Origin of the sequence: Streptomyces sparsogenes (assembly GCF_001704635.1) — a bacterium.
GTDB classification, from domain to species: domain Bacteria; phylum Actinomycetota; class Actinomycetes; order Streptomycetales; family Streptomycetaceae; genus Streptomyces; species Streptomyces sparsogenes.
Map to the genome: position 1 here is coordinate 1 of NZ_MAXF01000130.1, position 57,671 is coordinate 57,671.

47 protein-coding genes, 2 pseudogenes and 1 riboswitch (1 of these 50 running past the window's edge) are annotated in these 57,671 nt (G+C 71.5%); of the genes and pseudogenes, 30 read left to right on the forward strand and 19 right to left on the reverse strand.

All coding sequences use genetic code 11. The annotated features are described in order from the left end of the window. The 12 genes from BBH68_RS26865 to BBH68_RS26920 form a co-directional block, all read left to right on the forward strand. On the forward strand, positions 1 to 1,155 hold a 1,155-nt coding region (locus BBH68_RS26865; protein WP_065966197.1), incomplete at its 5' end, for a dihydroorotase. Then, the gene (locus tag BBH68_RS26870) at positions 1,152 to 1,766 is read left to right on the forward strand and encodes a PH-like domain-containing protein (RefSeq protein WP_245738329.1); all 615 of its coding nucleotides are present in this window, start codon (positions 1,152 to 1,154) and stop codon (positions 1,764 to 1,766) included. The genes BBH68_RS26865 and BBH68_RS26870, both read left to right, overlap by 4 nt. Continuing rightward, positions 1,763 to 2,905, forward strand: coding sequence for a glutamine-hydrolyzing carbamoyl-phosphate synthase small subunit (gene carA, locus BBH68_RS26875; RefSeq protein WP_065966200.1), 1,143 nt, complete (start codon positions 1,763 to 1,765; stop codon positions 2,903 to 2,905). The genes BBH68_RS26870 and carA overlap by 4 nt, the downstream gene beginning before the upstream one ends. Continuing rightward, positions 2,898 to 6,209 (forward strand): carbamoyl-phosphate synthase large subunit, encoded by a 3,312-nt coding sequence (carB, locus tag BBH68_RS26880; RefSeq protein WP_065966205.1) that lies wholly within the window; start codon positions 2,898 to 2,900, stop codon positions 6,207 to 6,209. The genes carA and carB overlap by 8 nt, the downstream gene beginning before the upstream one ends. Before the next feature lie 214 nt (positions 6,210 to 6,423). Beyond that, entirely contained in the window at positions 6,424 to 7,569 is a 1,146-nt protein-coding gene (locus tag BBH68_RS26885; protein WP_065966206.1) for a quinone-dependent dihydroorotate dehydrogenase, read from the forward strand. Further along, positions 7,566 to 8,417 carry an orotidine-5'-phosphate decarboxylase gene (gene pyrF / locus BBH68_RS26890; protein ID WP_065966207.1) on the forward strand — a complete coding sequence of 284 codons (852 nt, stop codon included), beginning with the start codon at positions 7,566 to 7,568 and terminating at the stop codon, positions 8,415 to 8,417. Before BBH68_RS26885 ends, pyrF begins: the two co-directional genes overlap by 4 nt. Positions 8,418 to 8,621: 204 nt before the next feature. Then, positions 8,622 to 8,945 carry an integration host factor gene (locus BBH68_RS26895; protein ID WP_065966208.1) on the forward strand — a complete coding sequence of 108 codons (324 nt, stop codon included), beginning with the start codon at positions 8,622 to 8,624 and terminating at the stop codon, positions 8,943 to 8,945. A gap of 38 nt (positions 8,946 to 8,983) precedes the next feature. Further along, on the forward strand, positions 8,984 to 9,577 hold the full coding sequence (gene gmk / locus BBH68_RS26900) for a guanylate kinase (RefSeq protein ID WP_065966210.1): 594 nt from the start codon (positions 8,984 to 8,986) through the stop codon (positions 9,575 to 9,577). 105 nt (positions 9,578 to 9,682) lie between these two features. Continuing rightward, positions 9,683 to 9,955, forward strand: a complete 273-nt coding sequence (gene rpoZ, locus BBH68_RS26905; protein WP_005319902.1) for a DNA-directed RNA polymerase subunit omega — start codon at positions 9,683 to 9,685, stop codon at positions 9,953 to 9,955. Positions 9,956 to 10,049: 94 nt separating this feature from the next. After that, on the forward strand, positions 10,050 to 11,258 hold the full coding sequence (gene coaBC, locus BBH68_RS26910) for a bifunctional phosphopantothenoylcysteine decarboxylase/phosphopantothenate--cysteine ligase CoaBC (RefSeq protein WP_065966212.1): 1,209 nt from the start codon (positions 10,050 to 10,052) through the stop codon (positions 11,256 to 11,258). A gap of 244 nt (positions 11,259 to 11,502) precedes the next feature. Then, positions 11,503 to 12,711 (forward strand): methionine adenosyltransferase, encoded by a 1,209-nt coding sequence (gene metK / locus BBH68_RS26915; protein WP_065966214.1) that lies wholly within the window; start codon positions 11,503 to 11,505, stop codon positions 12,709 to 12,711. Positions 12,712 to 12,836: 125 nt separating this feature from the next. Then, entirely contained in the window at positions 12,837 to 15,020 is a 2,184-nt protein-coding gene (locus tag BBH68_RS26920) for a primosomal protein N' (RefSeq protein WP_079151222.1), read from the forward strand. An 861-nt stretch (positions 15,021 to 15,881) separates the two neighbouring features. Here the strand turns inward: BBH68_RS26920 and BBH68_RS26925 are convergent. Further along, positions 15,882 to 16,400 (reverse strand): hypothetical protein, encoded by a 519-nt coding sequence (locus BBH68_RS26925; protein ID WP_065966218.1) that lies wholly within the window; start codon positions 16,398 to 16,400, stop codon positions 15,882 to 15,884. A gap of 292 nt (positions 16,401 to 16,692) precedes the next feature. Here BBH68_RS26925 and fmt point away from each other — a divergent pair, with 292 nt between their 5' ends. From fmt to BBH68_RS26940, 3 genes are all read left to right on the forward strand, one after another. Then, complete coding sequence (gene fmt, locus BBH68_RS26930) at positions 16,693 to 17,625, forward strand: methionyl-tRNA formyltransferase (RefSeq protein ID WP_065966219.1); 933 nt, start codon at positions 16,693 to 16,695, stop codon at positions 17,623 to 17,625. 161 nt (positions 17,626 to 17,786) lie between these two features. Continuing rightward, complete coding sequence (locus BBH68_RS26935) at positions 17,787 to 19,724, forward strand: ABC transporter ATP-binding protein (protein WP_065966221.1); 1,938 nt, start codon at positions 17,787 to 17,789, stop codon at positions 19,722 to 19,724. A 76-nt stretch (positions 19,725 to 19,800) separates the two neighbouring features. Next, the gene (locus BBH68_RS26940) at positions 19,801 to 21,258 is read left to right on the forward strand and encodes an RsmB/NOP family class I SAM-dependent RNA methyltransferase (protein ID WP_065966223.1); all 1,458 of its coding nucleotides are present in this window, start codon (positions 19,801 to 19,803) and stop codon (positions 21,256 to 21,258) included. A gap of 108 nt (positions 21,259 to 21,366) precedes the next feature. Here the strand turns inward: BBH68_RS26940 and BBH68_RS26945 are convergent, their stop codons facing one another. Then, the gene (locus BBH68_RS26945; protein WP_065966387.1) at positions 21,367 to 22,182 is read right to left on the reverse strand and encodes a serine hydrolase; all 816 of its coding nucleotides are present in this window, start codon (positions 22,180 to 22,182) and stop codon (positions 21,367 to 21,369) included. Between the two features lie 200 nt (positions 22,183 to 22,382). Here BBH68_RS26945 and rpe point away from each other — a divergent pair, with 200 nt between their 5' ends. From rpe to BBH68_RS26960, 3 genes are all read left to right on the forward strand, one after another. Then, positions 22,383 to 23,084, forward strand: coding sequence for a ribulose-phosphate 3-epimerase (rpe, locus tag BBH68_RS26950; protein WP_065966224.1), 702 nt, complete (start codon positions 22,383 to 22,385; stop codon positions 23,082 to 23,084). A gap of 63 nt (positions 23,085 to 23,147) precedes the next feature. After that, positions 23,148 to 24,188, forward strand: coding sequence for a sugar-binding transcriptional regulator (locus tag BBH68_RS26955; RefSeq protein WP_065966225.1), 1,041 nt, complete (start codon positions 23,148 to 23,150; stop codon positions 24,186 to 24,188). Positions 24,189 to 24,366: 178 nt separating this feature from the next. Then, on the forward strand, positions 24,367 to 25,806 hold the full coding sequence (locus BBH68_RS26960) for a GuaB1 family IMP dehydrogenase-related protein (RefSeq protein ID WP_065966228.1): 1,440 nt from the start codon (positions 24,367 to 24,369) through the stop codon (positions 25,804 to 25,806). A gap of 58 nt (positions 25,807 to 25,864) precedes the next feature. Here the strand turns inward: BBH68_RS26960 and BBH68_RS26965 are convergent, their stop codons facing one another. After that, a complete protein-coding gene (locus BBH68_RS26965) occupies positions 25,865 to 26,641 on the reverse strand; it encodes a DUF2637 domain-containing protein (protein ID WP_065966231.1) in 777 nt (258 codons plus the stop codon). After that, positions 26,638 to 26,844: a hypothetical protein gene (locus tag BBH68_RS26970; RefSeq protein WP_065966233.1), complete on the reverse strand. Its 207-nt coding sequence runs from the start codon at positions 26,842 to 26,844 to the stop codon at positions 26,638 to 26,640. The genes BBH68_RS26965 and BBH68_RS26970 overlap by 4 nt, the downstream gene beginning before the upstream one ends. 309 nt (positions 26,845 to 27,153) lie before the next feature. Here BBH68_RS26970 and BBH68_RS26975 point away from each other — a divergent pair, with 309 nt between their 5' ends. The 4 genes from BBH68_RS26975 (at position 27,154) to BBH68_RS26990 (ending at position 31,887) form a co-directional block, all read left to right on the forward strand. Then, entirely contained in the window at positions 27,154 to 28,641 is a 1,488-nt protein-coding gene (locus BBH68_RS26975) for an amino acid permease (protein ID WP_065966234.1), read from the forward strand. A 10-nt stretch (positions 28,642 to 28,651) separates the two neighbouring features. Further along, positions 28,652 to 29,107: an Lrp/AsnC family transcriptional regulator gene (locus BBH68_RS26980; protein WP_065966236.1), complete on the forward strand. Its 456-nt coding sequence runs from the start codon at positions 28,652 to 28,654 to the stop codon at positions 29,105 to 29,107. A 210-nt stretch (positions 29,108 to 29,317) separates the two neighbouring features. After that, on the forward strand, positions 29,318 to 30,115 hold the full coding sequence (locus tag BBH68_RS26985; protein ID WP_065966238.1) for a carbon-nitrogen hydrolase family protein: 798 nt from the start codon (positions 29,318 to 29,320) through the stop codon (positions 30,113 to 30,115). A 65-nt stretch (positions 30,116 to 30,180) separates the two neighbouring features. After that, positions 30,181 to 31,887, forward strand: a complete 1,707-nt coding sequence (locus tag BBH68_RS26990; RefSeq protein WP_065966240.1) for a flavin monoamine oxidase family protein — start codon at positions 30,181 to 30,183, stop codon at positions 31,885 to 31,887. A 46-nt stretch (positions 31,888 to 31,933) separates the two neighbouring features. Here BBH68_RS26990 and BBH68_RS26995 read toward each other — a convergent pair. The 12 genes and pseudogenes from BBH68_RS26995 to BBH68_RS27055 form a co-directional block, all read right to left on the reverse strand. After that, a pseudogene (locus BBH68_RS26995) lies at positions 31,934 to 32,308 on the reverse strand (DUF5995 family protein); the annotation flags it as partial. Between the two features lie 1,217 nt (positions 32,309 to 33,525). Beyond that, a complete protein-coding gene (locus BBH68_RS27010) occupies positions 33,526 to 34,740 on the reverse strand; it encodes a helix-turn-helix domain-containing protein (protein WP_065966243.1) in 1,215 nt (404 codons plus the stop codon). Between the two features lie 43 nt (positions 34,741 to 34,783). After that, positions 34,784 to 34,984, reverse strand: coding sequence for a hypothetical protein (locus BBH68_RS41565; protein WP_076970608.1), 201 nt, complete (start codon positions 34,982 to 34,984; stop codon positions 34,784 to 34,786). Between the two features lie 76 nt (positions 34,985 to 35,060). Beyond that, positions 35,061 to 39,716, reverse strand: a complete 4,656-nt coding sequence (locus tag BBH68_RS27015; protein WP_065966246.1) for an aggregation-promoting factor C-terminal-like domain-containing protein — start codon at positions 39,714 to 39,716, stop codon at positions 35,061 to 35,063. Beyond that, on the reverse strand, positions 39,716 to 39,916 hold the full coding sequence (locus BBH68_RS27020; RefSeq protein WP_065966248.1) for a hypothetical protein: 201 nt from the start codon (positions 39,914 to 39,916) through the stop codon (positions 39,716 to 39,718). Before BBH68_RS27020 ends, BBH68_RS27015 begins: the two co-directional genes overlap by 1 nt. A gap of 1,037 nt (positions 39,917 to 40,953) precedes the next feature. Then, positions 40,954 to 41,406 carry a phage terminase small subunit gene (locus BBH68_RS27025; protein WP_483855358.1) on the reverse strand — a complete coding sequence of 151 codons (453 nt, stop codon included), beginning with the start codon at positions 41,404 to 41,406 and terminating at the stop codon, positions 40,954 to 40,956. A 2-nt stretch (positions 41,407 to 41,408) separates the two neighbouring features. Further along, complete coding sequence (locus BBH68_RS27030) at positions 41,409 to 41,636, reverse strand: hypothetical protein (RefSeq protein ID WP_065966250.1); 228 nt, start codon at positions 41,634 to 41,636, stop codon at positions 41,409 to 41,411. After that, complete coding sequence (locus tag BBH68_RS27035) at positions 41,633 to 41,992, reverse strand: hypothetical protein (RefSeq protein WP_065966251.1); 360 nt, start codon at positions 41,990 to 41,992, stop codon at positions 41,633 to 41,635. Before BBH68_RS27035 ends, BBH68_RS27030 begins: the two co-directional genes overlap by 4 nt. 11 nt (positions 41,993 to 42,003) lie before the next feature. Next, on the reverse strand, positions 42,004 to 42,942 hold the full coding sequence (locus BBH68_RS27040) for a hypothetical protein (protein WP_065966253.1): 939 nt from the start codon (positions 42,940 to 42,942) through the stop codon (positions 42,004 to 42,006). Between the two features lie 1,221 nt (positions 42,943 to 44,163). Then, on the reverse strand, positions 44,164 to 44,898 hold the full coding sequence (locus tag BBH68_RS27045) for a hypothetical protein (protein WP_065966254.1): 735 nt from the start codon (positions 44,896 to 44,898) through the stop codon (positions 44,164 to 44,166). A gap of 422 nt (positions 44,899 to 45,320) precedes the next feature. Next, a complete protein-coding gene (locus BBH68_RS39815) occupies positions 45,321 to 46,895 on the reverse strand; it encodes a recombinase family protein (protein ID WP_076970606.1) in 1,575 nt (524 codons plus the stop codon). Between the two features lie 25 nt (positions 46,896 to 46,920). Beyond that, positions 46,921 to 47,250: pseudogene (locus tag BBH68_RS27055) on the reverse strand (DUF5995 family protein); the annotation flags it as partial. 180 nt (positions 47,251 to 47,430) lie between these two features. Between BBH68_RS27055 and BBH68_RS27060 the strand changes: the two are divergent. Then, the gene (locus tag BBH68_RS27060) at positions 47,431 to 48,276 is read left to right on the forward strand and encodes a helix-turn-helix transcriptional regulator (protein ID WP_065966256.1); all 846 of its coding nucleotides are present in this window, start codon (positions 47,431 to 47,433) and stop codon (positions 48,274 to 48,276) included. A gap of 36 nt (positions 48,277 to 48,312) precedes the next feature. On the opposite strand, the gene BBH68_RS27065 is transcribed toward BBH68_RS27060, so the two are convergent. From BBH68_RS27065 to BBH68_RS27075, 3 genes are all read right to left on the reverse strand, one after another. Further along, entirely contained in the window at positions 48,313 to 49,698 is a 1,386-nt protein-coding gene (locus tag BBH68_RS27065) for a uracil-xanthine permease family protein (protein WP_065966261.1), read from the reverse strand. A 134-nt stretch (positions 49,699 to 49,832) separates the two neighbouring features. Next, positions 49,833 to 50,540 (reverse strand): ArsR/SmtB family transcription factor, encoded by a 708-nt coding sequence (locus BBH68_RS27070; protein ID WP_065966265.1) that lies wholly within the window; start codon positions 50,538 to 50,540, stop codon positions 49,833 to 49,835. Positions 50,541 to 50,611: 71 nt separating this feature from the next. Continuing rightward, a complete protein-coding gene (locus BBH68_RS27075; protein WP_065966266.1) occupies positions 50,612 to 51,850 on the reverse strand; it encodes an MFS transporter in 1,239 nt (412 codons plus the stop codon). Between the two features lie 129 nt (positions 51,851 to 51,979). On the opposite strand from BBH68_RS27075, the gene BBH68_RS27080 reads away from it, so the two are divergent. From BBH68_RS27080 to hisG, 7 genes are all read left to right on the forward strand, one after another. Continuing rightward, positions 51,980 to 53,185 (forward strand): ROK family transcriptional regulator, encoded by a 1,206-nt coding sequence (locus BBH68_RS27080; protein WP_065966268.1) that lies wholly within the window; start codon positions 51,980 to 51,982, stop codon positions 53,183 to 53,185. A gap of 80 nt (positions 53,186 to 53,265) precedes the next feature. Then, positions 53,266 to 53,396: riboswitch (FMN riboswitch) on the forward strand. Positions 53,397 to 53,541: 145 nt separating this feature from the next. Next, complete coding sequence (ribD, locus tag BBH68_RS27085; protein WP_065966270.1) at positions 53,542 to 54,669, forward strand: bifunctional diaminohydroxyphosphoribosylaminopyrimidine deaminase/5-amino-6-(5-phosphoribosylamino)uracil reductase RibD; 1,128 nt, start codon at positions 53,542 to 53,544, stop codon at positions 54,667 to 54,669. Beyond that, complete coding sequence (locus BBH68_RS27090; RefSeq protein WP_065966272.1) at positions 54,670 to 55,299, forward strand: riboflavin synthase; 630 nt, start codon at positions 54,670 to 54,672, stop codon at positions 55,297 to 55,299. A 62-nt stretch (positions 55,300 to 55,361) separates the two neighbouring features. Next, complete coding sequence (locus tag BBH68_RS27095) at positions 55,362 to 56,663, forward strand: bifunctional 3,4-dihydroxy-2-butanone-4-phosphate synthase/GTP cyclohydrolase II (protein WP_065966274.1); 1,302 nt, start codon at positions 55,362 to 55,364, stop codon at positions 56,661 to 56,663. Between the two features lie 78 nt (positions 56,664 to 56,741). Continuing rightward, on the forward strand, positions 56,742 to 57,227 hold the full coding sequence (gene ribH / locus BBH68_RS27100; RefSeq protein ID WP_065966276.1) for a 6,7-dimethyl-8-ribityllumazine synthase: 486 nt from the start codon (positions 56,742 to 56,744) through the stop codon (positions 57,225 to 57,227). A gap of 36 nt (positions 57,228 to 57,263) precedes the next feature. Continuing rightward, entirely contained in the window at positions 57,264 to 57,536 is a 273-nt protein-coding gene (locus tag BBH68_RS27105) for a phosphoribosyl-ATP diphosphatase (protein WP_065966389.1), read from the forward strand. A gap of 54 nt (positions 57,537 to 57,590) precedes the next feature. Beyond that, positions 57,591 to 57,671, forward strand: partial view of an ATP phosphoribosyltransferase gene (gene hisG, locus BBH68_RS27110; protein WP_065966278.1) — the beginning only. Its footprint extends 768 nt past the window's final position; the window shows 81 of its 849 coding nt (coding positions 1–81); it begins with the start codon at positions 57,591 to 57,593; its stop codon lies off the right edge, out of view.

The window sequence follows — 57,671 nt, forward strand, 5'->3', positions numbered from 1 at the left end:
GGGCAGATCCTGCTGCCCGGCCTGGTCGACCTCCACACCCATCTGCGCGAGCCCGGCCGCGAGGACTCCGAGACCGTCCTCACCGGCACCCGCGCGGCCGCCGCCGGCGGTTACACCGCCGTCCACGCCATGGCCAACACCTTCCCGGTCGCCGACACCGCCGGCGTCGTCGAGCAGGTGTGGCGGCTCGGCAAGGAGTCCGGCTACTGCGACGTCCAGCCGGTCGGCGCCGTCACCGTCGGGCTGGAGGGCAAGAAGCTCGCCGAGCTGGGCGCCATGCACGACTCCGCCGCCGGGGTGCGGGTCTTCTCCGACGACGGCAAGTGCGTGGACGACGCCGTGATCATGCGCCGCGCCCTGGAGTACGTGAAGGCCTTCGACGGCGTCATCGCCCAGCACGCCCAGGAGCCGCGGCTGACCGAGGGCGCCCAGATGAACGAGGGCGTGGTCTCCGCCGAGCTCGGCCTCGGCGGCTGGCCGGCCGTGGCCGAGGAGTCGATCATCGCCCGCGATGTGCTGCTCGCCGCCCACGTCGGCTCCCGCGTGCACATCTGCCACCTGTCCACCGCCGGCTCGGTCGAGATCGTCCGCTGGGCCAAGTCCAAGGGCTGGAACGTCACCGCCGAGGTCACCCCGCACCACCTGCTGCTCACCGACGAGCTGGTGCGCTCCTACAACCCGGTCTACAAGGTGAACCCGCCGCTGCGCACCGAGGCCGACGTCATGGCGCTGCGCGAGGCGCTCGCCGACGGCACCATCGACTGCGTCGCGACCGACCACGCCCCGCACCCCCACGAGGACAAGGACTGCGAGTGGGGCGCGGCGGCCATGGGCATGGTCGGCCTGGAGACCGCGCTGTCCGTCGTCCAGCACACCATGGTGGACACCGGCCTGCTGGACTGGGCGGGCGTCGCCGACCGGATGTCGCACCGCCCCTCGGCCATCGGCCGCCTGGCCGGCCACGGGCGCCCCATCGCCCCGGGGGAGCCCGCCAACCTCACCCTCCTCGACTCCGCATACCGTGGTGTGGTGAACCCCGCGGGCTTCGCCTCCCGCAGCCGCAACACCCCCTACGAGGGCCGTGAACTGCCGGGCCGCGTGACGTACACCTTCCTGCGGGGCCGGGCGACGGTCGTGGACGGGAAACTGGCGTGACACCTCTCATCAACGCGGCGGCGGGCTCCCTCGGGGGCCTCGCGGCCGAGCAGAAGTCCCAGGACGTGACGGACTGGGCGGCGCGCATCGGCTGGGTGGCCGGCCTGCTGCTCCTCATCGCGCTCGTCTACTGGCTGATGCGCGAGGGCTGGAAGTGGCGGGGCACGCTCCAGGGCGATCTGCCCGAGCTGCCGCAGGCCCCGGCGGAGCCCGGCCCGGCCCGGCTGGCCCTGTCGGGCCGCTACCACGGCTCGACCACCGCCGGGCAGTGGCTCGACCGGATCGTCGCCCAGGGCCTGGGCACCCGCAGCCGCGCCGAGCTCACCCTGACCGAGCAGGGCCTCGCCGTCGTACGCCCCGGAGCGCGCGACTTCTTCATCCCGGCCGGGAGTCTGCGCGGCGCCCGGCTCGACAAGGGCATCGCCGGCAAGGTCCTCGCCGAGGGCGGGCTGCTGGTGATCACCTGGCAGCTGGGCGACCGTCTGATCGACTCCGGCTTCCGCTCCGACCACGCGGCCGAGCACACCGCGTGGGTGGACACCCTCACCGAACTCTCCGGCGGCCCCAGCGACGCGGCCGCCCACCAGCACGACACGGAAGGCGCACGATGACCACCTCCAACCGGGGACTGAACACGGCCCCCGCCGTCCTCGTCCTGGAGGACGGCCGCACCTTCCGCGGCCGGGCCTACGGGGCCGTGGGCGAAACCTTCGGCGAGGCGGTGTTCTCCACCGGCATGACCGGCTACCAGGAGACCCTGACCGACCCCTCGTACCACCGCCAGGTCGTCGTGATGACCGCGCCGCACGTCGGCAACACCGGCGTCAACGACGAGGACCCGGAGTCGAAGCGGATCTGGGTCGCCGGCTATGTGGTCCGCGACCCCGCCCGGGTGCCCTCCAACTGGCGCTCGCGCCGCACCCTGGACGAGGAGCTGGCCGCCCAGGGCGTCGTCGGCATCAGCGCCATCGACACCCGCGCCCTCACCCGCCACCTGCGCGAGCGCGGCGCCATGCGGGTCGGCATCTTCTCCGGCGAGGCGATCGCCGACGAGGCCGCGCTGCTGGCCAAGGTGCGGGCCGTGCCGCAGATGAAGGGCGCGGACCTCAGCGGCGAGGTCGCCACCACGGAGCGTTACGTCGTCCCCGCGATCGGCACCAAGAAGTTCACCGTCGCCGCGGTCGACCTCGGCATCAAGGGCATGACCCCGCACCGGATGGCCGAGCGCGGCATCGAGGTGCACGTGCTGCCGGCGAACGCCACGGTCGAGGACGTCTACGCGGTGAACCCGGACGGGGTGTTCTTCTCCAACGGGCCGGGCGACCCGGCCACCGCCGACCACCCCGTCTCCGTGATGCGCGCGGTCCTGGAGCGCGGCACCCCGCTGTTCGGCATCTGCTTCGGCAACCAGATCCTCGGCCGCGCGCTGGGCTTCGGCACCTACAAGCTGAAGTACGGCCACCGCGGCATCAACCAGCCGGTGCAGGACCGCACCACCGGCAAGGTCGAGGTCACCGCGCACAACCACGGCTTCGCCGTCGACGCCCCGCTGGACGGGCCCTCCGACACCCCCTACGGGCGGGTCGAGGTCTCCCACGTGTGCCTCAACGACAACGTGGTCGAGGGCCTCCAGCTGCTCGACCGTCCCGCGTTCAGCGTCCAGTACCACCCCGAGGCCGCCGCCGGCCCGCACGACGCGGCCTACCTGTTCGACCGCTTTGTCTCCCTGATGGAGGGCCAGCGTGCCTAAGCGCACCGACATCCAGTCCGTTCTGGTCATCGGCTCCGGCCCGATCGTCATCGGCCAGGCCGCCGAGTTCGACTACTCCGGCACCCAGGCCTGCCGCGTCCTCAAGGCGGAGGGGCTGCGGGTCGTCCTGGTCAACTCCAACCCCGCGACGATCATGACCGACCCGGAGATCGCCGACGCCACGTATGTCGAGCCGATCACCCCCGAGTTCGTCGAGAAGATCATCGCCAAGGAGCGCCCCGACGCGCTGCTGCCCACCCTCGGCGGGCAGACCGCGCTCAACACCGCGATCTCCCTCCACGAGGCGGGCACGCTCGACAAGTACGGCGTGGAACTGATCGGCGCCAACGTCGAGGCCATCCACAAGGGCGAGGACCGCGACCGGTTCAAGGAGGTCGTCGAGGCCGTCAACGCCAAGATCGGCCACGGCGAGTCCGCCCGCTCGGTCATCTGCCACTCCATGGACGACGTGCTCGCGGGCGTCGAGCTGCTCGGCGGCTACCCCGTCGTCGTACGCCCCTCCTTCACCATGGGCGGCGCCGGCTCCGGCTTCGCCCACGACGAGGAGGAGCTGCGCCGCATCGCCGGCCAGGGCCTGACGCTCTCGCCCACCACCGAGGTGCTCCTGGAGGAGTCCATCCTCGGCTGGAAGGAGTACGAGCTGGAGCTGATGCGCGACAAGCACGACAACGTGGTGGTCGTCTGCTCCATCGAGAACTTCGACCCCATGGGCGTGCACACCGGCGACTCGATCACCGTCGCGCCCGCGATGACGCTCACCGACCGCGAGTACCAGATCCTGCGCGACATCGGCATCGCCGTCATCCGCGAGGTCGGCGTCGACACCGGCGGCTGCAACATCCAGTTCGCCGTCAACCCGGTTGACGGCCGGGTCATCGTCATCGAGATGAACCCGCGCGTCTCCCGCTCCTCCGCGCTCGCCTCCAAGGCGACCGGCTTCCCCATCGCCAAGATCGCGGCCAAGCTCGCCGTCGGCTACACCCTCGACGAGATCCCGAACGACATCACCCGGGAGACCCCGGCGTCCTTCGAGCCCACGCTCGACTACGTCGTCGTCAAGGTGCCGCGCTTCGCCTTCGAGAAGTTCCCCGCCGCCGACGCCCGGCTCACCACCACCATGAAGTCGGTCGGCGAGGCCATGGCCATCGGCCGCAACTTCACCGAGGCGCTCCAGAAGGCGCTGCGCTCGCTGGAGAAGAAGGGCAGCCAGTTCGACTTCACCGGCGACCCGGGCGAGAAGTCCGAGCTGCTGGCGCGGGCCGAGGCGCCCACCGACGGCCGGATCAACACCGTCATGCAGGCCATCCGCGCCGGGGCCACCCCCGAGGAGGTCTTCGAGGCCACGAAGATCGACCCGTGGTTCGTCGACCAGCTCTTCCTGATCAAGGAGATCGCGGACGAGCTCGCGGCCGCCGACGAGCTGGACCCGGAGCTGCTCGCCGAGGCCAAGCGGCACGGCTTCTCCGACGCCCAGATCGCCGGCATCCGCTCGCTGCGCGAGGACGTGGTCCGCGAGGTGCGGCACGCGCTGGGGGTGCGGCCCGTCTACAAGACCGTCGACACCTGCGCCGCCGAGTTCGCCGCCAAGACCCCGTACTTCTACTCCTCCTACGACGAGGAGTCCGAGGTCGCGCCGCGCGAGAAGCCCGCCGTGATCATCCTGGGCTCCGGCCCCAACCGGATCGGCCAGGGCATCGAGTTCGACTACTCGTGTGTGCACGCCTCCTTCGCGCTGCACGACGCGGGCTACGAGACCGTCATGGTCAACTGCAACCCGGAGACCGTCTCCACCGACTACGACACCTCCGACCGGCTCTACTTCGAGCCGCTCACCCTGGAGGACGTGCTGGAGATCGTCCACGCCGAGCAGCAGGCGGGCCCGGTCGCCGGCGTCATCGTCCAGCTCGGCGGCCAGACCCCGCTGGGCCTGGCCCAGGCGCTCAAGGACAACGGCGTGCCCATCGTGGGTACCTCGCCCGAGGCGATCAACCTCGCCGAGGAGCGCGGCGCCTTCGGCCGGGTGCTGACCGAGGCCGGGCTGCCCGCCCCCAAGTACGGCACCGCCTTCTCCTTCGAGCAGGCCAAGGGCATCGCCGCCGAGATCGGCTACCCGGTCATGGTCCGCCCCTCGTACGTCCTCGGCGGCCGCGGCATGGAGATCGTCTACGACGAGCCCTCCCTGGCGGCCTATCTGGAGCGGCACGCGGGCCTGATCTCCGAGCACCCGGTCCTCATCGACCGGTTCCTCGACGACGCCATCGAGATCGACGTGGACGCGCTCTACGACGGCCAGGAGCTCTACCTCGGCGGCGTCATGGAGCACATCGAGGAGGCCGGCATCCACTCCGGCGACTCGGCCTGCGCGCTGCCCCCGATCACCCTCGGCGGCTTCGACATCAAGCGGCTGCGGGCCTCCACCGAGGCCATCGCGCGCGGCGTCGGGGTGCGCGGCCTGATCAACATCCAGTTCGCCATGGCCGGCGACATCCTGTACGTCCTGGAGGCCAACCCGCGCGCCTCCCGCACCGTGCCCTTCACCTCCAAGGCCACCGCCGTGCCGCTCGCCAAGGCCGCCGCCCGCATCTCGCTGGGCGCGACCATCGCCGAGCTGCGCGCCGAGGGCCTGCTGCCGAGCAGCGGCGACGGCGGCACGCTGCCGCTGGACGCGCCGATCTCCGTCAAGGAGGCCGTGATGCCGTGGAGCCGGTTCCGCGACGCGTCCGGGCGCGGCGTGGACACCGTCCTCGGCCCGGAGATGCGCTCCACCGGCGAGGTCATGGGCATCGACTCGGTCTTCGGCGCGGCGTACGCCAAGTCGCAGGCCGGGGCGTACGGGGCGCTGCCCAGCAAGGGCCGGGCGTTCGTGTCGGTCGCCAACCGCGACAAGCGCTCGATGATCTTCCCGGCCCGTGAGCTGGTCGCCCTCGGGTTCGAGCTGCTGGCCACCTCCGGGACCGCCGAGGTGCTCAAGCGCAACGGCATCAACGCCACCGTGGTGCGCAAGCAGAGCGAGGGCGAGGGCCCGGGCGGTGAGAAGACCATCGTCCAGCTGATCCACGCCGGCGAGGTCGACCTGATCGTCAACACCCCGTACGGCACCGGCGGCCGCCTGGACGGCTACGAGATCCGCACGGCGGCCGTGGCCCGCGGCATCCCCTGCCTGACCACGGTCCAGGCCCTCGCGGCCGCCGTGCAGGGCATCGAGGCGCTCGGCCGGGGCACGGTCGGCGTCCGGTCCCTCCAGGAGCACGCGGAGCACCTGATCGCGGCCCGCGAGCAGTAGCCGCGCGGAGGGGGACGCCGGGCCCGTACGCCCGGCGTCCCCCTGCCCCGGCGAGCCCTCCGGGCCGGAATCGCCCGGCTGGATCCTCCCGGCCGGGCCCGCTCAGCCGGGCCCTTTCGGCCGGGCGCCCGCTCGCCCGGGCCACCCGAGCCCTCGACCTCCCCTCCCGTGCCCCGCCTTCCGGCCCGGTGCGCGGACGCGCAGAAAGCCCGCCATGTACCAGCTCTTCTTCCGCCTCGTCTTCCGCCACATGGACCCGGAGCGGGCGCACCACCTGGCCTTCGCCTGGATCCGGCTCGCCGCCCGCGTCCCGGTCCTGCGGACCTTCCTCGCGGCCCTCCTCGCGCCGCGCCACCGCGCGCTGCGCACCGAGGCGCTCGGCCTGCGCATGCACGGGCCCTTCGGGCTCGCGGCCGGATTCGACAAGAACGCGGTGGGCATCGACGGCATGGCCATGCTCGGCTTCGACCACGTCGAGATCGGCACCGTCACCGCCCGGCCGCAGCCCGGCAACCCCAAGAAGCGGCTCTTCCGCCTGGTCGCGGACCGGGCGCTGATCAACCGCATGGGCTTCAACAACGAGGGCTCGGAGGCGGTCGCCGCCCGCCTCGCGGCCCGCCGCGCCGGCCGCCCCGCCTTCCGGACCACCGTCGGCGTCAACATCGGCAAGACCAAGGTCGTCCCGGAGGCGGAGGCCGTCGCCGACTACGTGACCTCCACCGAGCGGCTGGCCGCCCACGCCGACTACCTGGTCGTCAACGTGTCCTCGCCCAACACCCCCGGGCTGCGGAACCTCCAGGCCGTGGACCACCTGCGGCCCCTGCTCGGCGCCGTGCGCGAGGCCGCGGACCGCACCGTGCCCGGCCGCCGGGTGCCGCTCCTGGTCAAGATCGCCCCCGACCTCGCCGACGAGGACGTGGACGCGGTCGCCGACCTCGCGGTCGAGCTGGGCCTGGACGGCATCATCGCCACCAACACCACCATCGCCCGCGACGGCCTCGGCCTGCGCTCCGGCGCGGCCCTCACCGGCGAGACCGGCGGCCTGTCCGGGGCGCCCCTCAAGGAGCGCTCCCTCCAGGTGCTGCGCCGCCTCTACGCCCGGGTCGGCGACCGGATCACGCTGGTCGGCGTCGGCGGGATCGAGACCGCGGACGACGCCTGGGAGCGGATCCTGGCCGGGGCCACGCTGATCCAGGGCTACAGCGGCTTCATCTACGCGGGCCCGTTCTGGAGCCGCCGCCTCCACCGCGGCCTCGCGGCCCGGCTCGCGGACAGCCCGTACGCCACGCTCGCCGACGCGGTCGGCGCGGACGCCCGCAAGGCCGACGAGGCCCCCGAGGCCGACAAGGAGAACGCATGACCACCCCCTTCGGTACACGGCTGCGCCGCGCCATGGACGACCGCGGCCCGCTGTGCGTCGGCATCGACCCGCACGCCTCGCTGCTCGCCGACTGGGGGCTGGGGGACGACATCGCGGGCCTGGAGCGGTTCACCCGCACGGTCGTGGACGCCCTCGCCGAGCGGGTCGCGGTCCTCAAGCCGCAGTCCGCGTTCTTCGAGCGCTTCGGCTCGCGCGGCATCGCCGTGCTGGAGCGGGCCGTCGCGGACGCCCGGGCCGCCGGGGCGCTGGTGCTCATGGACGCCAAGCGCGGCGACATCGGCTCCACCATGGCCGCGTACGCCGCCGCGTACCTGGACCCCGGCAGCCCGCTGTTCTCGGACGCGGTGACCGTGAGCCCGTATCTGGGCTTCGGCTCGCTGCGCCCGGCGCTGGACGCGGCGCGGGCGAGCGGGGCGGGGGTCTTCGTGCTGGCGCTCACCTCCAACCCGGAGGGCGCCGAGGTGCAGCACGCCGTGCGGGCCGGTGGGGCGACGGTCGCCGCCACGGTGCTGGACCACCTCCGGGAGGAGAACGCGGACGAGGCCCGCGCGGGCCGCCTCGGCTCGTTCGGCGCGGTCGTCGGGGCCACCCTGGGCGGCGCGGCGGGGGAGGCGGGCGCGGATCTGGCGATCGGCGGGCCGCTGCTGGCTCCGGGCATCGGGGCCCAGGGCGCGACGCCCGCGGACCTGCCCGAGGTCTTCGGCGCGGCGGTGCGAAATGTGCTCCCGAGCGTCAGCCGGGGGGTGCTCCGGCACGGTCCCGACCCGGCTTCGCTGGCCGAGGCGGCGCTCCGAATGGCTGATCAAGTGCGCGCTGTGGCCGAATAACCGGGGTGTTTTGCCCCTAAATGTCCAAGTCGAGCGAGTCTGACCAGGACTTTTCGTCTGTTCTCGCTGACTGGAGCGGAATGGGCCGCTAGTCTCCGACGAGAGCGAACGCGCTGCTGCGTTGCGCGTTGCTCCCCAGGTGAGGGGCGACTAGGTTCCTCACCGGTCCGTATCCGACAGTTCGACATCCGAGGTGACGTAGGCGTGGCTCTTCCGCCCCTTACCCCTGAACAGCGCGCAGCCGCGCTCGAAAAGGCCGCCGCGGCTCGCCGGGAGCGCGCCGAGGTCAAGAATCGGCTCAAGCACTCCGGCGCGTCCCTGCACGAGGTCATCAAGCAGGGCCAGGAGAACGATGTCATCGGCAAGATGAAGGTGTCCGCTCTCCTGGAGTCCCTGCCTGGCGTCGGCAAGGTCCGCGCCAAGCAGATCATGGAGCGGCTCGGCATCTCCGAGAGCCGTCGTGTCCGCGGTCTGGGCTCCAACCAGATCGCATCGCTTGAGCGCGAGTTCGGCGGCGCCGCCAACTGACGTTTCCAGGCACTCCCGGGAACCTGGATAATCGCTGCATGGCAGCACACTCTCGGGGGGCGACCCCCGTACCCCCGGACGCACGTCCGCGGCTGACCGTGCTCTCCGGCCCTTCCGGGGTCGGCAAGAGCACGGTCGTCGCTCATATGCGCAAAGCACACCCCGAGGTGTGGCTCTCCGTCTCCGCCACCACGCGCAAGCCGCGACCCGGCGAGCGCCACGGTGTCCAGTACTTCTTCGTGGACGACGGGGAGTTCGACAAGCTCATCGCCAACGGTGAGCTGCTGGAGTGGGCCGAGTTCGCGGGCAACCGCTACGGCACCCCGCGCGAGGCGGTCCAGGACCGCCTCGCCGCCGGCGAGCCGGTGCTGCTGGAGATCGACCTGCAGGGCGCCCGCCAGGTCCGCGAGTCCATGCCGGACGCCCAGCTGGTCTTCCTCGCCCCGCCGAGCTGGGAGGAGCTGGTCCGCCGGCTCACCGGCCGGGGCACCGAGCCGCCCGAGGTGATCGAGCGGCGTCTCGAGGCCGCGACGACCGAGCTGGCCGCCGAGCCGGAGTTCGATGTGACCTTGGTCAATACCTCCGTCGAGGGCGTGGCGCAAGAGCTGCTAACCTTGATGCGAGTCGTTTGATCTTCGCTGGTATCCACCGCCCTGAAGGCCGCAGCGGTACTCACGGCGCGGGCCGCCACCGATCGAATTTCTCAACTTCTTCATCACCCCTTCGGAAGGCAGAGAGTGTCCTCTTCCATCACCGCGCCCGAGGGCATCATCAACCCGCCGATTGATGAGCTGCTCGAGGCCACCGACTCCAAGTACAGCCTGGTGATCTACGCGGCCAAGCGCGCCCGCCAGATCAACGCGTACTACTCGCAGCTCGGCGAGGGCCTGCTCGAGTACGTCGGCCCGCTGGTGGACACCCACGTCCACGAGAAGCCGCTGTCGATCGCGCTCCGCGAGATCAACGCCGGTCTGCTGACCTCCGAGGCCATCGAGGGCCCGGCGCAGTAGTCGACACCTCCCACCACGGGCCCGGCGGCACCCCCGCCGGGCCCGTGGTGTGTCATGGGTACGTACACGAGGGAGCTGCGGGGAGAGGCGAGCGATGGACAAGCCCAAGGTCGTCCTGGGGGTCAGCGGCGGGATCGCCGCCTACAAGGCGTGCGAGCTGCTGCGCCGCCTCACCGAGTCCGGGCACGAGGTGCGGGTCGTACCGACCGCCTCGGCGCTCCACTTCGTCGGGGAGGCGACCTGGTCGGCCCTGTCCGGCAACCCGGCCACCACCGAGGTCTGGGAGTCCGTCCACGAGGTGCCGCACGTACGCATCGGCCAGTCCGCGGACCTGGTCGTGGTCGCCCCCGCCACCGCCGACCTGCTCGCCAAGGCCGCCCACGGCCTCGCCGACGACCTGCTCACCAACACCCTGCTGACCGCCCGCTGTCCGGTCGTCTTCGCGCCCGCCATGCACACCGAGATGTGGGAGCACCCGGCCACCCGGGAGAACGTGGCCACGCTGCGCCGCCGCGGGGCCGTCGTCATCGAGCCCGCCGTCGGGCGGCTGACCGGCGTGGACACCGGCAAGGGCCGGCTGCCCGACCCCGGCGAGATCTTCGAGGTATGCCGCCGGGTGCTCGCCCGCGGCACCGCGGAACAGCGGCTCGACCTCGCCGGCCGCCATGTCGTGGTGAGCGCGGGGGGCACCCGCGAGCCCCTGGACCCGGTGCGCTTCCTCGGCAACCGCTCCTCCGGCAAGCAGGGCTACGCCCTGGCCCGGGCCGCCGTCGCCCGCGGGGCCAGGGTGACCTTGGTCTCGGCCAACAGCGAGCTGCCCGACCCGGCCGGGGCCGATGTGGTGCGCGTGGGCACCGCCGTGCAGCTGCGCGAGGCGGTGGTCAAGGCCGCCGCGGAGGCCGACGCCGTGGTGATGGCCGCGGCCGTCGCCGACTTCCGGCCCGCCCGGTACGCCGAGGGGAAGATCAAGAAGCGGGACGGGCACGAGCCCGACCCCATCGCCCTGGTCCGCAACCCGGACGTGCTCGCCGAGATCTCCGCCGACCGCGCCCGGCCCGGGCAGGTCGTGGTCGGTTTCGCCGCCGAGACCGACGACGTGCTCGCCAACGGACGCGCCAAGCTCGCCCGCAAGGGCTGTGACCTGCTGGTCGTCAATGAGGTGGGGGAGCACAAGACCTTCGGCGCCGAGGCCAGCGAGGCCGTGGTCCTGGCCTCCGACGGCACCGAGACGCCGGTGCCCTACGGGCCCAAGGAGGTCCTCGCCGACACGGTCTGGGACCTGGTGGCCCGGCGCCTGGCCTGACCGGTCCCGTCCCTCCGGCCGGTTCGGGCCATCGGAGGGAATGACATTTTCCTGCCTCCCCGGCAAGGCTGAATTTCCGGTCAGGCCGGGGTATGTTCCAGGTCACGGCCTGCCCGTCCTGTGGGACGGGGATGCTCGACCGGCCCACCCGCCGGATAAACTGGCCGAGGAACCGCACCGGGCGCAGCTCCCGGGCGGTCCCAACCATGATCAGCCAGCAGCCGCTGCAACCCCAGGGAGCGATGTGTCCCGCCGCCTGTTCACCTCGGAATCAGTGACCGAGGGTCACCCCGACAAGATCGCTGACCAGATCAGCGACACCATCCTCGACGCGCTCCTCAAGGAGGACCCGACCTCCCGGGTCGCCGTCGAGACCCTGATCACCACCGGCCTGGTGCACGTGGCCGGCGAGGTGACGACCAAGGCGTACGCACCGATCGCCACGCTGGTGCGCAACAAGATCCTCGAGATCGGTTACGACTCGTCGAAGAAGGGCTTCGACGGAGCCTCGTGCGGCGTCTCGGTGTCCATCGGCTCCCAGTCGCCGGACATCGCGCAGGGTGTGGACTCGGCCTACGAGGCCCGGGTCGAGGGTGACGAGGACGAGCTGGACAAGCAGGGCGCGGGCGACCAGGGCCTGATGTTCGGCTACGCCTGCGACGAGACCCCCGAGCTGATGCCGCTGCCGATCTCCCTGGCCCACCGGCTCTCCCGCCGCCTCTCCGAGGTCCGCAAGAACGGCACCATCCCCTACCTGCGGCCCGACGGCAAGACTCAGGTCACCATCGAGTACGACGGCAACAAGCCGGTCCGCCTGGACACCGTGGTCGTCTCCTCGCAGCACGCCTCCGACATCGACCTGGAATCGCTGCTGGCACCGGACATCCGGGAGTTCGTGGTCGAGCACGTGCTGAACCAGCTCTTCGAGGACGGCATCAAGCTGGACACCGAGGGCTACCGCCTGCTGGTCAACCCCACCGGACGGTTCGAGATCGGCGGCCCCATGGGCGACGCCGGCCTCACCGGCCGGAAGATCATCATCGACACGTACGGCGGCATGGCCCGCCACGGCGGCGGCGCCTTCTCCGGCAAGGACCCGTCCAAGGTCGACCGCTCCGCCGCGTACGCCATGCGCTGGGTCGCGAAGAACGTCGTCGCGGCCGGCCTGGCCACGCGCTGCGAGGTGCAGGTCGCCTACGCGATCGGCAAGGCCGAGCCGGTCGGCCTGTTCGTCGAGACCTTCGGCACGGCCACGATCGACCACGAGAAGATCGAGAAGGCCATCTCCGAGGTCTTCGACCTCCGCCCGGCCGCCATCATCCGCGACCTGGACCTGCTGCGCCCGATCTACGCCGAGACGGCGGCGTACGGCCACTTCGGCCGCGAGCTGCCGGACTTCACCTGGGAGCGCACCGACCGCGTGGACGCGCTCCGCGCGGCGGCGGGGCTGTAAGGCCTCCTGGAGGGGCTGTAAGGCCCTTCTGCTTTCGCCTCTCCGCTTGCGCGCCTTTCGCATCGGACACCGGCCCGGGCACCACGCCCGGGCCGGTGTCCGTGTCTTCTGCTAAGACTGAAGCTGTGAGCAGCGACAACGGGCGGCCGGAGCGGGATCCGGCGGGGCGGGACCCGGGGGCGGACCTCCAGGGGAGTGAGCAGCTCGCGCTCATCCGGGAGACCGTGCGCAAGGCCAAGGCGCCGAAGGCCAAGCCGCGGACGTGGCGGGGGGCCGCGCTGGCGCGGGAGCTGCCGGTCGCCAAGGTGCTGGTGGACAAGGGCCCGGTGCACCTGGACAAGCTGTGGGACTACGCGGTGCCCGCCGAGATGGACGCCGAGGCGCGGCCCGGGGTGCGGGTCCGGGTGCGGTTCGGGGCCGGCACGGGGAAGGTGCGCGAGGGGCGCCGGGAGGGCGGCGGGCTGCTCGACGGATACATCGTCGAGCGGGTCGCCGAGTCCGACTACCGGGGTCCGCTGGCGGCGGTGGCGCAGGTGGTGTCACCCGAGCCGGTGCTGGGGCCCGGGCTGCTCGCGCTGTGCCGGGCGGTCGCCGACCGGTACGCGGGATCGCTCGCCGATGTGCTGCAACTGGCCCTGCCCAAGCGCAACGTACGGGCCGAGCGCGAGCCGTCCCCGCCGCCGCTGCCGCCGCCGGGGGTGCCCGCGCCCGGGGGCTGGGAGCGCTATCCGGCCGGGCCCGGGTTCCTGGACGCCCTCGCCGGCGGCGGGACGCCGCGCGCGGTGTGGACCGCGCTGCCCGGGCCGCACTGGCCGCGCGAGTGGGCCGTCGCCGTGGCCGCCACCCTCGCCTCGGGGCGCGGCGCGCTCGTCGTCGTCCCCGACGGGCGGACGGCCGCGCGGGTCGACGCGGCGCTCACCGAGGTGCTGGGCGCGGGGCGGCATGTGCTGCTCACCGCGGACCTCGGGCCCGAGGAGCGCTACCGCCGGTGGCTGGCCGTCAGCCGGGGCTCGGTCAGGGCCGTGGTGGGCACCCGGGCCGCCATGTTCGCGCCCGTGCGGGACCTGGGCCTGGTGGGGATCTGGGACGACGGCGACCACAGCCACAGCGACGTCCACGCGCCGTACCCGCACGCCCGGGACGTCCTGCTGCTGCGGGCCGTGCACGAGCGGACCGGCTTCCTGCTGGGCGACCTCGGCCGCACCGTGGAGGCCGCGCAGTTGGTGGAGAACGGCTGGGCGCGGCCGCTGGAGGCCGACCGGGAGACCGTGCGCGCGGCGGCGCCGCTGATCCGTACGGTCGACGAGGGCGAGACGGCCCGGGACGCGCAGGCGCGCGCCGCCCGGCTGCCGACCCTGGCCTGGCAGACCGTGCGGGAGGGGCTGACCCGGGGCCCGGTGCTGGTCCAGGTGCCGCGCCGGGGGTATGTGCCGCGGCTGGCCTGCGAGCGCTGCCGCGAGCCCGCGCGCTGCGCGCACTGCTCGGGCCCGCTGGAGGCCCCGGACGCGGGCACCCTCCACTGCGCCTGGTGCGGTCGGCCCGAGGCCGCCTGGCACTGCCGGGAGTGCGGGGGCGTGCGGCTGCGGGCCAGCGTGGTCGGGGCCCGGCGCACCGCCGAGGAGCTGGGGCGCGCCTTCCCTGACGTCCCGGTGCGCACCTCCGGCCGCGACCACATCCTCGCCACGGTCCCGGGCCGCCCGGCGCTCGTCGTCGCGACGCCCGGCGCCGAGCCGGTCGCCGAGGGCGGTTACGCCGCGGCGCTGCTGCTCGACGGCTGGGCCCTGCTCGGCCGCCCGGACCTCCGCGCCGGGGAGGAGGCGCTGCGCCGCTGGCTGGACGCGGCGGCCCTGGTGCGCGGGCACGGCGGGGCCGCGGGGGGAGGCGGGGGCGGCACCGTCGTGGTGCTCGCCGAGCCCACCCAGCGGCCCGTCCAGGCGCTGGTGCGCTGGGACCCGGCCGGTTACGCGGCCAGGGAGCTGGCCGAGCGGGCCCAGCTGGGCTTCCCGCCGGTCTCCCGGATGGCCGCGGTCGCCGGCCCCGCCGAGGCCGTGTCCGAGCTGATCGCCGCGGCCCCCCTGCCGGAGGGCACCGAGACCCTCGGCCCGGTCCCGCTCCCCCTGACAGAGCCCGGCCGCCCCCGCCGCCCCGGCCAGCCGCCGCCGGGGGAGGAGTGGCACCGCGCGCTGCTGCGCGTCCGCCCGGGCCAGGGCAGCGCCCTCGCGGCGGCCGTCAAGGCGGCCAAGGCGCAACGGCTGGCCCGGGGCGAGAAGGACCCGGCGGTACGGATCGACCCGCTCGACATCGGCTGACGCGCTTGCCACGACGCCGGCTAACGGCCGCCGCGCCCGGCGCCCGCCCGGGGCGGCCGCCCGAGGCCGGCCGCGCGCCGGGCCGAGACCGGTCAGGCAGGCGCGCCGGGACAGGGCGTCCGGGGCGGGGTATCCGGGAGGGGCCGCCGTCGCGGGGGAGCCACGACGGGAGAGCCGTCACGGGGCGGCCGCGGTGGGGCAGCCGGGGCGGGGCATCTGTGGCGGGGCGGCCGCGACAGGCAGCCCGGCGGGGCCTCCGGGCGGGGTGGCCGGCGCGAGGGGCAGCTGTCACCGGGGAGCGGTCGTGGGGGAGCCAACAGCCGTCACGGGGCGGTCGCGGTGGGGCACCGGGCGGGCATCTGTGGCGGGGCGGCCGCGACAGGCACCCCCGCGGGGTATCCGGGCGGGGTGGCCGTCGCAGGGGTAGCCGTCACGGGGGAGCGGTCGTGGGGGAGCCACGACGGGAGAGCCGTCACGGGGCGGTCGCGGTGGGGCAGCCGGGGCGGAGCGGCCGCGACAGCCAGCCCCGGCGGGGCATCCGGGCGGGGCCGCCGTCGCAGGGGTAGCCGTCACGGGGGAGCGGTCGTGGGGGAGCCAACAGCCGTCACGGGGCGGTCGCGGTGGGGCAGCCGGGCGGGCATCCGGGGCGGAGCGGCCGCGACAGGCACCCCCGCGGGGTATCCGGCCCGCGGGGTATCCGGGCGGGGTGGCCGGCGCGAGGGGCAGCTGTCACGGCGGAGCGGTCGCGGGGTGTCCGTGACAGGCATCCGGGGCGGGGCAGCGGTCGCGGTTGCCCCCGTCGCGGTGCAGCCGTCACGGGGCGGCGGTCGCGCGGGCGGCTCGGGGTGCCCGCCGTGGGCCTCAGCCGTGGCGGGGGTTGGGGAGCGCGCCCGGGCGCGGCTCGTCGCGCAGCGCCGGGGCGGGCTGCGGCGGCATCGAGCGCGCGGCGGGCACCGACGGCACCGGGGGCACGGCACCCGGCTCGGCGGTGCGCACCGACGCCTCGGCGCCCTCGGCGGCGCTCTGCGCGGCGGCCCGCCGCGCCCCGTAGCGGCGGTGCACCGCCTGCTTGGTGACGCCGAGCGCCGAGCCCACCGCGTCCCAGGAGAAGCCGAGCGAGCGGTCGAAGTCCACGGCGGCCGTGACCAGCGTCTCCACGCTGTCCCGCAGCTCCTGGGCCAGGCGCACGGTGGGCGCCGGGGCGCGCCCGTAGACGACGAAGCCCGCGGAGGGGCCCGTGCGCCGGGGGCGGTAGACATTGCCGAGCTGGGCGGTGAGCGTGCGCAGCGCGTCCACCTGTCGGCGGACCCGCTCGATGTCCCGGACCAGGAGGTGCAGGCTGGCCCGTGCCTGGGCGTCGTGGGTTGCGTGGTCGGCCATGAACAAGCCTCTCGAATCCGGCGTTTGATACTCGAAGGCAGGGGACGGAGGTCGGAAACGCGCCGGGCCGCCGCAGCGGCCCGACGCGGTCAATCTGCCTTGACTGCCTTGACCAACGCGACACCCGCCCGTCGGTCACGGTCCGGGGGCGTGCGTCACCGCTCCCGTACGCCCCCCCCGCGGCGCTGCCGCCCCCCCACGGCCCGCCGCCCCCGCGGCGCTGCCCCCCTGTGAAGGCGGGCCCTAGACTGGTGCGCTGTTTCCGCTGCGCGTGAGAGGTAGTTCGCCACCCATGAGGCTCGTCTTCGCCGGTACTCCCGAGGTCGCCCTGCCCGCCCTGGACGCGCTGATCGCGTCCGACCGGCATGAGGTGGTGGCCGTCGTCACCCGGCCGGACGCGCCGGCCGGGCGTGGCCGGCGGCTGGTGGCGAGCCCGGTCGCCGAGCGGGCGGCGGAGGCCGGGATCGAGGTGCTCAAGCCGGCCAGGCCGCGCGAGCCGGAGTTCCTGGAGCGGCTGCGCGAGATCGCGCCGGACTGCTGCCCGGTGGTCGCCTACGGCGCGCTGCTGCCCAAGGCGGCTCTGGAGATCCCCGTCCATGGATGGGTCAATCTGCACTTCTCCCTGCTGCCCGCCTGGCGCGGCGCGGCCCCCGTGCAGCACGCGGTGCTGGCGGGCGACGAGGTGACCGGCGCCTCGACCTTCCTGATCGAGGAGGGCCTGGACTCCGGCCCGGTGTACGGGGTGGTGACGGAGGACGTACGGCCCACGGACACCAGCGGCGATCTGCTCACGCGGCTGGCGCTGGCCGGGGCCGGGCTGCTGGCCGCCACCATGGACGGCATCGAGGACGGCACCCTGCGCGCCGAGCCCCAGCCCGCCGAGGGCGTCTCGCTCGCCCCGAAGATCAACGTCGAGGACGCGGAGATCGACTGGGCCGCGCCCGCGCTGCGCGTGGACCGGCTGGTGCGGGCCTGCACCCCCGCGCCGGGGGCGTGGACGACCTTCCGCGGGGAGCGGTTGAAGGTCAACGCGGTGGCGCCGGCGACGGACCGTACGGACCTGGCGCCCGGCGAGCTCGCGGTGACGAAGAAGGACGTCTACGTCGGCACCGGCAGCCACGCGGTGCGGCTGTCGTGGGTGCGCCCGCAGGGCAAGCGGCCGATGGCCGGGGCCGACTGGGCGCGCGGCGTGCGGATCGCCCAGGGCGAGCGGCTCGGCGGATAGCGCCCACCGCTCCCGTCCCCCTGCCCCCCGTCCCGCGCCCCGAGCGCGGGGCGGGATCAGTTGACTTGAACATTGGTTGAGGTCTTACGGTCCTGATCGTGTGCCGCCGGTCCGGAACAGCCGCGATCCCGCGACGGCACCCAGACACACGGAGGTGCGCGATGGACATGGAAGCCACCGCCATGCACTCGCTCTACCGGACCGCGAACGCCAACGACGACCGGCGTCCCTTCTCCCGCGCGACCCTGCGGCGCATCGGCGGCTTCGCCCGCCCCCACCGCCGCCGGCTGTCCCTCTTCCTGGTGGGCAGCGTCGTCACGGCGGTGCTCGCGGTCGCCACCCCGCTGCTGGCCGGCCGGGTGGTCGACGCGATCGTGCACCGCTCCGACCAGGGCGTGGTCCTCGGGCTCGCGGCGCTGATCGCCGTCATCGCCGTGGCCGAGGCCGGGCTCGGGCTGTTCACGCGCTGGCTGTCCGCGAACATCGGCGAGGGGCTCATCCTCGACCTGCGCACCGCCGTGTACGACCACGTCCAGCGCCTGCCCGTCGCCTTCTTCACCCGCACCCGCACCGGCGCCCTGGTCAGCCGGCTCAACAACGACGTCATCGGCGCCCAGCGGGCGTTCAGCGACACCCTGTCCGGCGTGGTCGGCAATATGGTCACCCTGCTGCTCACCCTCGCGGTGATGCTGGGCATCTCCTGGCAGATCACCCTGCTGGCACTGCTGCTCCTGCCCCTGTTCCTGCTGCCCGCCCGGCGGGTCGGCGGCAAGCTGGCGCGGCTGCGGCGCGAGGCGGCGGCCCACAACGCGGCGATGGCCACCCAGATGACGGAGCGCTTCTCGGCGCCCGGCGCCACGCTCGTGAAGCTCTTCGGCCGGCCGGAGGAGGAGTCCGCCGAGTTCGCCGCCCGGGCCCGTCGCGTGCGCGACATCGGGGTGCGCACCGCGATGGTCCAGGTCTCCTTCGTCACCGCCCTGACCCTCGTCTCCGCCCTGGCCCTGGCTCTCGTCTACGGCCTCGGCGGCTACTACGCGCTGCGCGACCAGCTCGACCCCGGCGCGGTCGTCGCCCTCGCGCTGCTGCTCACCCGCCTGTACGCGCCGCTGACCGCCCTGGCCGGCGCCCGGGTGGAGGTGATGAGCGCCCTGGTCAGCTTCGAGCGGGTCTTCGAGGTGCTGGACCTGGAGCCGCTGATCGCGGAGAAGCCGGACGCCCGGCCGGTGCCCGAAGGGCCGGTGTCGGTCGAGTTCGACCGCGTGGACTTCGGCTACCCCTCGGCGGACAAGGTCTCCCTCGCCTCCCTGGAGGAGGTCGCGACCCTGGACACCCGCGGCGGGGAGCAGGTGCTGCACGGGGTGTCCTTCCGCGCCGAGCCGGGCCAGATGGTCGCGCTGGTGGGCTCCTCCGGCGCCGGGAAGTCGACCATCGCGCAGCTGCTGCCCAGGCTCTACGACGCCGACGGGGGCGCCGTGCGGCTGTCCGGCGTGGACGTCCGCGACCTGACGGCCGAATCGCTCCGCCGGTCGCTCGGCATGGTCACCCAGGACGGGCACCTCTTCCACGACTCGATCCGCGCCAACCTGCTGCTGGCGCAGCCGGAGGCGACCGAGGAGGAGCTGTGGGAGGTGCTGCGCCGGGCCCGCCTCGACGGGCTGATCGCGGCCCTGCCCGACGGCCTGGACACCGTGGTCGGCGAGCGCGGCTACCGGCTCTCCGGCGGCGAGCGCCAGCGGCTGACCATCGCCCGGCTGCTGCTGGCCCGCCCCCGCGTGGTGATCCTCGACGAGGCCACCGCCCACCTCGACTCCACCTCCGAGGCGGCCGTCCAGGAGGCGCTCGCCGAGGCTCTGGACGGGCGGACCGCGGTGGTCATCGCCCACCGGCTGTCCACCGTGCGGGCCGCCGACCTGATCCTCGTCGTCGAGAACGGCCGGGTCGTGGAGCGCGGCACGCACACCGCGCTGCTCGCGGCCGGCGGGCGCTACGAGGAGCTGTACCGCACCCAGTTCGAGCAGCCGTCGGAGCAGCCGTCGGGCGCGGAAGAGGCGGCGCTGAGCGCGGCCCCCGCCCAGGCGGCCAAGGGTGCCCTGAACTGAGCCGCGCACCGGGCCCCGCCCCCGCCCCGTAGGCTGGACTCCGCCAAGCCCCATCTGTCCCCGGAGCACATTTCCCGTGAGTCCCCAGCCCGGCCGTCCCCGCCGCTCCGCCCCCGGCAAGCCCTACCGGCGCCCGAAGAAGGACCCCGTACGGATCCTCGCCTTCGAGGCGCTGCGGGCGGTCGACGAGCGCGACGCGTACGCGAACCTCGTTCTGCCGCCGCTGCTGCGCAAGGCGCGCGAGGAGTCCACGGAGGCCAGGCCCTTCGACGCGCGGGACGCCGCGCTGGCGACCGAGCTGGTCTACGGGACGCTGCGCCGCCAGGGCACCTACGACGCGATCATCGCCGAGTGCGTGGACCGGCCGCTGCGCGAGGTGGACCCGCCCGTGCTGGACGTGCTCAGCCTCGGGGCGCACCAGCTGCTCGGCACCCGCATCCCCGCCCACGCGGCGGTCTCGGCGAGCGTCGAGCTGGCGCGGGTGGTGCTCGGCGACGGACGGGCCAAGTTCGTCAACGCCGTGCTGCGCAAGATCGCGGCCGACGACCTGGCCGGCTGGCTGGAGAAGGTCGCCCCGCCGTACGACGAGGACCCCGAGGAGCACCTGGCGATCGTCCACTCGCACCCGCGGTGGATCGTCTCCGCCCTGTGGGACGCGCTCGGCGGCGGCAGCGCCGGGATCGAGGACCTGCTGGAGGCCGACAACGAACGGCCCGAGGTCACCCTGGTCGCCCGGCCCGGCCGCAGCACGGCCGAGGAGCTGATGGCGGCCGTCGGCGAGGACTCCGCGCTGCCGGGCCGCTGGTCCCCGTACGCCGTGCGGCTCACCGAGGGCGGCGAGCCGGGGGCGCTGGACGCGGTCCGCGAGGGGCGCGCCGGGGTGCAGGACGAGGGCAGCCAGCTGGTCGCCGTCGCGCTGGCGAACGCGCCGCTGGAGGGGCCCGACGAGCGCTGGCTGGACGGCTGCGCGGGCCCCGGCGGCAAGGCCGCGCTGCTCGGCGCGCTGGCCGCGCGGCGGGGCGCCGCGCTGCTCGCCGCCGAGAAGCAGCCGCACCGGGCGGGGCTGGTGGAGCGGGCGCTGGCGGGCAACCCCGGCCCGTACCAGGTGATCGCGGCGGACGGCACCAGGCCGCCCTGGCGTCCCGGCGGCTTCGACCGGGCCCTGGTCGACGTGCCCTGCACCGGGCTCGGCGCGCTGCGCCGCCGCCCGGAGGCGCGCTGGCGCCGCCGCCCCGAGGACCTGGCCGGCTTCGCGCCGCTCCAGCGGGAGCTGCTGCGCCAGGCGCTGGCCGCGGTGCGCGTGGGCGGCGTGGTCGGCTACGCGACCTGCTCGCCGCACCTCGCCGAGACCCGGGCCGTGGTCGAGGACGTCCTGAAGGGCCGCGGCGGGCCCGCGGCCGAGGCGGAGTGGATCGACGCCAGGCCGCTGATGCCCGGGGTCCCCGCGCTCGGCGACGGGCCGGACGTCCAGCTGTGGCCGCATCTGCACGGCACGGACGCGATGTATCTGGCCCTGCTCCGGCGCACGGCCTGACCGACCGCCGGATCGGGGCCCGCCCGGCCGGTGCGGCCTGTCCGGTGCCTGGCCCGGCCGGTACGGCCTGACCGGCGCCCGGCCCGACCGGGGCGACACCCCCTGGGGTCAGGCGTCGAGGTCCTTGTGCACCGCGCGGGCGACGGCCTCGACGGTGGCGATCCCGGCCTTCATGGTGCGGTCGTCCTGCGTCAGGACCGTGATCGTGTAGGTGCGGCCGCCGCCCGTGAAGGCGCCGAGGCTGTGCACCCGCCAGCCGTGAGTGGCGCGGGACAGCCAGCCGTTCTTCACCTGGACCCGCACGGTGTCCGGGGCGCCGGCCGGGGTGCCCCAGCGCTGGGAGGGGATGACCCGGCCCATCAGCGTGAGCACGTAGGCGCGGGCGCGGTCGCTCAGCACCGGGTTCGGGGTGGTCACCAGGTCCAGGAGCCGCATCTGGTCGCGGGCGGTGATCCGGGTGAGGCCCCAGTGGCCGTCGTCGCCGGGGACGGTGCGGTTCATGCCCGCGGCCCGCAGGAACGCCGCCACCTTCCGCGCGCCGAGCTGCCGCCACAGCGCGGTGGTGGCGGCGTTGTCCGACTTGGTGATCATGGCGGTGGCCAGGTCGGACTCGCGCCGGGTGAGCGAGCGGCCGTGGTGGTCCGCGTCCCACAGCAAGGTGGCCAGAACGGTCACCTTGACCACGCTCGCGGAGTCGAAGGCCCGGTCCGCGCGCAGGGTGCAGACCGTGCCGGTGGCGGGGTCGCGCAGGGCGACCGCGACGGTGGCGGATCTGCCGCGCAGGGCCCGCGCGATGTCCGCGGAGAGTTCGCCGGCGAGCCCCGCCCGCCCGGAGACGCACACCGGGTGGGGCGTGGTGGCCGTGGCGGCCCGCGCGCCGGTGGCCGGGGCCACCAGCAGCCCCGCGGCCAGGGCCACGGCCACCACGCGCCCGGCGCGCCCGGGCCCGGCGGGTGTCCTGCCCGTTCTGCCCGTTCCGCCTGCTCCGCGTGTGCTGCCTGTCCGGCGTATTCGGCGTGTGCGGCGTATCGGGTGGCGCGTCATGAGTGGTTCTCGTTCTCGGTCGGTACGGTTCGTGATCACCCGGCTCCATGGATCCGCGGCGGGCGTGGCAGGCTGGTGCCATGGCCCTGCAGATCAATCCCAGCATCCTGTCCGCCGACTTCTCCCGCCTGGCGGAGGAAGCGAAGGCCGTCGAGGGCGCCGACTGGCTCCACGTCGATGTGATGGACAACCACTTCGTCCCCAACCTGACCCTCGGCGTGCCGGTGGTCGAGGCGCTGGGCAAGGCGACGGACACGCCGCTGGACTGCCATCTTATGATCGAGGACCCGGACCGCTGGGCCCCGCAGTACGTCGAGGCCGGCGCGGGCTCGGTGACCTTCCACGCCGAGGCGGCCGCCGCCCCCGTACGGCTGGCCCGCGAGATCCGGGCCAAGGGCGCCCGGGCGTCGATGGCGCTCAAGCCCGCCACCCCCATCGACCCGTACGAGGACCTGCTGCCCGAGCTGGACATGGTGCTGGTCATGACGGTTGAGCCGGGTTTCGGCGGGCAGGCGTTCCTGGACATCATGCTGCCGAAGATCCGCCGCACCCGCGAGCTGATCTCCAAGCACGGCCTGGAACTGTGGCTCCAGGTGGACGGCGGGGTGTCCGCCTCGACGATCGAGCGGTGCGCCGAGGCCGGGGCCGATGTGTTCGTGGCCGGGTCGGCGGTCTACGGGGCCGAGGACCCGGCGAAGGCCGTGCGGGAGCTGCGCGACCTGGCGGGCCAGGCGATCCCCGGCCGGCGGCGCGCCGAGGACGGGCCCGCGACCGCGCGGTGAACTCCTGGGTAAAGGGCAGATCAAGCCCGCCGTTTCTGACAGGATGAACGGTGAGTCCAGAACATGGGAAGCAGTGAGGAGACCGCGGTGTCGACGGGCCGTTCAGGCACGCGGATGGGACCCGCCGAACTGGTGCAGGCGGCCGCCATGGCGCGCCGCTTCTACCTCGAGGGCAAGTCCAAGATCCAGATTGCCGAGGAGTTCGGCGTCAGCCGCTTCAAGGTGGCGCGGGTGCTCGAGACCGCGCTGGAGCGCGATCTGGTGCGCATCGAGATCCGGGTGCCCGCGGAGCTGGACGCGGAGCGCTCCGACGCGCTGCGCGCCCGGTACGGGCTGCGCCACGCGGTCGTCGTGGAGTCCCCGGCCGACGCCGAGGCCGACACCCCCGACCCGGAGAACCTCGGCGAGGTCGCCGCGGACCTGCTGGGCGAGCTGGTGACCGAGGGCGATGTGCTGGGCCTGGCCTGGGGCCGCTCCACCATCCACATGGCCGCGGCCCTGCACCGGCTGCCCCCGTGCACCGTCGTGCAGCTCACCGGCGTCTACGACGCGGGCACCGCGGAGCGCGGCTCGGTCGAGGCGGTCCGGCGCGCCGCCGCCGTCTCCGGCGGCGAGGCCCACCCCATCTACGCGCCGATGCTGCTGCCCGACACGGCCACCGCCGACGCGCTGCGCGGCCAGACCGGCATCGCCCGCGCCTTCGAGTACTTCGACAAGGTCACCGTCGCCGCGGTCTCCATCGGCTCGTGGGAGGCCGGCATCTCCACGGTGTACGACATGCTGACCGAGCAGGAGCGGGCCCACTACGCGAGCCTGGGCGCCGCCGCCGAGATGTCGGCCCACCTCTTCGACGCCGAGGGCCGGCGCATCGGCCGCGACCTGGGCGAGCGGTGCATCACGGTGGAGGCCGACCGGCTGCGGCGGATCCCGGAGGTCGTCGCCATCGCGGGCGGCCGCCGCAAGGCCCCCGCGATCGGCGCGGTGCTCCGCTCCGGCCTCGTCACCAGCCTGGTCACGGACACCGCCGCCGCCGATCACCTGCTGCTGGAGACCGGCCCCGGCCCCCGCCCCGCGCTGGACCGGGCCGACCCGGACGGGCCGTAGGCGCGCGGCGCGCCCGGGCCCGGGCGGCGGGTTGGACGATCCGACCAGCGGGCTCCCGGCCGTTCTGGATGATCGTCCCGGGCCTGGTTCAGGGGGCGACATGGGAGAATGAAGTACGTGCGTTTTCCTCGGCTTCCTTCGTCGAGGGCCAATTCCGAACGACTGGGAAGTTCCGAGCGTGCGTTTCCTCAATGATCAGCAGCCGCCCTACGACCTGACGTACGACGACGTCTTCATGGTGCCCAGCCGCTCCGCGGTCGGCTCGCGCCAGGACGTGGACCTGAGCTCGCCCGACGAGAGCGGCACCACCATCCCGCTCGTGGTGGCCAACATGACCGCGATCGCCGGGCGCCGCATGGCGGAGACCGTCGCCCGCCGGGGCGGGATGGTCGTCATCCCGCAGGACATCCCGCTGGACGTGGTCGCCGATGTGGTCGGCTGGGTCAAGCAGCGCCACCTGGTGCTGGACACGCCGATCGTGCTGGGTCCGACCGGCACGGTCGCCGACGCGCTGTCGCTGCTGCCCAAGCGGGCCCATGGCGCGGGTGTGGTCGTGGAGAACGGCCGGCCGGTGGGCGTGGTCACCGAGTCCGACCTGACCGGCGTGGACCGCTTCACCCAGCTGAGCGAGGTGATGTCCCGCGAGCTGCTGGTGCTCGACGCCGGGATCGACCCGCGCGAGGCCTTCAACCGGCTCGACGCCGCCCACCGCAGGCTCGCCCCCGCGGTGGACAAGGACGGGCGGCTGGTCGGCATCCTGACCCGCAAGGGCGCGCTGCGGGCGACGCTGTACCGGCCGGCGGTGGACGCGGAGGGCAGGCTGCGGGTCGCGGCCGCCGTCGGGGTCAACGGCGATGTGCCGGGCCGCGCCAAGGCGCTGCTCGCGGCGGGGGTGGACACGCTGGTGGTGGACACCGCGCACGGCCACCAGGAGTCGATGATCAGCGCGCTGAAGGCGGTCCGGGCGCTGGACCCGGGCGTGCCGGTGGTCGCGGGCAACGTGGTCGCCGCCGAGGGAGTGCGCGATCTGATCGAGGCGGGCGCCGACATCGTGAAGGTGGGGGTCGGCCCCGGCGCCATGTGCACCACCCGCATGATGACGGGCGTGGGGCGGCCGCAGTTCTCCGCGGTGCTCGAGTGCGCCGCCGAGGCGCGCCGGTTCGGCAAGCACGTGTGGGCGGACGGCGGCGTCCGGCATCCGCGCGATGTCGCGATGGCGCTGGCCGCCGGCGCGTCCAACGTGATGATCGGCTCCTGGTTCGCCGGCACCCACGAGTCCCCGGGCGACCTCCAGCACACCGCCGACGGGCGGCCGTACAAGGAGAGCTTCGGCATGGCGTCGGCCCGTGCCGTGCGCAACCGCACCAGCGAGGAGTCGGCGTACGACCGGGCCCGCAAGGGACTGTTCGAGGAGGGCATCTCCACCTCGCGGATGTTCCTCGACCCCGCCCGGCCGGGCGTCGAGGACCTGATCGACTCGATCGTGGCGGGCGTGCGCAGCTCCTGCACCTACGCGGGCGCCGGCTCGGTGGAGGAGTTCCACGAGCGGGCCGTGGTGGGCGTGCAGAGCGCCGCCGGCTACGCGGAGGGCAAGCCGCTCCACGTCAGCTGGGACTGAACCACCGGGTGAAGCCGGCCGGCCCCCGCTCGACGCGTACAGCCGAGCGGGGGCCGTTTCACACCCGGGGCTTGTCGCGCGGGTCGGCGGCCCCCCGGCTGCGGGGCATGGCGTGGCGCGGCGGGCTGGTCAGGGTGATCTGGCGCACCAGCTGGTGGAAGGAGACCAGCGCGGCGACGGGCGGCAGCCCGGCGACGGCCATGCTGGGCGGGTCCTTGGGCGCGTGCGCGACGCACAGGAAGACCGCGATGGTGGAGAAGAGCACCACCACCGCCCAGGAGTGCGCCGCGCCCCGGCGGTGGATGGCGGCGCGCAGCACCGACAGCGAGGCGACCAGCCAGGGCCCGTACACCAGCAGCGGCCACCAGGCCGCCATGGACTCCGAGGTGCTGGGGGAGGCCAGATAGCGCAGCGGCTCGTAGGACACCATTCCGCCCAGCACGCTCAGCATGGCCACGATCACCGTGGTGACCGCCGCGAAGATCAGGCTGATCAGCTGGAGCCACGGCATGGTCGGCAGCCGGAAGCGGACCCGGCGGCGCCGGCCCCGGCCGCGGACGTGCGCGGGGGAGCGGGCGGCGGGGAAGCTGTCGGCGTCCCGTTCGGGCGGGTCGTCGAGGCGGGGGTCCAGGGGGGCGGAGCCGGGCGCCGAGGTCTGGAGCAGCCGGGCCAGGTCCCCCTCCAGGTCCCATCGGCTCTCGATGGTCTCGGGATCCGGCAGCGGGAAGCCCAGCGGGACGTCGGGGGCCGCCTCGAACCGCTCGCCGGGGGCGGGCCGGTGGCCGACGGGGGGCGGCGGGCCGTAGCCGCCCGGCCTCGGCTCGGTGTAGGTCATGCCCGTACGCCCGGTTCCGTGGTGCCGCGGCGTCGGCCGAAGTCGGTCTCGATGCGGTTCAGGGTCCGCAGGAAGTCCTCCCACACACGGGCGCAGTACTCGAGCGGGACCCGCTCGTCCGGGTCCCCGTGGCCGCCGGGCCGGCACCCGCCGTCCGGGCCGTGGGGGTCATGATCGGTGCTCTGCAGGCTGTCTGGGGTCACGTTCCCACCAACGAGGGCCAAATTGGTGCCGTATCGTGGCATTCGGGTGAAACGCTCGGCGACGCGGCCCGGCCTCCCGCAACGATTCACCGTACAGCCACCCTGCGCGCAACGTTCGTACGCGTATGCGCAAGGATGGTGCATTACGGCCGGGCCCGCGTCCCTCATAGGGTCTTGCGCTGACGCGGAGTGGCGGGGACCGTCCGCTCGGTGGTCCCACCTGCGGGTTTCGCCCTTCGGCACCCGTGCGTACGCCGCCGGTCACCGCCATCCGAACAACCCGACCGGCAGCGATAAGGAGCCCCTCACGTGTTGGACCACGGCGCAGCCCCGCCCACCGCCGAGCGATCCCGGTCGGGGCTCACCGCCCCGCGCCCCGGCTCCCGGGCGCTCGGCCCCCGGCTGATGCGGCGCAAGCCCGTCGAGCTGCTGGTCGCCGAGGGCGGCCAGGGCGAGGGCGGGAAGCTGCGCCGCTCGCTCGGCATGTGGCAGCTCACCATGATCAGCATCGGTGCGACGCTGGGCACCGGCATCTTCGTGGTGCTCGGCGAGGCCGTGCCGGACGCCGGGCCCGCGGTGGTCGTCTCCTTTGCGATCGCGGGGCTGACCGCGCTGTTCTCCGCGCTGTCGTACGCCGAGCTGGCGGGCACCATCCCGGTCTCCGGGTCCTCCTACTCCTACGCCTACGCCACCCTCGGCGAGCTGGTCGCCTGGGTCTGCGGCTGGTGTCTGATCCTGGAGTACGGGGTGTCGGTGGCCGCCGTCGCGGTCGGCTGGGGCCAGTACCTCAACGAGCTGCTGGACGGCACCCTGGGCGTCACCATCCCCGACGCGCTGGCCGCCCCGCCCGGCGACGGCGGTCTGTTCAACCTGCCCGCGCTGCTGGTCGTCCTGCTGGCCATGGCCTTCCTGCTGGGCGGGGCCAAGGAGAGCGCCCGGGCCAACACGATCATGGTGACGGTCAAGATCGCCGCCCTGGTGCTGTTCTGCGCCGTCGCCTTCACCGGCGTCCGCGCCGGGAACTACACCCCCTTCATGCCGCTGGGCATGGCCGGCGTCAGCGCCGCCGGGGCCACCCTCTTCTTCTCGTACATCGGCTTCGACGCCGCCTCCACGGCCGGCGAGGAGGCCAGGAACCCGCAGCGCGACCTGCCGCGCGCGATCATGCTCTCGCTCGTCATCGTCACCGCCCTGTACTGCCTGGTCGCGGCCGTGGCGGTGGGCGCCCTGCCGTGGAAGCGGTTCGCCGGCTCCGAGGCCGCGCTCGCCGGGATCATGAAGGATGTCACCGGGCAGAGCTTCTGGGCCGTGCTGCTGGCCGCCGGCGCGGTCGTGGCCATCGCCTCCGTCGTGCTGACCGTGCTCTACGGGCAGACCCGCATCCTCTTCGCGATGTCCCGGGACGGGCTGGTGCCGAAGGTCTTCTCCAAGGTCCACCCGGCCAGCGGGGTGCCGCGCGCCAACACCGTGATCGTCTCCCTGTTCTGCGGGGTGCTGGCCGCCGCCATCCCGCTCGGCCAGCTCGCCGACGCCACCAGCATCGGCACCCTCTTCGCCTTCGCGCTGGTCAACATCGCCGTGATCGTCCTGCGCCGGACCCGGCCCACCATGCAGCGCACCTTCCGGGTGCCGCTGTCGCCGCTGTTCCCCCTCGTCGGCTTCGGGCTGTGCCTGTGGATGATGGGCAGCCTGGACCGAGTGACCTGGATGGTGTTCGGCGTCTGGATGGCCGTCGGTCTTGTGCTGTACTTCGCATACGGCATGCGCCGCTCCCGACTGGCCACAGCAGAGAAGTGACATCCCCGCAGTGCGACTGAACGATCTGGACGAACGCATCGTCCACGCCCTCGCCGAGGACGCCCGCCGCAGCTACGCCGACATCGGGGAGGAGGTCGGCCTCTCGGCCCCCGCCGTCAAGCGGCGGGTGGACCGGCTGCGGGCCGAAGGGGCCATCACCGGCTTCACCGTACGGGTGGACCCGGCCGCGCTCGGCTGGGAGACCGAGGGCTTCATCGAGCTCTACTGCCGCCGGAACACCTCCCCCGAGGACATCCACCGCGGCCTCGCCCGCTACCCCGAGGTGGCGTCCGCGTCCACCGTCACCGGCGACGCGGACGCCATCGTCCAGGTCTTCGCCTCCGACATGCGGCACTTCGAGCGCGTCCTGGAGCGGATCGCGGGCGAACCCTTCGTGGAGCGCACCAAGTCGGTCCTCGTCCTCTCCCCTCTGCTGCGCCGCTTCGGGTCCGGCACTCCGGCCTGACCCGAGGCGGGCGGCGGCCGAGGCGGGCGGCGCAACGAATCGCCGCTCGGGGCCCGGAAGACGTAACGAATCGACGGCGGGTGCGCAATGGTCGCGCCTTGTCCGCCGATCCCGGCGAACGTACCGTCTTGGTGCGGTGACATCTCACCGTCTTTGTTCCGTTACGTCTCCCCTCCCGTGGCCCCGCCGCCCCGCCAGAAGGTCATGCCCATGCCCGCGCTGCGCACCGCCCTGCTCCAGAGCTCCGGCCACCCCGGCGACGTCGCCCGTAATCTCGAGGCCCTCGACGAGGCGGCCGGGCGCGCCGCGGCGGCCGGCGCCGGACTGCTGATCGCGCCGGAGCTGTTCCTCACCGGCTACGCGATCGGCGACGGCGTGCGGCGGCTGGCCGAGCCGGCCGACGGCCCGGGCGGGCGGGCGGTGGCCGGCCTCGCCGCCGCCCATGGCCTGGCCGTCCTCTACGGCTACCCGGAGCGCGCGGGCGACGCGGTCTTCAACTCCGCCCGGCTGGTCGGCCCCGACGGCGCCGAGCTCGCGAACTACCGCAAGACCCACCTCTTCGGCGCCTTCGAGCGCGCCTCGTTCACCCCCGGCGACACCCCCGTCGTCCAGGCCGAACTCGGCGGCGTACGGGTGGGGATCATGATCTGCTACGACGTGGAGTTCCCCGAGAACGTCCGGGCCCACGCCCTGGCCGGGACCGATCTGCTGCTGGTGCCCACCGCGCAGATGCACCCCTTCCAGTTCGTGGCCGAGGCCCTCGTCCCGGTCCGGGCCTTCGAGAGCCAGCTCTACATCGCCTACGTCAACCGCACCGGGCCCGAGGGCGACTTCGACTTCATCGGGCTGAGCTGCCTGGCCGGCCCCGACGGCACGGTCAAGGCCCGCGCCGGACGCGGCGAGGAGCTGGCCTTCGGCGACGTGGACCCGGAACTGCTCGCCGCCTCCCGCACCACCAACCCCTACCTGGGCGACCGCAGGCCCGAGCTGTACACCCCCCTGACCTGACCCGCCCTTCGCCCCGCAGCCTCGGCGCGCCCCCTCGTCCCACCCCCGCAAGGAGTCCGTACCCGATGACGTCCACGGTGCCCACCGCCGTCCACGACGAGCAGGACGACCGGCAGTCCGACCTTCCGCCGCTGACCATGTTCGGCCCGGACTTCCCCTACGCCTACGACGACTACCTCGCCCACCCCGCCGGCCTCGGCCAGATCCCCGCCACCGAGCACGGCACCGAGGTCGCGGTCATCGGCGGCGGGCTCTCCGGCATCGTCGCCGCCTACGAACTGATGAAGATGGGCCTGAAGCCGGTCCTCTACGAGGCCGACCGGATCGGCGGACGGCTGCGCACCGTCGGCTTCGAGGGCTGCGACCCCTCGCTGACCGCCGAGATGGGCGCCATGCGCTTCCCGCCCAGCTCCACCGCCCTCCAGCACTACATCGACCTGGTGGACCTGGAGACCCGGCCCTTCCCCAACCCGCTCGCGCCCGACACCCCCTCCACCGTGGTCGACCTGAAGGGCGAGTCCCACTACGCGCGCACCCTGGAGGACCTGCCCGAGGTCTACCACCAGGTGATGGACGCCTGGAACGCCTGCCTGGAGGAGGGTGCCGACTTCTCCGCGATGCAGCGCGCCATCCGCGAGCGCGACGTCCCGCGGATCCGGGAGATCTGGTCCTGTCTGGTCGAGAAGCTCGACAACCAGACCTTCTACGGCTACCTCTGCGACTCCCCGGCCTTCCGCTCCTTCCGCCACCGGGAGATATTCGGCCAGGTCGGCTTCGGCACCGGCGGCTGGGACACCGACTTCCCCAACTCCATCCTGGAGATCCTGCGCGTCGTCTACACCGGCGCGGACGACGACCACCGCGGCATCGTGGGCGGCAGCCAGCAGCTGCCGCTGCGGCTGTGGGAGCGCGAGCCGCGCAAGCTCGTGCACTGGGCGCCGGGCACCTCGCTGTCCTCCCTGCACGACGGACGGCCGCGCCCGGCCGTCACCCGGCTGCACCGCGCGGCGGGCGACCGCATCGTCGTCACCGACGCGGCGGGCGACATCCGCTCGTACCAGGCGGTGGTCTTCACCGCGCAGTCCTGGATGCTGCTCTCCAAGATCGAGTGCGATGACTCGCTCTTCCCCATCGACCACTGGACGGCGATGGAGCGCACCCACTACATGGAGTCCAGCAAGCTGTTCGTGCCGGTCGACCGTCCGTTCTGGCTGGACAAGGACGAGACCACCGGCCGGGACGTGATGAGCATGACGCTCACCGACCGCATGACCCGCGGCACCTACCTGCTGGACGACGGGCCGGACCGGCCCGCCGTCATCTGCCTCTCCTACACCTGGTGCGACGACAGCCTCAAGTGGCTGCCGCTGTCCGCGAACGAGCGGATGGAGGTCATGCTCAAGTCGCTGTCGGAGATCTATCCGAAGGTCGACATCCGCAAGCACATCATCGGCAGCCCGGTCACCGTCTCCTGGGAGAACGAGCCCTACTTCATGGGCGCGTTCAAGGCCAACCTGCCCGGGCACTACCGCTACCAGCGCCGCCTGTTCACCCACTTCATGCAGGACCGCCTCCCGGCCGGCCAGCGCGGGATCTTCCTCGCGGGCGACGACATCTCCTGGACGGCGGGATGGGCCGAGGGCGCCGTGCAGACCGCGCTGAACGCGGTGTGGGGCGTGATGACCCACTTCGGCGGCCGGACGGACCCGAAGAACCCGGGCCCGGGCGATGTGTTCGAGGAGATCGCCCCCGTCGAACTCCCCGAGGACTGAGCCGAGGAGTCCGGCCGCCGGGCCGGGCCCCGCTGCGCAGGGCGGGTCAGCCGCCCGGCAGCGGGGTCAGCAGAAACCGCCCCACCAGGCCGACGCTCTCGTCCACGCGCTCGACGAACTCCTCGGCCAGCTCCGGCAGCCCCCGCAGCCCCCACAAGGCGCGGAACGCCGCCCACGCGGCGCCCCGCGCCTTGTCCAGGCTCCACGACCCCACCAGGTGGGTGAGCGGATCGGCCACGTCCAGCAGGTCAGGACCGGGCATCAGATCCTCGCGGATCCGCTCCTCGAGCCCGGTGAGCAGGGCGCCGACCCGGTCGAAGTCGCCCTCCAGGTCCTCCGGTTCGGCCCGCCGCGCCCGGCAGGTGTCCACGAGCGCCAGGGCCAGGTCATGGCCGATGTGCGCGTTGATCCCGGCCAGCGCAAGTTAATGGAACATACGCTGCATACCCAAAAGAAGCCCCGCCCGGCGCCACGGGGGAGGCGCACGGACGGGGCCACAGTCCGCTTCGACCTGGTGGCCGTGCGGTGAATCAGTCAGCGGCTAGGCAGCCCGGACAGTTCACTGCCCGCTGCCATCGGTACACCCGCGTCGTGCCTTCGTCATGCGGGGTGTAAGCCCCGCACCGGGTGGCCTTGGGTGTGACGCTGAACCGATGGACGGTGATCACGTCGTCTTCGATGGTCCCCGGAAACCACTCGCGGTCTCCCCGCATGTCAGACGGCCGTTTGATCTGAGGCTTCCCCACTGGCTTCCCCTGTCTTCGGCTGGAGCCCCTTGTAGCGGCAGTACGCACACGGATGCGGGCACGGATGGAGGTCGGCACCCCGCGGAATGAAGACGACGCCCGAGACGACGTCCTTCGCTCCCCCGTACTTCGTCCACCACCCATCCGGCGACTCCGCGTACGGCGTCCCCGCGTACGGGTCAGCGCTCATGACATCAGCGTGCGGTACTTGTCCACCTGTGCAGCGACCAGTCGGTGCAGCTCCGCCCAGGTAGGCGCGCTGACTGTCTGATCCAGCTTGCCCCTGCCATCCACCGCCGGGAGGCTCGAAATGTGGTACGGGGCCGTGGCGTACCAGTGAGGCTCACTGCCTCCCAGCGCACGGGACGCCTTGGATCGGAAGTACGTCCACCCCTCCGGAAGCGGAGCGGACATCGGCGTGGGGTCGGTGCGCCGGCTCATGACTGACCCCCCAGGCTCTCCGACTCCGCGCCCAGCGGGTTCGGCTCAGGGAGTCGGCCACCCCGGGACTCCGCCACGCGGATCATGTCCTCCAGACACTCCGAAAGGCGCTTCATCAGGTAGGTGCATTCGTCCGGCTCAATGGGGAGACCGGTCCCCAACATGCCCCTGGAGAGCGAGAGAACAGCCTCCGCCGTGGAGATCTGTTCTGCCTCTACGCGATCGGCCAGCCGGGCAATCCGACCGTCCGGGCAGTCATCCGGTGTGTACGCGCGCTGACCGTTGGGCCCCGGCCAGGGCAGCAAACGCAGACGGGTAGCCTTCACTTGTTGCGCTCCTTCGCAGCGTGACCACGCCCCCGGCCGGTTCGCCCCGGTGCGGGGGTCCTTAGCCTGAGCCTGACGAGCGCGTCGACGGAGCAACAGGGAACGCGTTACGTAGTTTCGTGACGCTAATCGGCGACGCCCAGGAACTCGGCGATCGGTTTGAGCCCGGCCGGCCGTGACTGCCAGTTCCATAGATCACGAACGACGGCGACGGCCAACGTGTGGTGCCGCATCCACGCTGGTGCGTTCCGCTTCAGGGACTCCAGCGCCTTGACCGCGCCTTCCCCGTTCCCAAGGTCGGTGTGAGCACGTGCGACGTCGAGCAGCAGCCACGTTCGCCACGACGGCGGGGTCTCCTTCGACAGCCGCATCCCATGGGCGAGATCCAGAGCCTCGCTGGGCTTCTCATGCTGGACGGCCAAGCGGACCCGCTCAATGCGAACGGACGACTTGTTGAAGACGCTCAGCAACTTGCCATCCTGCGGCTTCGGCATCCTCGCCAGTCGTTCGGCGGCTTTCTCCGCTGTCACCATCATGTCGTTGGCGCGCTCGTAGTCACCGCTCCGGGCGTGGCTCGTCGCGGCCGACATGAGAAGTCCTCCCCACACCCGCATCCCCTCCGGGGTGCTGCTGTGCTCCCGCTCGACCCGGTCGGCGGCGTAGACAGCTAGCCCACGTGCGTCGTCCAGCCTTGCCTGACGCTGGTACGCCCAGGCGACGGAGTTGGAGATCATGGGGGCTAGGAGTGGGTCCGACGAAGCGTCAGCGGCTGCTATGGCTCGCTCCAGGGCCGACAGAGCGAGATCCGTCTTCCCCATCCGAATGGCCAGGTGTCCGCCCAGTTGAAGCGCCTTGCTCAGTGCTGCCTGCCCGGCCGCGCGCTGGTCGACGTCGCCGACGGTTGCAGCGAACCGAGCATCGGTGATCAGGCCCGGCAACGCGCTGAGCAGATCTTCAAACGCCGCTGCGTGGTAGAGCGTCCACCCGTTCGCGACGTCACGTCGGATCCGCTCCAACGACAGCGTATTCAGGTCACTGGGCGGGGCCGGCGGAGCGAACAGCGGCGGCATGATGGCGCGACGGACGGCTACGAGCTGCGGGGAATCGGACTCTCCCGTCGACGGAGCGCCTGGAGGGTCACCCACGAGGCTCGTCAGCTCTACGCCAAGCCCCGATGCAAGAGCGTGCAACGTGGGTAGCTGCACGGAACTGTGCGGCTTCTGCTCCAGCCGACGAATGGTGTCAACCGATACGCCAGCCTGCTCGGCCAAACCCTCTTGTGTGAGCCTCACTTGACGGCGGAGGCGCCTCACACGGTCCCCCAGGTACTCCGTTGTCATACAACCAAGCTACTCCGAGCCTGGACGCGTAGGGTCGCCCTCGTCAGGCAGAGCGACGAGCGGGGTACGCCTCGAAAACCTCTCCACCGTAGATCATCGTGGCGTTGCGGCGGTAGAGCTTGCCATGCCACGGACGGCAGAAGCGCTTTGCCCGCCCGGCCCCCTTCTTCTGCTCCAGTGGCGCCCCGCACTGGAGACAGTTGGTGCTCTCGGCCTTTGCCGAAGTGCTGAAGTAGTCGTCCATATCGAACCTCTCTAGAAGTCGGTGGGCCCCCTCTCCGGGAATGGAGAGAGGGCCCGATGCTCAGTGTGCGGTTGCCTTACCAGCGTCCTGCTTCAATGGCACGCGACGTCTCCGCTTCGCGGACGGTGTAGCGGTGATCGACAATATCTGTCAGTTCTGTGTCACCGATGTATGTGTGATTCTCAACGACGATGTTGGGGGTACCTCGCCCGTTACCGGCACTGGCGCGGAGCGTGTCCCATTGGCCACTTGTGAATACCGGCTCCGGCTTTCCGGTGCCGTTCGCGACGAGGGACAGGCCCGGGGGCAGGTATCCGCCATCGTCGTACCACCTATGACTCTGCCACCACGACCATGCCCGCGTCGGATCGCGATAACGGTCCTTGATATAGCCAAGGCCCCATTTGATCTGTGTCGCGGGATTCGTCAGCCAGTCGGAGCCAGCCGACTTCATCTTTGACGCAGGGAGGCTCTGGGGGATGCCGTACGCGCCGCTCGCGTCGTTGCGAGCGTCCCAGCGCCAGCCGCTCTCCTTGGTCCAGAGCTTTTGCAAGGGAGACCAGTGCTTCTGGGAGAATCCGAATTCTCCCATCATCTGTTTCGCGATGTGCTTCGACGATTCCACCGAACTCATCCCACCGCCAGCAGCAAGGGAGGGGCGGAATCCGTAGACGTCGGTGAACATTCGGTGCCTTGCACCGCGCGCCTTCGGGCCGACGAGTACGCCGTCACCGCCTCGGGATTCGACGTTCGTACCCGCCAGGGTTCCGGCTGTGTGGCCGACTCCAGCGTTAGTTACGCCAATCATGAACGGCGTGGGCAGATTCTTGACCCAACCCTTTGGCGCTTTGTTGCCGCTGAAATCGTGCGTGGACCACAGACGGCCCTTCGGGTTACGGCCCTCGATCACTTTCTGAATACCGGACATGAAGCCGGAGCAGTCCCAGGACGGATTACCTCCGCCACCCCATTGGTAGGGTTTCCCTGCTTGAGTGCGGGCCCACGTCAGAGCGCGGAGGACGTTGCCCTCAACATTGCCGTTGCTCTTGAACCAACCGACGACCTTGTCCTTGAGATTCTTCAGCATGGATATAGGCATCTTAGCCATGGCTCGCGCCCACTGGTTGTCAGCGAAACCCTTGACCTTGCTCAACACCCAGTCCTTAGCGGCGTTGAATATCTTCGCGGGATTAGTTACGGCGTTCCAGCCCGTTTTGAAGAAGTCGCCGACGTCCTTCACGCGGTGCTTGATCCAGCCGACGATGCCACCGTCAGCAAACGCTGGCGTTCCGGCGTTGATCATCCGTTGGACACCAGCAACACCGCCGTTGCGAGCAGCGGCATTCATGTTGTGGACGTAATCCGCGCCCATGGCTCGCGTCCACTCCGGGCGCATAATTGCCTCGCCACCACCAACGGCAATGAGCTGGTTGTCCACGCCAGGTGTGTAGCCCGGGATCACGCCGCCCGTGTGGTATCCGTCCAACTTGACCGGGGGCAGTTCATCGGCGCCCACAACTCCGGCCACGGCGTTCCAGACAGGCCGAATGCCGTTTGTGTACACCACATCGACGATGACCTTCACGGGCGTCATGACGATGTCGGACACCAGATTCCAGGCAGTCTCGATGTCGTCTTTCGCCTTTTCGAAAGCCTCCGCGACTTTCCCGACGGCCTTCTTCACCAGCTCAAACGGAGGCTTGATGGCCTTGTCGTACAGCCAGCTCGCCTTCTCGCCGATCCAGTTGAAAACTGGCTTGACGGCTTCTCGCCACAACCAGGAGACCTTGTCCCCCAAATCGTCGACGACCGCTTTGGAGTTTCGGAACGCCGGACGTATAGCCTTGTCGTAGAGCCAGGTGACCTTTTCCCCGATCCAGCCACAGACCGGGCTGATGATCTTTTCCCAGAGGAACTTGAAGGCTCCGTCGATGCTGTCGAGCGTGGGCTTGAATCCGTCGGTCCACAACCACGTGGCCAGGAGACCAAGGCCCTGAATAGCCAGGTAGATTGGTGCGATGATCAGCGTCGTCAGGGCAGTGACAAGGATCTTCCCCGCCTCAGTGATGAAATAGAACGTCGGCTGAAAGCAGTTCTCCCACAGCCATACGGCCTTGTCGCCGACCCACTTCAGCGCACCCCATATGGCCGTGAAAATGGGGCTGAGCACGTTGTACCAGGCGAAGGAAACTGCCGTCTTGATGCCTTCCCACGCACCCTTGACGGCGTCGCGGAACCACTCGAAGTGATTCCACGCAAGCAGGACGGCCAGGACGAGAAGCCCAATGACCAACATGATCCCCTGAATGATGGGGACGATTCCCGTGGCTTCGAGAGTCGCTGTCCATCCGATCGTCGCCAGCGACATCACGGCCATAGCCGCTTCGTAGACCGTGGCGATACCTGATATCAGCAGCAGCCCAAGGGAAATCGCCTTCGTCGCGAAGTACATCCCCCAGAGGACCTGAATCACCTCAGGGGCGTTTTGCGCGAGCCAGGAGATTCCGTCAAGGAGCGGCGACAGAACAGCGAACATGATCTGCGAGAGCGGCGAAGCTGCCTGCGCCACGTCGACCATGGCGCCGAGGAGGTCACCCAGGAATTCGCCCAGACCCGGGGCAGTGTCCTTGACGTACGCAAGGAACTTCTCGAAATCGGGGCTGCCCTTCAGGCTCGTCCCCCACCTGGCGAATCGCTCAGTGATCCGGTCGGATCGATCGGCGATTCCATCCATGTGCGGGAGGAAGGCGTCAACGACGCCAGCCATGCCCTTTAGGATGTTCCCGAACGCCACGCCGAAGCCGACAATGGCCGGCTCGATGTTCTCCGCGAGATCCTTCTTGAAGCCCTCCCAGAACGGAGACTTTAGTTCCTGGCTCGCCTTGTCCATCAGGGTGCCGATGGCGCGAGCGGCACCTTCGACGAACGGCGTCAATCCGGGCAAGGAGTTCTTCAGTCCGTCGACTGCGCGCGTGAAGATGGGGAGCACGGCAGGCTGAAGCGACGTCTGCCACTCCTTGAAGGCTTTTTTCAAGCCGCGCGGACCGGCGATGGAGTCGTACAGATCTCGCTGCGCGGGAGTCAGTTCGGCCAGCTTGCGGCGGAATTCATCCTGCTTCGTGACGGCATTCGACGTCGTGTCGATGGACGAAAGACGAGCCGACTCGACACCACGTTCCGCGGCTTCAATCTGCTCCGCCGCCTTCACCTGAGCGTCGGCAGCGCTCGCAGTGGCGTCAGCGACACTCCGTTGAGCGTCGACGACGGATTGCAGTGCATCGCGCTGTGCGCGGGCTGCCTGGCGCTGTGCGTCGGTTACGGCCCTGGTCTGCTCGCCGACGCTCCGCTGAGCCTCAGAAACCCTCTCAGCCGCCGCCTTTACGGCGTCGTTGCCGTCGACGCCTGCCTTCCGCTGCTTCTCTGCTTCCTTCTGGAGGTCTTCGAGGTCGCGCTTCTGTTCCTTCGCGGACTGTCGGGCCTGATCCAGGGAAAGCTGTGCTCGCTGCCGCTGGAGGTCAGTTGCCTTCGGGTCAGCCATAACGGCCTGAAGTTCCTGCTGCGCCTCTTGGACGCGAAGCGTGGCCTCGCGCTGGCTCAGTTGGCCGTCGGTAAGGCGGTCACTCAGTTCCCGTAGCTGCCTCGCTGCGTCCTCGCGCGCTTGCGTGAGATCCCGCTCAGCGGCCAGTGCCGCACGCTTGGCGTCGGCTAGCGACTGCTCTGCGCGTCGCACCGCTTCCGCGGACTGGCGCCGTTGGTCTGCCGCTCTCTCTGACGCTTGCGCAACGGCTCTTTCGGCTGCTTCAACCTGAGAGCTTGCCTGCGCGATAGAGCGAGACGCATTGCGGTGTGCAGCGGCTAGAGATTGCTGAGCCGCAGCCAGTTGGATTGCACGCTGCTGAGACTGCACCATCCGTCGAATGCTGTCGTCCGTCGCCCTCGTCGATTCCTGCTGGGCTTGCTTCTGGAGGCCCAGAACCTCCGTCACACCCTTGATTGCGGGAATAGCAGCAGCGGCGAATGCGCCGACCCCGGTAGCAGCGGCCGTCAGCATGGAGACAAGAGCACCGAAACCAGCGGCGAGAACGGGGCCGGCTGGAATGGCGGTAAGGGCCGCGATCTGGATACCCAGGTTCATCACAGCGCCTTGCGCGCCGCTCGCATCAACGTCGATGCGGGCGGTCTTACCGTCGACCATTGCGATTTCCGCGCGAATCTCCGCAAGGGCCGCTCTGGCGGTCGCTGTGTCCGCGCGCACCGCGATGTTGGGGTGTGACGCTCCGAGGCGTTTCAGCTCCGCGTCGAGCCGCTTCACTTCGGCGTCGGCGGCTGCGACGTCGACGTCGACCCCTATGCGCTTCTTACTCAGCGCCTCCATCTGCGCCCGGATACGGGCCAACTCAGCGTCAACGCCTGTGTCTCCAAGCCTGATGTCCAGCTTGGGCATGGCGCGGAACGCCACTTCCAACTTCGTTCGAAGCGATCTCGCGAAGGCGCCGCCTGTGTTCTCGCCCTGCCTCGTCGCCGCAACACGAGCCGCGTTTCCGCCCTGGTTGATGGCGGACGGGATTGAGACGACGATGTTCCGGGAGATTTCCTCTCCCATACGTCGCCCAGCTTCTTCGCCGACCTTGTCAGCGATAGGCAGGACGAGGGCCCGCAGCTTCGTATTGAAGTTGGGGATGATCGGGACGACGTCGACGGCTGCGCCACCGACAATGTCAAGGTCCGGCATTACACGTCACCCCCGGGCGCTTCGAAGTCGCCCGGGTTCGTCCGTGCGTCGAGTAGTCGCGAGACGTCAAAGAGCCATTCGGCCTGTCGCTCAACGGCAGCGGAGAATGGGGCCTCCGCAACAGCCACTGCGGCTTCCGTGAACTCCTTACAGCTCATCGAGCAATACGCGAACATCTCCAGTTCGTCACGGTCGTTCATGTGGGGCTGCGGATAGAACCGGCATCCGGGTCTCAGGCAGCCTGTTGGGTCTCGTTGGGTAATCACGATGCCTCCGGGGCATGAGAAAGCCCCCGTAGCCGTTGGCTACAGGGGCTGTGCAAAGGTCTGCGGGGGCGCCTCAGAAGCGCCGTCGCGCCTCGTCGACATAGATGCCGGGCACGATTTCATCGGGGCTCCTGCGGGCGTCCAAGAGGTCACTCAGGCGCAGTAGTTCGGCCGCCTCTCGCTCTGCCTCTGGGCCGCTGCTGGCGGCTACCTTTCGCGCTCTCGCGCACCACACCCAGCACGGGCCGCCACAATGCTGGCGACGTCGGTATCCCTGAGTCGGGGACTGCGTGTACCGACGAGGGAAGTTGCAGCCGGGCCGCTTGCACGGCTGCGGCTGGTGGTGAATCGACATGGCCTCTCCAGAAGTCGGGAAACGACAGTGCCCCCGTCCACCAGGACGAGGGCACTGAGTTAGTTGCATGTACCGCTCATGGAACGGTTACACCCGCTCTGAGCTGGCACTTTACCTGCGCTTTAATAGACTCCATCGGCCGTCGCCACCTTCCGCCCTGTCGGCACATTGGGAGGCATTTGAGGCGTCGAGGGCGCCGATAGGACGTCAGAACGGCCACTGAGGGCCCCTGGCGGGCCCTCAGATTCGACCTCTAGCCGGTTGCCGGACAGCGTCGCCCAGCACCTCTTCGGTCAGCGTGATGATCGACCGGGGTTGGATGCCTGGGGTATTCGCAGGTCAGAGCTTGATCACTCTGGGCGGCTCCAGCCAGCAACGCCACGGCTGACGCAGCCGAACGCCTCCAGCAGCGTCACGCCGCACGCGTCCGCGTACGCCCGTCTGGCACGTCGCCAGCGACTCCAGGCAGTCACGGTTCGGTCGGCGTCGTTCAGGCCATCGGCGACGCTTGTCCACTCGTCCACGAAGCACCTCGTCAGCTCCGCTGGTGCCTCGTCGGCTCGGGGTGACGTCACCTGTACCTGCCGCCGTGCGAGCCGTGCCGCTCGTCGAGTGCTCACGACGTGAGCCGTGCGCGTCGCTCGTCGACGTCGGGCACGACGCTGGGCAACGCGTGGATCACACCTGTCGCGGTGTCCACGCTCTCGATCACCCATCCAAGGGTCTTCAACCCTGCCGGCGACAACCCAAGATGATCGGCCAAGTGTCGTGCTTCCTGCGCCAGTCCAGCCGTCGCACGACCTGAGAGGGACTGGCATACAACCTGCACGTACAACGCCACGATCGGCACATAGGAGTCGTCCCACTGCGTGGCTTGTGGGCTCTCCCAAAGGCTTGCCCACATCTGCTGTTCGGCATCGCTCCACACTCGCCCTGTCGGCATCGGTGGCGCATCCTCGTCGCAGCCTGAGAGCGGAAGAACGACGACGCTGGGAGCGCTTCGTCCCTGCCCCCTGTGCGCGCGACTGTAGGGCCGTGAAGGGTCCTGTCGGGGACCGGGGGCAACCATCGTCAGCCCTGCCCGATGCTGCTCACGTGGTCGATACGCACCACGTGCGCCTTGCTGGTGACCGTCACGGTGAGCGCGTCCGGGTAGGTTGTTCCCCACTGTCCCGCGATCGTTGCGTAGGTCAGCGTCCCCGTCAGGGTCTGGCCACCGACGAGGTTGACGACGGCCGACTGACCGTTGAGAGCAAGCGCCCGGTTCTTGATCGCCTGTACGGCGTCGCTGGTGTTCATCGGCTGCTCTCCATGTTGTAGGTGGCGGTCTGGAAGGGGTTGCGCCGCTGCTCGGCCTCAGTCGGTGCCGGGCGGGGCTCACGCTTCGGATGCTTGCGCTGATACGCAGCAGCGCCCGCAGCAACACCGGTCGGGGCGTCGACGTCGCCCCCGCGGGGGCCGCCGCTCTGGTTGCCCGCGGGTGCCCCGGCGCCAAGCTCAGCGGCGAACGCCTTCGCGTCCGCCTTCAGTTCCTCCGGAGTGCTGCCCTGGAGCCGCGTGGACTGGTCGGGAGTCAGGCCGGCCGCCAGGCCAGCGCGGAGACGGGCAAGCTCGGCGCGTGTCTGCGCAAGCTCCTGTTCTGTGGTGGGTTCCACGAGTGTTCCTCTCAGTAGGTGTAGGTCAGTGGCGCCGGATCCCCTGGCGTGGCGTTCGGCTTGATGGGCCGGGGCGCGGGCGTGCTGTGGTCGAGGTGAGCCGGGCGGGAGTGGGCGTACCTCTTCGCCTCGGGGGCGTCGGGGATGGGCACTTCGATCGGCGAGAAGTCCCGGATGGGCCCGCTGTCGTCGTAGGCCGTGGGCTCAGTCGCTGCGCTGACGTCGGCCTCCAGATCGTCCAGCGACGCGGGGACGTAGCTCGTCCCGATGTTGGCCGCCCACACGAGGTAGGGCACGGTGTAGCGCTGCGTCTGCATGGCCTCCAGAGCGAACGGGGGCACGTCGTCAGGACGGAACCCCGCGACTTCCCCGTGCCCCTGGCGCTTCCAGTTCCGCAGCTTCGCCCGGGTGTCCTCGTCGGCTACCGAAGTGAGTACGGACCACTGAGCGGCCCTGATGTTCTCGAAGTCCTTCAGCAGCGCTGTAAGGGTCCGGAACGCCTCAAGCGCGCCCCCGCCGGCCTGAATCGCCTCGTCGGCGTTCCTGACGCCGTCCAGGGCCGCTCCGGCGGTCTTGGCGTCGCTCAGTACGTCCGCCAGACGTCGGCCGAGATAGGCAAGGGCGTCGTCCGACAGGGTGTCGCGGAGATCTTCCTTCTCGTGCTTCAGCAGCCGCTCCCCCTCCACCAGGGCGATATACTCCGACTGGCCTTCGAGCGCTTCGAAATACGCCTTCGCCGCGCGCGAGCCGAGATCCGCAGGCCACTTCCCGGAAACCCGGAAGGAAGCAATCGCATCGTCGATGACTTCACGACGAGCACGCTCAGGATCAGCGGGGCGCTTGAACGCTCGCTTCAATTCGAGGATCGCCGCATGTCGATCTTCGGCCTTCGCGACGTCGGGGACTGTCGCCCACGCCGCTCGAAGCTCGACGTTGTCTGTGTCTCGCATAGTTTCTGCCTCTCAGAAATAACAAAGGCCCCGTGCCGTGAATCCGGCAGGGGCCCGTGAAGGGGTTTGCACGGCCGCCTAAGCGACGTTCCACTGTGGCGACGATGCCAAGGCCGTTGCCCGCTCCATGCGTCGCTCTCGCTTGCGCTGGAGCACGCGCTGAGGGTCGGCGTCGTAGCGCTCTTTCGCCTCCTCCCGAGTGCACGGGATGCACGCGGTACGCAACCCGTCGGCGTGGTCGGCCGCCTTGTAGAAGTGCAGTACGTTCCGGGGCAGATCACGTCGGCAGCGTCGGCATGTCTTCGTCGGCGTCATAGCGGGGCTCCTGATGGCTCCTTGTGGTGGCATGGTCTTGTAGGAAGTGGCGCGACAAAAAGGAGCCGCTGTATCAGCGGCTCGAAAGTGAAGTCTTAGGCCCGCGCCGGAGCGGAACGGAGGCGCGTGGAGGAGAGGAACACGCAGCCGTCGACGTTGCTTCTATGAAGCGGGCCGGAGCGGGCAGCGGAGAGGTGACGCACCCGCGATAGGGCTGTCCCGCGGAAGAGAACGCGAGAGAACAGCTCCTTCCACTACAGGTTATGGGTCAGCCATCTCGCCATTTTGAAGAGACGGGCGATTTGCCCGTTAATCCGTGATGGAAGCGTTATGCAGTGGCACTCGCCGGCCACGCCTCCCGATCACTTAGCGCGACAAAGCCATAAACGCCCCTCTCGCGCCCTTTCTCGGCCCCGACGCACAAGGAGGCACCGGGAACCTCGAACGGCCCTCAGGAGCCTTCCTGGGCGTCCCCAGGGGGCCACCCCTCCGCGCGTCCTCCGTCAGCCTCTCCACGTCGACGACGGCGCGTCCTCCACGGGGCTAGGGTCAGACTGAGGGTCAGAGTGTCAAAATAGACGCCTAGTTTTAACTCTTCCTAACGCGTGTTAGAGAGAGTAGAAAATAGGGGTTAGTTTGACCCTGCTAAGGCTCAAAGAAGACTCCATAGGCCGCTGGCCTGCGACGATGAAGCCGATGAAGGCGGGTCAAACTGACCCGGAGGTTTGGCCACTCTGACGCTCACCGACGGCCACATGTCCTAGATGTCCGAATCATAAGCGGATCAAGAACGTCCACTTCATTGCACGGGCCGTCGGACGACGTCGACGAGGCGCCCGGAGACGCGACCGAGCCCCGCCCGCCGAAGCGGCCCGGGGCCCGAGTGTCACGCTCTGTTAGTTACCGTCAGGCAGCGCATCCCGCCGCCACGGGACGGCGTCCTCCCGCCCCACGTCGGGCGCGCCGCTTGCACTCCTTGGCGCACCACTTGCACAGCGGGGCCCACGTACCGGCACCGTCATGAACGGGGGCCGTCGGGCCCTCTTCGAGGCACCAGGAGCAGCAGCCGGGGGCCCGCCCGTCGCACGTAGCGCACAAAACCTCGGTGATCCCGCCCGACGTGTCTCGGACGGTCGTGATCGTCTGAAGCTGAGAGCACGCGTCGCACCGGGCAGCCAGAGCGGGCGCTTGCGGCTCGATGACGGGGACGCCAGCCTCCACAGCCTCGATCCACAGGACAGACGCCGTGACGCTGCTCAGGTAGTCCTGGTCTACGACGACGGCCACGAACTCCCTGACGTCGAAGTCCAGCGAGTCAGCCACGGTGGCCGAGCAGCCGAGTTCGGCGGAGACATCCTTCGCGAACATCGTCAGGTCTGCGCGCTCGTCGTCGTCGGCGACGGGGCCAACGACAAGCATTCGGGGCGCGTCCACAGGTGCCACGGGCTCAGTCGGCCGGGCGATCGTGTACGTCTGCTGCGGGTCGCAGAAGTACAGAGAGCCGTCCGCCATCGTCAGCGTCCGCGAGTGCGGATAACGCGGGTCGACGTCGGCCCCGGAGGCGACGGGGACCCCGGGAAGACGGCTGATGACGTCGCCGGGACGGATGTCCGCACCGAGAATGGTGATCTGTGAGAACATGGGCGTACTCGTTTCTGTGAGTGCCGTAGGCCCCGGTATCCGCCAAGATGCATCGGGGCCTACGTTGTGACCGGGCTCGTATCCCCCGGTCACGGGTGGTTGACCACCCATAGGCTGACACAGGCTCGACAGGTGGTCAACCACCCTGGCAAGCTATCCCCATGCCCAGTCAACACAAGAACCCCGTTCGCGGTCTGCGCGGCATCGATCAGAAGCTGTGGGACGACTTCGAGGCCGCCACAGCAGAGACAGGCAGCGACCGTTCCGCTGTGCTGCGTCGATACATGGAGTGGTTCGTCCAGCGTCCCGGCGCACAGTTGCCTGAGCGCCCGCCAGCCGGCCCGTGGTCAACGCCCTGAGCCACGCACGCGAACGGCCCCCGCCATGCTGCCGACGGGGGCCGTTGCTGCGTTCCTGGCTGGTCACAGATTCGCTTGATGCGCCGCTTCCATCAGGGCATCGGCTTCGGGGTCGGGGCGGCGAATTTCGAACGTCAACCGCTCGCTGACGGGGCGACGCCACCCCGTGGGCGCGCCGACAGAAACGCGAACGTTCAGATCTAGCAGTATTTCCCTGCGGCCGGCGGCGTCAGCCTTGTCCCAGTCCTCCCCCCAAGTTGTGTCAAGCTCAATTTCTTCGATGTGCGGGGGGACGATGGGCTTTATGCGGAGTGCGTCCAATCGGTCCGACACGCCTTGAAGTTGCGAAGCAACAGCATCAGCGGCAGTTCCGCGGAGCGTAGTCAGACGCGTCGACAACTCCTTGACGGTTTCCTCAAGCTCTGCAATTTCGGGGCGGTTGTCCACGCCTGCTACGCGGACCACCTGAGTGCGCCGGAACATGCCAAAGCGCTCGCGGAATTCTTTGTCCACGTAGTCGATGGTTTCCTGTTGTTTGACTGCTGGGTACGGCTCGCCGTCGTTGTGTGCTTTGCTGTTGCAGGTGAAAGTATGCCGCCTTGATCCGTCTCGATTGGTCGCCACGGCAGTGTGCATGTTGTGGTCGCATACACCGCAAAGCAGTACGCCCAAGAGGTCGTGTGCGTCCTTTCGGCGAGGTGCGGAGAGTTTGGGGTTTGCCCTGGCTGCCTCAGCCTCTTTGATCTTGTGCCACGTCGAATCATCGATCAGTGCTACACCCTGCATGATGGGGGAGCCATCAGAGTTGCGCAGTACTGTCCCGTCCTTCTTGACGAGGTAACCCCGGACTATCGGAGACAGCAGCATCGACCGCACTGTTGTCTCTGTCCAGCTGCTTTGCGGATTCTCGGTGCGCTTCATCAAGCGCGCTCGGTGATTTGCTGGTGTGACAGCCTTAGTGTCGTTTAGCCACGCCGTGACGGCGCTGTAGCTCTTACCTGCAATGAAGCGGGCAATTGCCGCTCGACGGATCTTCGCGGTTGGATGGTGCTCTCCAAGCCACCAGCCCTCTTTTCCGTCGGCAAACGTCTTTCGTACCGGTTGGAAGCCGTACGGGATGGGGCCGCCGGGCCACCTTCCAAGCGACTGGAGGTGCTTGGCTGCGCCCTGGTTTCGCTCCAGGATTGTCTGTCCTTCGAGCTGTGCGGCGAAGGCGAGAATCAACATGATCAGCTCTGACATGGGGGAAGTGAAGTCCAATTCCAGCACTCCGCCCCCGGGCCCGCTGGCGAAGACTAAGCGCTTCCCGTGGCGCTTGGCATATCTACCGAGATCAACCATGTCGCCCATGGATCGGACAGCCCGGTCAATGCGCTGCCAGGCCATGACGTCCCAGTCCTCCGGCCGGTCAAGCCAGTAGGCCAGTTCCTCTCGCTCCCATGGAGTCGTCTTCAGTGCTGAGACGTCAGGATCGCGTGCCCACCCGACGACCCTTCCGCCAAGTCGGTCGTTGACTACTTCGATGGCCTCCTGTTGGACCTCAGGTGATGTAGACGCATCGGTGTAGCGGCTGATGCGGATTGCCCCAACTACGCGAGGGCGCCCGGTGAACGTCGCGGGGACGCTGCTGTGTGCCATGGATGTGACGTTAGTTCCCACACCTCGCCAGCGCGAACTGCAGCGGCCGGACCGCCGGATGGCGCCGCAGTTGGAACAGCGGCCGCCAGCAGGCGGGCGGCCGCCGGCCCGCCGCCACCGCGTCGACCGCCGCCAGATAGCGGGCGGCGAAGCGCACGTCCAGGTCCTCGGTCGCGGCCGGGTCCTGGAAGGACCCGTCGCCGATCCGGCGGCCCACCTCCTCGGTGACCGCCAGATACACCCGGTTGAAGACCGCCACCCCGTCCCGGGGCGGCAGCGCGGCGCCGAGCGCGCGCATCCGCGCCACGACACCCTCCACGGTCCGCGGCGCGAGCCGCTCGGCCGACGTCGTCATGGACGCAAGAGTCGCAGCCGGAGCCCGGCGCGTCCGGCCGTTCGCCGCCGCCTTCCCCGAAACGGACTAACACGGCTCCGCAGCGGACGGAGAAGACGGAGAGGACAGCCGGCCGGGCACCGCCGATCCGGGGATCGGCAGACCCTGGTTGTGGAGCCGGGCACCGGCCACCCTTGGGGCGTGGACCGCACTCGACTCGCCGACTTCCTCCGCCACTGCCGCACCCGGCTCTCGCCCGCCGACGTCGGGCTCGACCCCGGGGCGCGCCGCCGCACCCCCGGGCTGCGCCGCGAGGAGGTGGCCCGGCTCGGCGGGATGTCCACCGACTACTACACGCGGCTGGAGCAGGCCCGTGGCGCGCGCCCCTCCCGGCGGATGCTGACCGCGCTGGCCCGCGCGCTGCGGCTGACCGACGACGAGCGGGACCACCTCTTCCGGCTGGCGGGGGAGGGGCCGCCGCGCGACCGGTCCGCCGCCGGGCATGTGCGGCCCGGACTGCTGCGGGTCCTGGACCGGCTGTACGACACCCCGGCCCAGGTGTGCGGCGACTGGGGCGAGGTGCTGGCGCAGAACGCGATGGCCGCCGCCCTGGTCGGCGATGTCGGGGCCCGGCCGCCGGGGCGGCGCAACCTCGTGCGGGAGTACTTCACCGACCCGCGCGCCCGTCGGCTCTTCCCGGCCGAGGACCACGCGGAGCGCGCCCGGCGCCATGTCGCCGACCTGCGGGCCGCGCTCGCCGCCCGCCCCGGCGACCCGGGGCCGGCCGGGCTCGTGGCCGAGCTGCGGGCGGTGAGCGAGGAGTTCGCCGCGCTGTGGGAGGGACCACGCGACACCGCGCGGCGCCCGGCGGTCGAGCGCTTCCTGCACCCGGTGGTGGGGCCGCTGGAGCTGGAGCGCGAGGTGCTGGTGGACGCCGAGCACGGGCAGCGGCTCACCGTCCACTCGGCCCGCCCGGGCAGCGAGTCCGCCGAGCGGCTGGAGCTGCTGCGCGTGGTGGGGGTGCAGGACCTCACGGCGCGGGCGTGAGGCGGCGCCGGGCCGGGGCCGCCGGGTCGGGGCCGCTCAGGGCCGCCGGGCCTCGTCGTCGTACGTACTGGTGCCCGCGTCCAGCAGCGGCTCCTCGCGCTTCATATGGGCCGGGGCCAGCGCGCGCAGCAGGTGGTAGCCGCTGAGCACGACGACCGTGCCCAGGGCGATCCCGCTGAGCTCGAAGTTGTCGCCGACCTTGAGGCTCACTCCGCCGACGCCGATGACCACACCGGCCGCCACCGGCACCAGGTTGAGCGGATTGCGCAGGTCCACCTTGTTGTGCACCCAGATCTGGGCGCCGAGCAGCCCGATCATGCCGTACAGGATGACCGTGATGCCGCCCAGCACACCGCCGGGGATCGCCGCGACGACCGCGCCGAACTTGGGGCACAGCCCGAAGAGGAGGGCGAAGCCGGCCGCGGCCCAGTAGGCGGCGGTGGAGTAGACCCGGGAGGCCGCCATCACGCCGATGTTCTCGGAGTACGTGGTGTTGGCCGGGCCGCCGACCGCCGTGGAGAGCACGGTGGCCGCGCCGTCCGCCGCGATCGCGGTGCCCAGGGTGTCGTCGAGCGGGTCGCCGGTCATCTCGCCGACGGCCTTCACATGCCCGGCGTTCTCGGCGATCAGCGCGATGACGACCGGCAGGGCGACCAGGACGGCCGACCAGTGGAAGCTGGGCGCGTGCACGGAGGGCAGGCCGATCCAGTCCGCCTTGGAGACCGCTGACAGGTCGAGCCGCCAGTGGTCGGTGATCCGCCCGCTGCCGTCCAGTGAGTGGATCTTGCCGAAGGCGCGGTCGAAGAGCCAGGAGATCGCGTATCCGAAGACCAGGCCCAGGAAGATCGCGATGCGCGACCAGAAGCCGCGCAGACAGACCACGGCCAGCCCGGTGAAGAGCATGGTCAGCAGCGCGGTCCACTGGTCGGCGGGCCAGTACGTGTGGGCGGTCACCGGCGCCAGGTTGAAGCCGATCAGCATGACGACCGCGCCCGTGACCACCGGCGGCATCGCCGCGTGGATGATGCCCGCGCCGAAGGTGCGCACCGCCAGGCCGCTCAGGAACAGCACCACGCCGACCACCAGGATCGCGCCGGTGACGGCGGCGCTGCCGCCGCCCTGCGCCCTGATCACGGCGGCCACGCCGACGAAGGAGAGGCTGCACCCCAGATAGCTGGGCACCCGGCCGCGGGTCGCCAGCAGGAACAGCACGGTCGCGACCCCGGACATCATGATCGCGAGGTTGGGGTCGAGCCCCATGAGCACCGGGGCGACGAAGCTCGCCCCGAACATCGCCACCACGTGCTGCGCGCCCAGCCCCACCGTACGGGGCCAGGAGAGCCGCTCATCCGGCTTGACGACGGCTCCGGGGGCGGGCGTGCGCCCGTCTCCGTGCAGGGTCCAGCGCACGCCGAGGCCCATGGTTGTGCTCCACTTCATTGCTCAGGGGGATCGCAGCAATGTTAGTGGGTCGAAAATGTGTTTCATCCCTCTAAAGATCCTGACCGAAGAGCGTGCCAGAGATCGCGGGTGAAGACCGGGGGTGAAGACCGTGGCTAGAGGTCAGCGGTCCGCACGCCCAGCAGGCCGCTCAGCGCCCGCCGCCCCTCCTCGCTCACCCGCAGCGCCCGCTGGGTGCCGATCCGTACGCACCACCCCGCGTCCAGCGCGTGCCGGCACAGCGCGGCCCCCGCCACCCCCGCCAGATGCGGTCTGCGCTCGGTCCAGTCCAGACAACTGCGCGCCATCGGCCGGCGGCCCCGAGGGGCGCTCGCCAGGTCCACGCCGAGCCGCCCGAACCAGTCCACGCCCGCCTCGGTGAGCGCGAACCCCGTCGTGCCCTCCAGCAGCCCGCGCTCCAGCATGGCGTCGGTGATCGCCGTGCCGAGCCGCCCGGCCAGGTGGTCGTAGCAGGTGCGGGCGCGCGCCATGGCCTCACCGGCGCCGGCGGCGCGCAGCGTCCGGGGCGCCGGGGGCGGGGCGGCGTGGCCCGACAGGTCCTCGATGAGCTGGGCGACCTGGGGCCCCGCCAGCCGTACGTAGCGATGCCTGCCCTGCCGCTCCTCCGCCAGCAGGCCGCCGGCGACCAGCCTGCTCAGATGCTCGCTCGCGGTCGACGCGGCCACCCCCGCCAGCCGCGCCAGCTCCCCGGCGGTCCAGGCCCGCCCGTCGAGCAGCGCCAGACAGAACGAGGCGCGGGTCTCGTCGGCGAGCAGCGCGGCGAGCCGGGCGAGCTGTGGGCCGTTGGGCTGGGACTGCGTCATGCCATCCATCATCCGCCCCCGGTGGTTCGGCCCCGGCCGAACCGTCGGGGGCGGGGCGCGAACGCGGGGCCTCAGCGGGGCGTCGAGCTCGGGGCCGTCACATCGGCGGGGCCCCCGGGGGCCGTCCCCGGCTGCCCCGGCGACGAGCCGCGCAGCACGCCCGCCCCCACCACCAGCCCCAGCGCCAGCACCGTCACCACCCCGAACGAGGCCGTCAGCGAGGTCAGGTCGGCGATCGACCCCATCGCGGCGGGGGCGATCAGCCCCGACGTGTACGTGATCGTCGCGACGCCAGCGATCGCCTGGCTGGGGGCCGGGCCGCTGCGCCCGGCCGCCGCGAAGGCGAGCGGGACGACCACCGCGATCCCGAGGCCCAGCAGGCCGAATCCGGTGATGGCCAGGGCGGGCCCGGTGGCCGTCACGACCAGCAGGCCGCCCACCGTGGACAGCACACCGCCCGCGCGTACGGTGCGCACCGCGCCGAAGCGGCCCACCGCCGCGTCGCCGACGAGCCGGGCGGCGGCCATCGTGCAGGAGAAGGCCGTGGTGCAGGCGGCGGCGACGGCGGGGGAGGAGTCCAGGACGTCCCGCAGATAGACCGCCGACCAGTCCAGGCTCGCCCCCTCGGCGAACACCGCGCAGAAGCCGACCGCGCCGATGATCAGCGCGGAGCGGGGCGGCAGGGCGAAGCGGGGCGGCGGGTGCTCCTCCGGGTCGCTGCGCAGGTCGAGCACCCAGTGGCAGACGACCGCGCCGATCACGGTGAGCACGGCGGCGGCGAGGCCCAGGTGCAGCCGGGCGTCGGCGTCGGCGTGGGCGGCGAGCGTGCCGGCCGCCGAGCCGAGGAGCGCTCCGACGCTCCACATGCCGTGCAGGCCCGACATGATGGAGCGGCCCAGGCGGCTCTCGACCTCCACGCCGAGGGCGTTCATGGCGACATCGGCCATCCCCGCTGAGGCGCCGTAGACGAACAGCGCGCCGCACAGCCAGACCAGGCCGGGCGCGAGCGGGGGCAGCGCCAGCGACAGGCACCACAGCGCGATCAGCCCGCGCAGCGCGGCGCGGGCGCCGAAGCGGTGGCTGACCCGCCCCGCCAGGGGCATCGTGACGGAGGCGCCGAGCGCGGGGAAGACCAGCGCGAGGCCGAGCAGGCCCGCGCTGAGGTCTAAGTGCTCCTGGATCCAGGGGACGCGGGTGGCGAAGTTGCCGGTGACCGCGCCGTGCACGGCGAACACGACCGCCACGGCCACCCGCGCCCTGCGGACCTCTTTCCGCTGCCCGATCTCCCGCGCCTCCGCGGTGCCGTCCATGTCCGCTGCCCATCCTCCCGGAGACACGATCCGCCACGGAAACTATCAGGAAGGGTCCCTGATAGATAGGGTCCGAAGGAGCGGCGCCTCTGGTCCGAATGAGCGGCGCCTGGTGAAAGGATCCCGCCCATGACGTCGACGCGCGTGCCCCTGGCGGGCCGTACCGCCTCCCCACGCACGGCGCGGGCCATCAACGACCGCCTCGCCCTGCACCTCCTCAAGGACGAGGGGCCGCTGACCGCCGGCCAGCTCAAGTCCCTGACCGGGCTGTCCCGGCCCACCATCGCGGACCTCGTCGAGCGGCTGCGGGGCGCCGGGCTGATCGCGGTCGTGGGGGAGACGGGCGCCGACCGCCGGGGGCCCAACGCCCGGGTCTACGGCATCGTCGCCGACAGCGCCCATGTCGCGGGCGTGGACGTCCGCGCGCGCAGCGTTGCCGTCTGCGTGGCCGATCTGCTGGGGCACATCCACGCCGAGGCATCGCTTCCGGTCGCTGCCGACGCCGAGCCCGCGCGGGCCGCCGAGGCCACGGTCGACCTGGTGCGGCGCACAGCCCGGAAGGCGGGGGCCGAGCGGCTGCACCACATCGGCGTCGGCGCCCCCGGGCTCGTCGACCCGGCGACCGGCGAACTGGCCGCCACCGAGGCGCTCCCCCGCTGGCACCGGGAGCTGAGCACCGCCCTGCAGGGCGCCTTCGGGGCGCCGGTGCTGCTGGAGAACGAGGTCAATCTGGCCGCCGTCGCCGAACAGCGGCTCGGCGTGGTCCGCGACCGGGACACCTTCGTCCTGCTGTGGCTCGGCCACGGCGTCGGCGCGGCCGTCGTGCTGGACCGGGAGCTGCGGCGCGGAGCGTCCGGCGGGACCGGGGAGATCGGCTTCATGCCCGTGCCGGGGACGGCCGGGCTGCCCTCCGCGACCGGCTGCGACGGCGGCTTCCACTCGCTGGTCAGCAGCCCCGCGGTCGGTGCGCTCGCCCGTGAGCTGGGGATGCCGGCCGACGCGGCGGACGACGCGCCCGCGGCGGAGGCGGCGGTACGGGGAGCGGTGGAGGCGGGGGAGCGGGGCGAGCCGTTCCTGGACGCGCTCGCGGGCCGGATCGCGGTGGGGGCGGCCGCGGTGTGCGCGGTGCTGGACCCGGGCTGTGTGGTCCTCGGCGGGGAGATGGGCCGGGCCGGGGGCACGGCGCTCGCGCGCCGCGTCGAGGACCGGCTGCGGCGGCTGTCCCCGCTGCGCACCCAGGTGCGGGCGGGGGTGGTGGGCGGCGGCGGGGTGCTGCGCGGCGCGGTGCTGACCGCCCTGGACGCCGCCCAGAACCAGCTGTTCGGCGCCGCTTAGCGGCGGGTGAGGCAGGCCACACTCCCCGGGCTCCAGCAGTGCCGAGGTCCCGTGGCACACTGGGGCCGTACCAGTGACGTCAGCGCACTCCGGGGTCGGTGAAAATCCGAACCGGCGGTTACAGTCCGCGACCCGTCCGCCGCCAGCGGTCGGTTGACCAGGTGAAATTCCTGGACCGACGGTGAAAGTCCGGATGGGAGGCAGTGCGCGGCGGGAGCAGAGCACCGGTGCGCCGCCGTCGGCGGCCCGCCCTCACGGCGGACCGTATCCCGGCCCAGGCGTCCCCCGGTGTCGTCTTTCCGCTTCTGTCATCTCGACAGCCCCGGAGTCCGTGCCCGAAGAGGCAGGAGGACCCGGTGGCCACCGCAGCCGAAGCCGAAGCGATGCGCCGTGCCGTGGCGCTCGCCGCCCGGGGCCTCGGCCACACCAGCCCCAACCCCGTCGTCGGCTGCGTGATCCTCGACGCCGACGGCCGGGTCGCGGGCGAGGGCTGGCACCAGCGGGCCGGCGGCCCGCACGCCGAGGTCCACGCCCTGCGGGACGCCGGTGAGCGGGCCCGCGGCGGCACCGCCGTCGTCACCCTGGAGCCCTGCAACCACACCGGCCGCACCGGCCCCTGCGCCCAGGCCCTGCTGGAGGCCGGGATCGCCCGCGTCGTCTACGCCGTCGCCGACCCCACCGACGGGGCCGCGGGCGGGGCCGCCACCCTGGCCGCCGCCGGGACCGCCGTCGAGAGCGGCCTGCTCGCCGAGGAGGCCACGGCGGTCAACGAGGCCTGGCTGACCTCCGTACGGCACGGCCGCCCCTTCGTGCTGTGGAAGTACGCCGCGACCCTCGACGGGCGCAGCGCGGCCGCCGACGGCACCAGCCGCTGGATCACCTCCGCCGCCTCCCGGGCCGATGTGCACCGGCTGCGCGCCGAGGCGGACGCCGTCGTCGTCGGCTCCGGCACCCTGCGCGCCGACGACCCTCACCTCGCCGCGCGCGGCGCGGAGGGCGTCCGCCAGCCGCTGCGCGTCGTGCTCGACAGCGACGCCACGATCGCCCCGGGCGCCCGGGTCCTGGACGGCACGGCCCCCACGCTGATCGCCGTCGCCGAGGACGTGGCCGCCCCCCGGCTGCCGGGCGCCGACACCGTCCGGCTGCCGCGCGCCGCCGGCGGGCGGGGCCTGCACATCCCCGCCGTGCTCGACGAGCTGCTCTCGCGCGGGGTCCGCTCGGTCCTGCTGGAGGGCGGCCCCACCCTCGCCGGGGCGTTCCTCGCCGCCCGCGCCGTCGACAAGGTCGTCGGCTACCTGGCCCCCGTCCTGCTCGGCGCGGGCGCCCCCGCCCTCGCCGACGCGGGAATCACCACCATCACGCAGGCGCTGCGCCTGACGGTGACCGATGTCCTGCGGCTCGGCCCCGACCTGCGCGTCACCGCCGCCCCCGAACCGTCCGCCGCCCCCGCCGTCCCCAACCCCACCGTCTCCGAGGAGAGCTGAGTGTTCACCGGAATCGTCGAAGAACTGGGTGAGATCGTCGCCGTCGAGAACCTCGGCGACGCGTCCCGCTTCCTGGTCAGCGGCCCCGTCGTCACCGAAGGCGCCAAGCACGGCGACTCGATCGCCGTCAACGGCGTCTGCCTCACCGTCGTCGACCTCGAGGACGGCCGGTTCTCCGCCGACGTCATGGCCGAGACCCTGAACCGCTCCAGCCTCGGCGCCCTCGCCGTCGGCTCCCGCGTCAACCTGGAGCGCCCCATGGCGCTCGGCGGGCGCCTGGGCGGTCATCTGGTGCAGGGCCACGTCGACGGCACCGGCACCATCGTCGAGCGCAAGCCCTCCGAGCACTGGGAGATCGTCACGATCTCGCTCCCCGCCGACCTCAGCCGCTACGTCGTCGAGAAGGGCTCCATCACGGTCGACGGCATCAGCCTGACCGTGGTCGACGCGGGCCCGGACTACTTCACCGTCAGCCTCATCCCGACGACCCTCGCCCTGACCACCCTCGGCGTCAAGCAGCCCGGCGACCCGGTCAACCTCGAAGTGGACGTGCTCGCCAAATACGTCGAGCGGCTGCTGGGGAAGGACGCCCGCCCGCTGACCGCCACCGACGAGGAGGCCCTCGCATGACCGCCCCCGCAAGCGACGCCGAGGCACCCGTGAAAGGCGGCGGGGACGCCAGGAAGCGACACATGACCCCGTTGCAGAGCGTGCGGAGCGCGGCCGACTGGCCCGACGAGCTGGCGCTCGACACCGTCGAGCGGGCGATCGCCGAGATCGCCGCCGGACGGCCCGTCGTGGTCGTCGACGACGAGGACCGGGAGAACGAGGGCGACCTCGTCATCGCCGCCGAGAAGGCCACCCCCGAGATCGTCGCCTTCATGATGCGCGAGTGCCGCGGCCTGATCTGCGCCACCCTGGAGGGCGACGACCTCGACCGGCTGCGGCTGCCGCAGATGGTGGCGGAGAACTCCGAGTCCATGCGCACCGCCTTCACCGTCTCGGTCGACGCCACCGCCGAGCACGGCGTCGGCACCGGCATCTCCGCCGCCGACCGGGCCACCACCCTGCGCCTGCTCGCCGACCCGCACAGCGCCCCCGGCGACTTCGCTCGCCCCGGACACGTCTTCCCGCTGCGCGCCCGCCCCGGCGGCGTGTTCACCCGCGACGGCCACACCGAGGCCGGCGTGGACCTCGCCAAGCTGGCGGGGCTGCGCCCGGCCGCCGCGATCGTGGAGATCGCCGGCGAGGACGGCACCATGCTCCGCCTGCCGCAGCTGGTCTCCTTCGCCCGGCGGCACGGTCTGGCGATCATCTCCATCGAGGCCCTGATCGCCTACCGCAGGTCCACCGAGTCCCCCGTGCGGCGCGAGGCCGAGACCCGGCTGCCCACCGCCTTCGGCGACTTCCACGCGTACGGCTACCGCTCGACCGCCGACGGCGTCGAGCACATCGCCCTCGTCCAGGGCGACATCGGCGACGGCGAGGACGTCCTGGTCCGGATCCACTCCGAGTGCCTGACCGGCGATGTCTTCGGCTCCCAGCGCTGCGACTGCGGCCCCCAGCTGCACGCCTCCCTGGAGCGGGTCACCGCCGAGGGCCGCGGCGTGGTGGTCTACCTGCGCGGCCACGAGGGCCGCGGCATCGGCCTGCTGTCCAAACTGCGCGCGTACGAGCTGCAGGAGCTGGGCCGCGACACCCTCGACGCCAACCTGGAGCTCGGCCTGCCCGCCGACGCCCGGGACTACGCCGCCGGCGCCTCCATCCTCACCGACCTCGGCGTGCGCTCTCTGCGCCTGATGACCAACAACCCGGAGAAGACCGCGGCGCTGGTCCGGCACGGGCTGCGGGTCGTCGGCCGGGAACCGATGCCCGTCCAGGCCGGTGAGCACAACCTGCGCTATCTGCGCACCAAGCGGGACCGGATGGGCCACGACCTGCCGTGGCTGGATCCCGGCCACCCGCAGCCCATGTCCGCCTGCGGCAACCAGTGACCACCCGTCCCGCACCGGAACCACCCCGAAGCAAGACCCGCACCCCCGGCAAGACCCGCACCAAGGAGAGACACAGACGTGAGCGGTAAGGGAGCCCCCGAGCTGTCCGTGGAGAACTGCGCCGACCTGCGCGTGGCCGTGGTGGCCGCCCAGTGGCACGCCCAGGTGATGGACGGGCTCGTCGACGGGGCGCTGCGCGCCCTCGGCGAGCTGGGCATCGACGAGCCGACCGTGCTGCGCGTCCCCGGCAGCTTCGAGCTGCCGGTGGTCGCCAAGGTCCTCGCCGGCCGCGGCTACGACGCGATCGTGGCCCTCGGCGTCGTCATCCGCGGCGGCACCCCCCACTTCGACTACGTGTGCCAGGGCGTCACCCAGGGGCTCACCCAGGTCAGCGTGGACACCGGGGTGCCCGTCGGCTTCGGCGTGCTGACCTGCGACACCGAGGAGCAGGCCCTGGACCGGGCCGGCCTCGAGGGATCCAGCGAGGACAAGGGGCACGAGGCGGTCACCGCCGCCGTGGCCACCGCCACCATCCTCCGCTCGGTCTCCGAGCCCTGGCGCTGAGTCGGGTCGCGCGACACAAGTAGGATGACGGGCATCATGCCCAAGAAGACGTTCGAGGAGCTCTTCGCCGAGCTTCAGCACAAGGCCCGCACGGCCGACCCCGCCACCTCCCGCACCGCCGAACTGCTGCAGTCCGGCGTGCACGCCATCGGCAAGAAGGTGGTCGAGGAGGCCGCCGAGGTGTGGATGGCCGCCGAGTACGAGAGCGACGAGGCGACCGCCGAGGAGATCTCGCAGCTCCTCTACCACCTCCAGGTGATGATGGTCGCCCGGGGCCTGACCCTCGACGACGTCTACGCCCACCTCTGAGCACGCCCCACCGCCACCCGACCTCGCTGACCGCCGACGTAAGGAAAAGGTCTCATGCTGCGCATCGCCGTCCCCAACAAGGGTTCACTGTCCGAGCCTGCGTCGGCGATGCTCCATGAGGCGGGCTACCGGCAG

Coding starts and splice junctions, on each gene's coding strand:
- BBH68_RS27025 (WP_483855358.1), bottom strand. CDS start 41,406: ATGGTTGCCCCCGGTCCCCGACAGGACCCTTCACGGCCCTACAGTCGC.
- rpe (WP_065966224.1), top strand. CDS start 22,383: ATGGCCCTGCAGATCAATCCCAGCATCCTGTCCGCCGACTTCTCCCGC.
- BBH68_RS27045 (WP_065966254.1), bottom strand. CDS start 44,898: ATGTTCTCACAGATCACCATTCTCGGTGCGGACATCCGTCCCGGCGAC.
- pyrF (WP_065966207.1), top strand. CDS start 7,566: ATGACCACCCCCTTCGGTACACGGCTGCGCCGCGCCATGGACGACCGC.
- BBH68_RS27015 (WP_065966246.1), bottom strand. CDS start 39,716: ATGCCGGACCTTGACATTGTCGGTGGCGCAGCCGTCGACGTCGTCCCG.
- BBH68_RS26965 (WP_065966231.1), bottom strand. CDS start 26,641: ATGACCTACACCGAGCCGAGGCCGGGCGGCTACGGCCCGCCGCCCCCC.
- BBH68_RS27065 (WP_065966261.1), bottom strand. CDS start 49,698: ATGGGCCTCGGCGTGCGCTGGACCCTGCACGGAGACGGGCGCACGCCC.
- BBH68_RS41565 (WP_076970608.1), bottom strand. CDS start 34,984: ATGGACGACTACTTCAGCACTTCGGCAAAGGCCGAGAGCACCAACTGT.
- BBH68_RS27095 (WP_065966274.1), top strand. CDS start 55,362: ATGACCCCGTTGCAGAGCGTGCGGAGCGCGGCCGACTGGCCCGACGAG.
- BBH68_RS39815 (WP_076970606.1), bottom strand. CDS start 46,895: ATGGCACACAGCAGCGTCCCCGCGACGTTCACCGGGCGCCCTCGCGTA.
- BBH68_RS26935 (WP_065966221.1), top strand. CDS start 17,787: ATGGACATGGAAGCCACCGCCATGCACTCGCTCTACCGGACCGCGAAC.
- carA (WP_065966200.1), top strand. CDS start 1,763: ATGACCACCTCCAACCGGGGACTGAACACGGCCCCCGCCGTCCTCGTC.
- BBH68_RS27030 (WP_065966250.1), bottom strand. CDS start 41,636: ATGAACACCAGCGACGCCGTACAGGCGATCAAGAACCGGGCGCTTGCT.
- BBH68_RS27105 (WP_065966389.1), top strand. CDS start 57,264: ATGCCCAAGAAGACGTTCGAGGAGCTCTTCGCCGAGCTTCAGCACAAG.
- BBH68_RS27010 (WP_065966243.1), bottom strand. CDS start 34,740: ATGACAACGGAGTACCTGGGGGACCGTGTGAGGCGCCTCCGCCGTCAA.
- BBH68_RS26990 (WP_065966240.1), top strand. CDS start 30,181: ATGACGTCCACGGTGCCCACCGCCGTCCACGACGAGCAGGACGACCGG.
- BBH68_RS27020 (WP_065966248.1), bottom strand. CDS start 39,916: ATGAACGACCGTGACGAACTGGAGATGTTCGCGTATTGCTCGATGAGC.
- BBH68_RS27040 (WP_065966253.1), bottom strand. CDS start 42,942: ATGCGAGACACAGACAACGTCGAGCTTCGAGCGGCGTGGGCGACAGTC.
- coaBC (WP_065966212.1), top strand. CDS start 10,050: ATGGACAAGCCCAAGGTCGTCCTGGGGGTCAGCGGCGGGATCGCCGCC.
- BBH68_RS27070 (WP_065966265.1), bottom strand. CDS start 50,540: ATGACGCAGTCCCAGCCCAACGGCCCACAGCTCGCCCGGCTCGCCGCG.
- BBH68_RS26985 (WP_065966238.1), top strand. CDS start 29,318: ATGCCCGCGCTGCGCACCGCCCTGCTCCAGAGCTCCGGCCACCCCGGC.
- BBH68_RS27080 (WP_065966268.1), top strand. CDS start 51,980: ATGACGTCGACGCGCGTGCCCCTGGCGGGCCGTACCGCCTCCCCACGC.
- BBH68_RS26955 (WP_065966225.1), top strand. CDS start 23,148: ATGGGAAGCAGTGAGGAGACCGCGGTGTCGACGGGCCGTTCAGGCACG.
- BBH68_RS26885 (WP_065966206.1), top strand. CDS start 6,424: ATGTACCAGCTCTTCTTCCGCCTCGTCTTCCGCCACATGGACCCGGAG.
- gmk (WP_065966210.1), top strand. CDS start 8,984: ATGGCAGCACACTCTCGGGGGGCGACCCCCGTACCCCCGGACGCACGT.
- fmt (WP_065966219.1), top strand. CDS start 16,693: ATGAGGCTCGTCTTCGCCGGTACTCCCGAGGTCGCCCTGCCCGCCCTG.
- BBH68_RS26925 (WP_065966218.1), bottom strand. CDS start 16,400: ATGGCCGACCACGCAACCCACGACGCCCAGGCACGGGCCAGCCTGCAC.
- BBH68_RS27075 (WP_065966266.1), bottom strand. CDS start 51,850: ATGGACGGCACCGCGGAGGCGCGGGAGATCGGGCAGCGGAAAGAGGTC.